The sequence below is a fragment of the Oceanobacillus damuensis genome, from assembly GCF_001618145.1.
Taxonomy (GTDB): Bacteria; Bacillota; Bacilli; order Bacillales; family Amphibacillaceae; genus Oceanobacillus; species Oceanobacillus damuensis.
In genome coordinates, this window is the sequence record NZ_LQNF01000014.1 from 1 (window position 1) to 57,671 (window position 57,671).

A 57,671-nucleotide genomic window follows, 5' to 3' on the forward strand; every position below is an offset into this window, starting at 1 on the left:
CATTTCATTAGCTTTTCCATCTCGTTTTGATGTTCATAGTGAAGATGAAGGACATTTCATTAGCTTTTCCCTCTCATTTTGATGTTCATAGTGATGATGAAGGTCATTTCATTAGCTTTTCCCTCTCATTTTGATGTTCATAGCGATGATGAAGGTCATTTCATTAGCTTTTCCCTCTCATTTTGATGTTCATAGCGATGATGAAGGTCATTTCATTAGCTTTTCCCTCTCATTTTGATGTTCATAGCCATGATGAAGGACATTTCGTTAGCTTTTCCATCTCATTTTGATGTTCATAGCCATGATGAAGGTCATTTCATTAGCTTTTCAATCGCATTTTGAACTTCTTACCCCTATGAAGATCATTTCACCATCTTTTCGTCAAGTTTGGAACTTCATCCCCATGATGTTCTTTTAATCGTTTTTAAGTCTTCAGCCAGATATAACGTGATTTTTTGAAAAAGGCAGTGTTGCTTGATCTAGGAGAAACTAAAAAATCGTGCACACTTCCAGCCTTCCTGCATATAATAACTTCTGTGTGAGGAATTAGTTAGAAAGGAAGAGGACCTATGGAAACAAAGCAAATGATTCGTTTGGCGAGCAACCAGATAAATGATGGGGGATATAAGGTTATTGAAGTAAATATGTCTGACTCATCCGGAAATCTATATGCCGTTTGCACACCAATAAAAAAATAGTGCAATTGCTTTTGGAAAGACCATCCCTTTTGTATGTTTACATAGGATGGTCTTTTTTCAATTACTGTTAAGAAGGTGATGTGGATTTGATAAGGAGGAACAATACTGATCTTCCTCCTTATCGTATCCTTTTATAGGCGAAATGAAAGAATTCCAAAGCATCTTCACTTGATTGAAACCCTGCCTGGGCCGATTTAGCGTTTCCCCCGCCTTTTCCATTGTACGTGGATATATGTTCTTTATAGAAAGCACCACATGAAAGTGACATAGAACCATCATGGGCCAGGAGAACTTTATTTTCGGCGGTAGTGGCAAACAATACGATTAACTGGTGTTCTGCTGCTATTTTTGCTGCTGTTTTTTGCATCTCTTTTAGTGATTTGTCAGGGAAGATATGTGCAAGAACATTGCCTTCGACGTTGTGGAGCAGTTCTTTTTCCAAATAGCTGTTATTTTGCTCTTCCAGCTCGGAAAGCCGTTTCTGCAGTTCATGATGTTCCTTTTCCCACTTACCAAAGCGATCCAGAATATCTTTTCTACGGGTGTTGAATTTATCGGAGAGGACATCGGTAATTTCCAATGTTGCATTAAAATCGTTCAATGCCCGATAGCCACATTTAAAATGAATTCTGGTGGCGTCTTTCAACTTATCCGTTTTAAAAAGTTTGATTATCCCGATCTCTCCCGTTTGAGAAACATGCGTACCACCACAGGCGTTGTATTCAATGCCTTCAATCTCTACAATGCGGATATTTTCTATTACTGTTGGCTGCTTCACAAGCGGGATACTTTGAAGCTGTTCATTGGTTACAAAATAACTATGTAGGTGACGGTTCTGAAAAATTTGTTTATTTACTTCATGTTCAATCATATGGAGCTGATTTTGTGTCAGGTTGCTCTGATCTACATCAATGGTTACATCTTCTGTTCCAAGATGGAAACTAACCGTTTTTGCCTGAAACAGATCCCGGCAAATAGCAGAAAGCAAGTGCTGCCCACTGTGCTGCTGCATATGATCAAACCTTCTATTCCAATCCAGTTTACAGGTGACATTCATTGTTTCAGGAGGACGTTCCAATTTGTGGACAACCTCATTTCCTTCCAAAAATACATCCAAAACAGCAATATCGTTCAAGCTTCCTAAGTCGCAGGGCTGCCCGCCACCATGGGGATAAAAGGCTGTCTCTTCAAGTATGACATAATAGTCATTTTTGTTTTCTCTTACTTGCTTTATCTTTGTTTGCCATTCTGCTGTCTTTGGTGAGGTATAGTAAAGTTTTGTGGTCATTTTTGAATTCCTCCAGTACATATGAGTAAAGCTTACTATTATCAATAGTATATCATCCACGTTTAATGCAGGGGGATATTCTCAGTTCGTATCTAATTGGAATGAAACCAGCAGTACTATTATATAAATCTCAATTCAGGCAAAACTATAAAACATGACACTAACGTGATAAACTATTAACTTAATGAATCCCGCACACCCTGTAACTATTAGGAGGAAAAATGATGGATATGAATAATAATGACATCTTAATTCGATTAAGATACGCACTTGATATAAAAGATGCGGATATGGTAAAGATATTTAAATTTGGCGGTATCGAGGTAACAAAAGAAGAAGTGCAAAAAATTCTCACAAAAACTGAAGGTTATTATGATGAAGATTTTGATTACGAAGACAGGAATGTAGAAAGTATACCTTGTGATAATCTCATGCTGGAGTCATTTTTAAACGGTCTTATTCAATTTAAAAGAGGAAAACAGGAGATAAAGCCTGGCCAGCCGGAACGCCCGCCAATCATGATAAAGAATAATGCCAGCGTGAATAATGTCATGCTGAAAAAATTGAAAATAGCGTTGAAGTTTACCACAGAAGACATGTTGGCGATATGGGAAAAAGCAGGGGTAGACATCACTAAAGGAGAGTTAAGTGCACTACTGAGGAAAGAAGGGCACAGTAATTATAGGGTATGTGGCGATCGCTATGCGAGGAACTTTTTGAAGGGATTGGGAATGAAGTACAGAGATAGGTAGGTCGTTAGAGGTCGTTAAGAGAACTGATAAAATGCTTAAGATGACTCTGGACTCCCTGTAAGTCTTTTATCGCATTTGAGATAAAGTGTGATGTAACTGGTTTTGTATCTATAATTATGTGCTTTTCCAGCTGTGGCTGAACCGTTCCCGGCCAGATAAACTTGTTATACGGCAGATAAAGACGCTATACAGCATGTAAGACCACTTTAACTCGGAAATTGTAATGTGGGGGCTGCTGGTATAGCGTTAACCAAAATTGCTTATAAATTGCAGATCTTTCAGTTCTTTATTATTGTGAGCTAATACAAATTAGGTACTCTCAAAATGCTTTATCTTCGTTAGATAGGGGATTATTGATTTACCGTTTATTTTTCACCCTTTATTCCACGAAGTATCACTTTTCCATCTATCAAGTCTCTTTCTGACAGAATACATGGAATTTCATACTCAATAAGTTTTCCCTCATTATCAAAAAATAAATATCCTTCTTCTTCGCCATAGATAAAGGAATTGATTTTCATATTTGGGGTAATTAATAACGTCATTTTCTCAGTGTCATTCCACATTACCTTTACGATTGTTTTTTTCTTTAATTTCTTTTCTACCAAAGCTTTCATAGCGCTTAATGAAATGCCTTCTTCCATTGTGAGTCCCCCAAGTGATCATATTTCCAGCATACTGCCAGTTATTTATTATTTGCCGAATCGAAGCACGATATATTCTTATCTATAACATTTATGTAAGAAATTATCCACTAAAGTCTTCTGAGCATGTTTCTCTGATATTATTGAAAATAAGAGCGTTGACCAAGCTGGTGATGCTCCGCCATTTTAGCCAGAATGGGCAATTACTTCTTTTTGTATAAAAAATAACAATCCTCCCTCATCTTTCAAGAAGCCGAAATAGTACCTCCCTGTCTGTATAAGTGCAACGAAATCAATCGCTTTAAATCTTCGTCATTTCCATGGGTTTTAAAATAAGGCTGAGAGATTGGCAGCAATGCAGGAGTCAGTCTTTTCAATACCAGTTGGGCTCAAATTATGCTATGATGGGGCGTGTTGTTCCTACGTTGTTGCGTATATTAATCCTGAAATCGTTTGAAATAGTCATCTAAGAAAAATAAGAGAGAAGGTAGCTAAATGCTGAAAAATCTTGCAAATAGAGTTTATTATATGCCTCATTATTCAGAAACGGACCGTCCCGCATTAGGATTAATTTGCGGAGAGAAATTTAGCTTGGTTGTTGATTCAGGCAACTCACCTGCGCATGCTGACGATTTCCTCCGTCTGGTCGAAGAAATGGATGTATCTCCATTAAAGTTTGTTGTCATTACGCATTGGCATTGGGACCATGTTTTCGGTATTAAAACGATGGATTTGTTAACGGTAAGTCATGAGGAAACGAAGAAGAAAATAGATCATATGAAAACCTTAAAATGGGATGACGCTTCATTAGATAAACGAGTTGAAACTGGAGAAGAGATTGAATTTTGCAGAGATTTTATCAAACGCGAAATGCCTGAACGTGAGCATTTGGAAGTGAAGGGACCGGATATAACCTTTAATGATAAGTTCGAAATCGACTTGGGCGGCATAACCTGTGTGGTTGAACATGTTGGCGGAGTCCATGCTGACGATTCATCGATTATTTATATTCCAGAGGAAAAGATCATGTTTCTCGGAGACTGCATCTATCAGGACTTTTATAGCGGTGAATGGAGTTATGATAAGGATGAACTCAATATCCTGCTAGCTAAAATAAAAAAATACGATGTTAATTGGTATGTGACCGGTCATCAAGATCCGAAGAAAAAAGAAGAAATGGAAAGCTTCTTTGATGATTTAACAAGTATCGGTGAAATTGTCGGTGGGAAAGTTTCCCTTGATAAAGCTGTTGCTGAATTTCAGGACGTAAAAAAGACAAAACCGAGTGAAGAACAGCTAGAGTATATTCAAAACTTTGTAAGTGGCAATCAAAAGGAAAAGAGAAATTGATTGAATGCTCACTTTCATGAACATTTAATCAGATACTTGTAGAAGTAATCGCTAACCTTGGTCGGGCAGGCGGTTACTTCTTTTTGTATAGAAGAACGACAATAGTGACAACAAAAGTTAGAGTCGTTATTGGTGAAAGAATAAAATACGCTATTGAGTAATTAAAGTTGGCATCCACACAGTATGCACCATACTTATACTAAATGTGTATTGGAACCATCCTCAGGATACACAGAAAATCCTCTCAGTTCCCTAACCACCCTCGAAATAGGCAATCCAACCACATTATAATAATCTCCTATTATCTGCTTAACAAACATAGCTCCAACACTTTGAATTCCATAAGCACCTGCCTTATCATACGGATCGTCAGTGGATAGATACCATTCTATTTCCTCTTCCGATAAAGGCCAAAATTCAACCTTTGTTCGTTCAACAAATACTTTTCTATCATTTATTGAGCGTATCATGACACCGGTAAACACCTCATGTATACTTCCGCTTAACGCAGAAATCATTTGGTAAGCCTCTTCCTTGTCTTTTGGTTTCTCATATATTTTTTGATTATGAGAAACAATGGTATCAGCAGATAAGATTATTTCATCCTTATTGTCAATAGAGACATTTCGACCTTTCAGTAAAGCTAATTGGCTTACTTTTTCTGCTGGGTCATTTGTGGTGACTTGCGATTCATCTGTACTCGGTTTACGGATAGAAAAGGGAAGCTGTATTTGGTTCAGAATTTCCTGCCTTCTGGGTGACGATGAAGCCAGGATAAGTGTTTTTGTCATCTATTAGTTCTCCTTTGTTGTCAGCCTTTATTAATTACTGCAATTATTTCATATAATAAGTGAAGTTTAGCAAAATGTTTTTAACACGAACAGATTCATAAGGAGCCTGAGAATAGTTACTAGACATATTTATTTCAATGTGTATACTTAGAACCGAAATAATTCAACCAGGGGGATAAACGTGAATAAGACTCAAACATCCAGATCTATTCGTTTTCTAAATTTTATAGAAGAAAAAGGAAATAAATTGCCACACCCAGTAACCATTTTTATCCTCTTTACGTTAATAGTGATTGCCGTTTCTCACATTTTATACCTGAATGGAATTAGCGTCACGTTTGAAGGTGTGAATAATGAAACGAACGAGACCGAAATGCTTACGGTAGAAGCAGTCAGTCTGCTTGTTCCTGAGGGCATTGCATATATGTTTTCCAATGTTGTTTCCAACTTCACCTCTTTTGTGGCGCTCGGACCTGTGTTGGTAGCCATGTTAGGGGTGGGTGTCGCTGAGAAAAGCGGGTATATCAGTGCGATGATGACGAACACCGTTACGAAAGCACCGAGGAAATTTGTAACGCCGCTCGTCGTGCTAATGGGAGTACTGTCAAATGTTGCAGCATCTGTAGGGTATGTTGTTCTCGTGCCGCTCGGGGCCATCATATTTCTTGGATTCAACCGGCATCCGCTTGCAGGATTAGCTGCTGCTTTTGCTGGGGTATCAGGAGGATACTCTGCCAATCTTTTTTTAGGTACAAACGATCCTTTATTAAGCGGTATTTCCACAGAGGCTGCAAACATTTTAAATGCGAACTATGTGGTAAATCCGACAGATAACTGGTTTTTCATGTTTGCTTCGACTTTCTTAATTGTTATACTCGGTACGCTTATTACAGACAAGCTTATCGAACCGAAGTTAGGAAAATATGTACCGACTGAGGCGGAAACGACGACCCAGCAGCAGATTTCCGGGATTGAAAAGAAAGGGCTGTTATGGGCGAATATTTCCATTTTGCTCGTAATACTCGCAATTCTCCTATTGGTAGTTCCTGAAAATGCCCCATTAAGAGGGGAGGGAGGAAGCATCATCACTTCCCCATTTATGGGCAGTATTATTTTTCTTATGATGATCATCTTCCTTGTTCCAGGTATTGTGTATGGGATTGTAACCAAAACAGTCAAAAATGATAAGGATATTGCCAGTCTTATGACAGCTTCGCTTGAAACGATGGCGGGATTTATAGTATTGATATTCTTCGCTGCACAGTTTGTGGCATTATTCAACTATACAAATTTAGGGACAATCATCGCGGTAAAAGGTGCTGAAATATTACAGGCGATCCAGCTTGATGGGGTATTATTGCTTGTGGCATTAATTATCGCAACGACATTCATCAATCTATTTATCGCCGCGGATTCAGCGAAGTGGGCGATTATGGCACCTGTATTTGTACCGATGTTTATGCAAATGGGGATTTCTCCCGAAGTATCTCAGGTTGCCTATCGAATAGGGGATTCATCAACAAATATAATTTCCCCGCTAATGCCATTCTTCCCATTGATTGTGGCATTTGCCCAGCGTTACGGGAAGCAAAATGGAGTCGGTACGGTTGTGTCGCTCATGCTGCCATATTCCATTATTTTCCTTGTCTGCTGGACGATATTTTTCGTTATATGGTATTTAATGGGCATTCCGGTTGGTCCGGGGACCAGTTTAAATTATTAGAGAGGGATGACAACAATGAAAATTAATACAACATGGACAGGCGGCAGAGCGTTTACTGCTGTTGGGGACTCCGGCTATGCGATCAATATGGACGCTACAGAAGCCTATGGCGGTCTGGGCAAAGGAGCAACACCCACAGAAATGCTGCTCGGTTCTTTGGCAGGTTGTATCGGAATTGACGTCACGATGATATTAAGGCCGCATTTGGACAAAATCGATAAAATAGAAATAGAAACGGATGGCACACGAAAGGAAGAAGCACCTAAAGGCTTTACAGAGATTGTGGTGACATTCGTTGTAGATGGCAAGATCGACAGCAAAAAGGTTTGGCGGGCAATACGCCTGGGAGAGGAAAAATATTGTTCAGTTTCTGATTCCCTAAGCGCCAATATATCCTTTAAGCTAATATTAAATGGGGAAGAACAGCAAGGTTAAAGTTATCGCTTATAATTTGGGGAGCAGACTCACCAGTTTTTAACAATGAACAAACTAAATAACTTCATAAAAAGAGGCTGGTCATAAGTGAAAACTCCTCACAAAAGACAAAAGATTAGAAGATATAGAAGTTTATAAAGAAGAAAAAATCCGAACTGATTCGAATTCTAACGATAGAATTCTGAAGCAAAGTTCGGATTTTTTATAATTTAAGCCCTTTACCCTAGTCCATCCTGACAAATCTATAATCCGTCCAAAAAGCTTTTTAAATGGATGACATTGAGCAGCATGTATCTGTGATTATTGGAATGATTAGAAGAAGCAGTAAATATTGATCATGTTGAAGATGTTTATTGCAATTTTGTTTGGTGCGCAGATATGACTTATGATTACTTTAATAAAAAAGCAAACACTTTTGTTGATAAATTATTCCTGTTACTATGGTATATACAGGGTTTTAATTTATTAGATGTACTTTCATAAAGGTAAAGTCTTTACGAGGAGGAAAAACGAATGGTTGAATACGGAACATTACACCATGAAACAGATGGAAAATATACGTTGAAATTCGAGCGTTTTTTCGCCCAGCAGCCTGAAGAGGTGTTCAATACGGTTATTCATCCGGAATACTTTCCCCAATGGTATCCATTTGCGACTGGAGATATGGATCATAGGGAGGGCGGAGAAATTACCTTTGATGATGGGGAAGGATCGACATACGCAGGGATTATTACAAAATTTGTACCTCCATATGTCTTTGCATTTCGTGAAGTGAAAGATTTGCTATCCATGGAATTCCAATCGGAAGACAAGGGGTGCCGTCTTATTTTTAAGCATACCTTCGATAATCAATCCATGACAGTGAGGACGGCTGCAGGGTGGCACCGCTGTCTTGATGCACTGGGCATATTAGTCAACGGTAAAGAAGCAGCCTGGCCTGATAATGGGGCTGAGCTGCGTGAAGCTTATGAGAAAGCCTTTGCTACTTGATTTTTTTAACCTGCCACAGGAGGGGGCGAGAAATCTGTCTCATGCCCCGCTATTTCCTGAACTCATTCAACCTTGCGTAGGTCTCAAGTAAAAAGCCATAAAACAATTCTTCCGTTGGGAGCAGCTTGCGCTGGGTGGGATAGATGACACCTACGGATCGTGTGAGACTTGGATCCGCTAATGGAACCATTACGGTGGACCTTGGTACATTATCCACTAACGTCATTTCTGGCATCAACGCGATTCCTAATCCAGCAGCCACTAACCCTTTCAATGCATCAATATCTTTTCCTTCAAAATCAACTTTTGGCGAAAATCCGGCCCTATGACAGGCTTCGACAACTTGATCCCGGAATACATACTCTTCAGGCAATGCAACAAAAGGATCATTTTTCAATTCCTGTAACATGATGGATGTTTTATTCGCCAATGGGTGGTAAAGGGGCAGAAGTACGACGATATTTTCCGTGAATAGGGTGGTTCCCTTAATTTTTTTCTCATTCTCTTTAGTTGGCATTGGTGCAATCATCGCTAAATTGTAATGGCCTTTTACCACGCCATCGATTAATTCGCCATAGCGCGCATTACTCATTTGAAATTTAGCTTCAGGATATTTTGTACGGAAGGCATAGATGATCGAAGGCAATGTATGAGCGGCCATGCTGATTGGAAATGCGATTCGAACGGTTCCTTTTTCAGGATTCATATATTCCTTCACTTCCCGCTTTGCCTCTTCCATTAAGTTAGTCGCTTGTTGCATGCGTTCAAAAAAGATTTTTCCAATTGGGGTTAATTTTACATTTCTTCCTTCCCGTAATAAAAGCTCTACACCTAGTTCGTCTTCTAAATTAAAAATTTGTCTGCTGACCGATGATTGCGCAACATGCAGGGCATCAGCAGCCTCTGTCACGTGCTCTCTCTTCGCAACCTCCATAAAATATTGAATCTGTCTCATTTCCATAATCCATCATCCCATCAATTTATGCATTAAACGCATTGATTTCATCGTAAATTTATATTGTAACTATCATTTATAACATTATAGAATGAAAATACGACAAAAAACAGTATTTAAAGCAATTATTTAAAATATATTTAGGGGCTGATTGATATGAAAGCACTCAAAGAATTAGAATTGACACAAGCACAAAATGCCAGGGATTATGTAAATCGCTTATTTAAAGTAGTGGAAGAGCGTAATCCGAACGAACTGGAATTTCAACAAGCAGTCAAAGAAGTATTGGATTCATTAGTACCTGTACTTGTGAAAAATCCGAAATATATCCAACAAGGAGTTTTAGAGAGAATGATTGAGCCTGAGCGTTTAATTACCTTTCGGGTGCCTTGGGTGGATGACGAAGGAAATGTACAAGTGAACCGTGGATTTCGTGTTCAGTTTAATAGTGCAATCGGTCCTTACAAGGGTGGATTACGCTTCCACCCATCCGTCAACGCAAGTATCATCAAATTTCTAGGGTTTGAACAAATCCTTAAAAATTCTTTGACAGGGCAACCAATTGGCGGAGGTAAAGGTGGTTCTGATTTTGATCCAAAAGGTAAATCCGATTTAGAAATCATGCGCTTTTGTCAGAGCTTTATGACAGAACTCAGCAAGCATATTGGTCCAGATATCGATGTACCAGCAGGTGATATCGGGGTAGGGGCAAGAGAAATCGGCTATATGTTTGGTCAATATAAGAAATTGAAAGGAGCATATGAAGCTGGTGTGTTAACTGGGAAAGGCATTGGTTACGGAGGAAGTCTAGGCCGGAAAGAAGCGACAGGCTATGGTCTTGTTTACTTTGTGGATGAAATGCTCAAGGATAAGGGACTCAGCTTTGACGGAAGCACAGTGGTAGTTTCCGGTTCCGGAAATGTCTCGATTTATGCGATGGAAAAGGCTGTTCAGTTAGGAGCAAAAGTTGTAGCGTGCAGCGATTCAAGCGGTTATATTTATGACCCTGATGGTATTAATCTTGATACACTGAAACAATTAAAAGAAGTGGAGAACAAGCGAATTCATGAGTACGTCAAAGAACATCCTGGAGCTACATTTGAAATAGGTTGTTCCAATATATGGTCCGTGCCATGTGATATCGCTTTACCGTGCGCAACTCAAAATGAGCTGGAAAAGGAAGCGGCAGAGTTACTGATATTTAACGGAGTTAAGGCTGTTGGAGAAGGGGCAAACATGCCTTCAACACAAGAAGCCGTCGATACTTTCCTGGATAAGGACATTTTATTTGCCCCTGCTAAAGCAGCAAATGCCGGTGGGGTTGCAGTATCCGCCTTGGAAATGGCCCAAAATAGTGCAAGGCTTGCCTGGACACAAGAGGAAGTCGATAACAAATTACAAGATATCATGAAAAACATTTATCAACAAAGTGTTGAGAATTCTGAGAAATATGAAGTTCCAGGAAATCTTGTAGCTGGTGCCAATATAGCAGGATTTATTAAAGTTGCGGATGCGATGATTGAGCAAGGGATTATTTAAAGGGAATTTTAAAAAGATGTCAGCTTCCTAAAAAGGGAGGCCGACATCTTTTTTATATTTTTTCGACAAAAACCGGGAAGTGACAGGCACCATCCAGTGATATGTATCACAGACGGGTTGGTTTTTTTGGATTACACTATAACCAAGTCAAATTATTAAATGGAGGGGTTATAGTGAATTTTACTGATGAACATACACCAGCAAATATTGTGAAAGTTTTTCCGAAGGCAAGTGATTTATTTAAAGAGAACAAAATTGATTTTTGCTGTGGCGGGAATAGACCATTGAATGAAAGTTTTGAGGAAAAAGAGTTGGATGGAGATAGGATTTTAGAAAAGTTAAATGCAGCGTTTGAGCAATGGAACAAACAAGATCATCATCTCATTGACTGGGATGGCAAGTCACTTTCTGAGCTGGTAGATCATATCAGACATACCCACCATGCATACTTAATGGAAGAACTTCCTGCATTGGGTCAATTCGTAACAAAAATTTATAGCAAGCATGGGGAAAATCATCCACATTTAAAAGGTTTGTATCATTTATACAATGTGTTTAGAATAGAAATGGAAGAGCATACGATTAAAGAGGAAAATGAAGTTTTTCCATTGATTAACCAATACGAGGCAAATCCTAAAAAAACATTACTAGAACAGATTCGAGTGGCGAATGGAGAGCTGGAAGAAGAGCATAATGCTGTTGGAGATATGTTGAAAGAAATGAGAGCTATTGCAACTGAATTTGTACCTCCTGCAAATGCCTGTGGTTCCTACCGAATAACCTATCGGCGATTAGCGGAATTGGAGGAAAATACCTTCCAGCATATTCACTTAGAAAATAATGTGCTATTTACCAGATTATGATGAAATGGAGTCAGGGAATAGGGAGAATTTTGTCAGAAGCCTATTAAGATATTCCAGAAGAATTCCGTGTGGTTCTGCATTGGGCCTAGGCTATCCAAATGAAACTCCAGAACCGAAGAAACATGTACCAAGGGAAAAAGTAGTTTATAATGAAACACTTAACAGATGAAGTGAAAATACATGCGTGTTCCCCCCCTGTTAAAAGGCGCTGGGGAGCAAGCATTTTTTGATATGTAAGAAAGCAAGCATATAATTAACGCTACCTGTTGAATTTTATAATATAGGAAGGGAGTTAATTTTAATGAAATATATGGAATCTCAAATGAAAAGATTGGTCAAGAGCAATAAAGAATTACAAAAACGATTAAAGGAGCTGATGAATGAGCATGATCTTGAAAAAAACTATGCCCTTAAGGCTCTGTATCATTCTGAAGTTGCTTCAGGCGGAAAATATCAGGCCGCTTATCGGGAACTTGATTTACCTAAGGCTTAGGGGTTGGTAAGCCGGGGCCTTAAACTCGTCGCCCCTGCGTCCTTTTACCTCTCCAACTTTATACGACATTAATAAAAAGAATAGCAGTTACAAGTATAATTGTAATTACTGAAATAAATAAGAGGGACAGTTTCCTGGAAATATTCGCTTTCTGCAGATCCTGCCAGTTGTTTGGTTTTATGCCGCTCAGCCAGAATACGAGTACAGCGGAGAGGAGGATTGAATTAACATTGACCATTAAAAGAATAAATGGCACAAGCGCCTCTACCCAGTTTCCACTGCCTAGAATCATGCCGAATACGACAGCAGGGGGAAGTAATGCTACTGAAACCATAACCCCCACAAGTGCACCCGTGTTCCTCTTCACAAAAGAAAGGGCTCCAGCTGCACCGGAGACGATTGCAGCAACTACATCGATGATCTGAATATCTGTTCTTGAAAGAAACTCATCACTATAAACAGGTGGATCGAAAAAAAAGCTAAATACAGCAGCAATCATTACTGGTATACCTATTCCAACCATTGAAGTTAAAAGCGATTGACGTATTAGCTTAAAATCACCGAGGACGGAAGCGAATGAAACAGCTGTTACAGGTCCTATTAGAGGTGCAATTACCATTGCGCCAATGACAATCGCTGGACTGCTCTTTATAATACCAACCGTAGCGACGATTGCCGAAAAAATGATGAACCAAATATAACTGACACTAATTTGGCCTGACGCTTGAACAGTTGTATATAATTCCTGACGGCTTGCTCGCTGCAAATCTCTTTTTTTATCCTCTTCTTTCTCTTTTTTCCTTGGAAGATATGTTTGTACCGGAAGCAGCATGACTTGATAAACGTCTTCACTACCAGGCAAATTTTCCAAATAATCCAGCATTGTTTCTACATCATTGGTTTCTAATAGAATCCGTGTCAAATGCTTTTCATTCTCCGCCTCCGAATACCAATAGGAAATAACGGAAAAATAATCCTTTATTTCATCTATATTTAAAAAATTTTTCGGAGCATAAATTTCAAGCAGTTGTAGTGACATAATTTTCGTCTCCCGTGTACAAAGAAAATATTATGCCTTATTGTTGCCTTTCTTTCTCTTTTCATAACGGAAAATCAAGCTAATTTACTCTTTTTATCTGGAAACTTCTGCTTTTATAGAATCCATATGAAATTTCTGTATTGCATTTTTGGGAAAAAGGGAAAAGAATTAAATAACATTTAAAGGGCCCCGCTCTTAGCTATTTCTGATAAGGAATATCGAAGTCCTTTAAGGTCGACTTTCTTCAATGCACTGAAAGACCCATTCGATTCAAAAAATGCAAATGCTATTTCACGAATGCAGGAAATTTCACTTTGAAGGTGGCCCACTAAACCTGTCCCCGTGGACCACCCGTGGACCTCCCGGAGTTAATGTGAATTAGATTTAATAAAAAGGAGTAGGTAAGTGTGCTGTCGAAATTTCTAATCATCATCACAACATTGTTTTTACTTATCAACATCTATTACTTTTTTACCAATAAAGAATTTAAAAAAAGCTATGTCAGCTTTGCTCTTTTTTACAAACTGCTTTACGTCTTTATAGGTCTGACCGTTGGCTTCGCTGTATTGTATAAACTATTATCTTTGGAAGAAGATATTCTTTTAATAAACGATCCGACTGGGGAGCCAGCTGATGACTCTTTTCTTACCTTCCTTTACTTCAGTGGGGTTACTATCTTATCCATTGGGTATGGGGATCTCGTACCGGTAGGGAGGGCCAGGTTTGTATCTTTGTTCGAAGCAAGTATCGGTGTCCTGCTGCCAACGGCTTATTTTTTGAAAGCGATGGGAATTCAACGGCCTGAAAAGCAAGAGGAGAAAGAGATTAATAGACAAGAGGAATAATGGGGGGAGATAGAAAAAAATTGCCCATAAAAGTTTGTCTTCTTATCCTGAGCTTCCTATGAATTATTACAATGTCGGAAATCAAGGTCAAGTACAAACTTTTATTTTTCTTCAGCAACATAGGTTTCTAATCTATTATCCAACAAATATAATTTTTTGGCTTGCAATTAGGCGCAAAATTTGTTAGGATTAATCCAAATTTAGTGGTCATATGTAACTGGCGAAACGCGGATAACCGCAGGGGAGCATATGTATCGAAAAGTCGATCGCCTGGGCAGAGGTAAGGGGAATCATCCCCTTGCCTCTTTATGCTTACTTAGGAGGCGATACATAATTAACAGTCATATATACACGTAATGAAAGTAAAATTGTATAGTTAAAAAGCTATGATTGTTGTGGGTTACACTATAACAGGAGCAGCTTCTGGAGAGGATGCATCTATTGCAGCGCCGAAGGGTTCAAGATCTCAGGCAAAAGGACAGAAGAATAACAAATGTTTGTTTGTTATTTTGACGTTTAATGAGATTGGGAGGCTGCCAGTCTCTTTTTTAGTAGTTAAAAAAGTATAGACTTTCTTAACTCCATAAGTGCAACTAACGCTGTCACGAAAGGCTTGGTGACAACCAGGTTTTCTAATATTTCTTTATGTTGGACAGATAAATTTGAATAGGATGTGGTGATTAAATGAATAGGGTATTTAATTTCTCTGCAGGTCCATCCATGCTTCCACTGCAAGTATTGGAAATGGCTCAGGAAGAATTGGTCAATTATAGAAATTCAGGCATGTCTGTTATGGAGCTGAGTCATCGATCCGAGCTTTTTACAGAGATAATTAACGAAGCGGAACAGTTGCTGAGAGAATTGATGGCTATTCCAGACAATTACAACGTACTTTTTATTCAGGGTGGTGCTTCCCAGCAATTTGCGATGGTGCCGATGAACCTGCTTGGCAATAGTGGGAAAGCAGATTACGTAAATACTGGATCCTGGTCAAAGAAAGCAATCAAAGAAGCGAAGAAATTTGGTGAAATTCGCGTTATCGCCTCCTCGGAGGATGAAAATTTTACGTATATACCAGCTGTCAACAAAAGCATGATAGACCCAGAAGCGGATTATGTGCATATAACAACGAATAACACAATCGAAGGAACTAGTTATTGCGAGATTCCAGATACTGGTGACGTCCCACTTGTTGCGGATATGTCATCCAATATATTATCTGAGCAAATCGATGTTTCGGATTTTGGTTTGATTTATGCAGGTGCCCAGAAAAATATCGGGCCTGCTGGTCTGACAGTTGTCATCATTAGAGAAGATTTAATCGGACGTGCAATGGAGACATGCCCGACGATGCTTGATTATAAGACACACAGTAACAGTGGCTCATTGTATAACACGCCGCCAACATATGGGGTTTATGTGGCAAAGCTAGTATTTGAATGGCTGAAAGAACTTGGCGGATTAAAAAAAATGGAAAGAATAAATCGTAAAAAGGCTCAAATCCTGTACGACGCGTTGGAAATATCCACCATGTTCAGATCACCTGTGCGAAGAGATAGCCGTTCATTAATGAATATCCCATTTGTTTCCGATTCAGATGAACTGGATGCCGCTTTTGTGAAGGAAGCAAAAGTGAAAGGACTTGAAACATTAAAAGGCCATCGTTCGGTTGGAGGCATGCGTGCCAGCATTTATAATGCAATGCCGGTTGAAGGAGTCGAGGCATTGGTTACATTCATGAGAGATTTTGAGAATAAACATAAATAGAAAAGAGGAGAAGTAATGAACACACTGACATTGGACAAGGTCAAAACGATAAAAACATTAAATAACATTGCAGAGAGCGGCTTAAACGTTTTTAAGAATGCCGATTATATGATAGATGATGAAAGTGAAAGCCCAGATGCGATTGTTGTCCGCAGTTTTAATATGCACGAAATGGAGTTTGACAACAACTTAAAGGCAATTGCACGGGCTGGAGCTGGTGTTAATAATATTCCCGTCGACAAGTGTACGGAACAGGGGATTGTGGTGTTTAACACACCTGGTGCCAACGCAAATGCTGTGAAAGAAATTGTATTAACGTCTTTAATGGCATCCTCTCGTAATTTATTTGCCGGTGTCAATTGGGTAAAAACGTTACAAGGTAAAGGAGACCAAGTGCCAAGTCTTGTGGAAGCCGGAAAGAAACAGTTTGTCGGTAAGGAAATCAAAGGCAAGAAATTAGGTGTTATCGGACTGGGAGCGATTGGTGCACTTGTAGCAAATGATGCACTAGATCTCGATATGGATGTTATTGGCTATGATCCATTTATCTCAATCAATACAGCTTGGGAGCTTTCCCGAAACGTGCAGCGGGCAATGACATTGGAGGAATTGTTTGCTGAGTCTGATTACATTACGGTTCACGTCCCTTTAACGGACGATACAGTCGGAATGTTTAACGAGAAAGCCTTCAGCATCATGAAGCCTGGAGTCCATATTTTAAACTTCTCCAGAGGGGGACTTGTAAATGAAACGGACATGGCTGAGGCGCTTGAAAGTGGGAAAGTAGGCAAATATATTACTGATTTCCCTAACGAAAGTGTACTAAATATGAAAAACGCTGTTCCGGTACCGCATCTTGGTGCTTCCACAAGCGAATCAGAAGAGAACTGTGCGATTATGGCAACCCGTCAGGTGAAAGAATATCTTGAAACTGGTAACATTAAAAATTCAGTGAATTTCCCTAATGCTTCAATCCCATACACAGGGAAACGCCGTATAACCGCATTCCATCTCAATATTCCAAACATGGTCGGTCAGATCAGCTCTGCTATATCGAACAACAATCTCAACATTGCTGATATGATCAACAGAAGCCGTGGTGAATATGCCTACACGATGGTGGATATAGACAATAATCTGGACGGCAATATTATTTCTGAATTAGAGGAAGAAATCAAAACAATCACGGGCATTGTTACAGTACGTGTAATATAAGAGATAACGGAAAAGATCCATGCTCCGTTGAAGAAACAAGGCGTCAGCCCCCTATACCGGGGGAGCTGGCGTTTTTTGGCAGGTAGGAAAGTATCAACTTACCAACCCGCATAAGTCAAGCTGGGGTGGGAGCGACTATTTTTCTAAGGTACATGATTTTATTATGAGGATAATGCAAAAATTAGCTTGAATGTTTGTTCTATGGGATAATGATCATGTTCAGTTTACCTTATAAACATCCTCCAAAACAGGCTGGTGAGTTTTTGGTATCCGTTAGTGCTTTCTTTTATTGAAAGACTAATAGGTATGTTGTTTGTGAAGAAACTAGTTTATGCTTTCATTTCTTTATACCAGATGGTAGGATTTTAGGGGTATTTGTGTTGGATAATAGTGGATTGAACTTCGCTTGTAAAGGAGAATATGATGCTTTACGAATATATATTGATTTTTATAGGAGCAGCTGTCCCCTGGCTGGAAATTGCACTCGTGATACCATTGGGAATAATATGGGGGTTTTCTCCATTCTGGGTAATGCTGCTGGCTTTTGTTGGGAACTTACTTACAGTCATCCCTGTTATCATAGGTTTTGAGAAGGTGAGGACGTGGTACGAAAAGCGTCAACTGAAAAAAGGGAAGGAACCTTCAAAGCGCTCCAATCGAGGAAGAAGAATTTGGGATAAGTATGGTCTGCCAGGACTTGCTATGCTGGGTCCGATTTTAACTGGAACCCATATTGCTGCATTCATTGGGATGTCCTTTGGTTCCGAGAAAAAGTGGGTCACACTATGGCTGACCATCAGCATTGGAGTTTGGACCGTGATTTTTGGGGTAGCTACCATATTCGGTTTGGATATTTTCCTATAGAGTAAAAACGGGGAAAAAAGTCGAGATTTTATCCCTGATAAGATGCATTTAAAACGGAAAGGTCCAGTGGGGTATCAGCTGGAATGAAGGTGGACCGAGGAACCTGTCCCTCTGGACCGGTAAAACAAATTTGACCTTTTGCTGATTGTCCTTTATGATATTCAAGAAGAGAATACCCGTGCAATTAACGGGAGAGGTTCATAGCTGATACCCTCTATAAAAAACTATGGATACTTGACGATACGCCATGTCCATATTCGGATGTGGCTTTTTAATTTTTATCCGTTTGTTTAAATAGATTGATTATGCTGCTCTCCGGTGAAAGTGTGGGTACACATTTTATAAGGGGGATTTTTAATGTCTGGCCGTAATGATAAAGAAGGTTTGAAGGATTTGACACTGCTCGGAAATCAGAAAGTGGATTATTCATTTGAGTATGCACCGCAGGTTTTGGAGGCAGTGGACAATCTGCACTCAGATCGTGATTATTTCGTCAAATTCAATTGTCCGGAGTTCACAAGTCTTTGCCCAATAACGAATCAACCGGATTTTGCGACGATGTATATCTCTTATATTCCAAACAAGAAGATTGTGGAATCTAAATCACTGAAACTATACTTGTTCAGTTTTCGAAATCATGGTGATTTTCATGAGGATTGCGTGAATATCATTATGAACGATTTGATTGAGTTGCTTGATCCTAGATATATCGAGGTATGGGGAAAGTTCACACCGCGTGGGGGGATTTCAATTGACCCATGGTGCAACTATGGACAGCCAGGAACCAAGTATGAGGAGATGGCAAATCATCGATTGATGAACCATGATCTCAATCCGGAAAAAGTTGATAATCGATAAGGGGAGCTTGAAGAGAAATGATCTTATATTTAAATGGAATTTTTGTGGGCCTGTTAATCCTATCCAATATAGTGGCTGTTAAGCTATTTGGTATAGGTGATTTTGCAGTACTGCCTGCAGCGGCCATTATTTATATTTTTACCTATCCAATTACAGATATCATCGTTGAAATCTATGGGAAGAAAGAAGCAAGAAGAACTGTTCAGGCCGGGTTGATCACACAGGTGATGGCATTGATATTTATCTCTATAGCGATAAATCTGCCTGCTGCCCCGTTTTTTGAAAACCAGGCTGAATTCGAAACGATTTTAGGGGGAAGCTTTCAAATTATTATTGCCAGCTTGATCTCCTATACAATAAGTCAGCACCTTGATGTGACAATCTTTAATAAATTGAAGGCGAAACATGGTGAGAAAAAATTGTGGCTGCGAAATAATGCCTCGACAATGCTCAGTCAGCTTGTCGACACTACCATATTTATTTCCATTGCTTTCTATGGAACAATGCCATTTTCTGCAATAGGAGACTTGATTGTAACGCAATATTTATTCAAGTTCTTAGCTGTTATTTTGCTTACACCAATAGTATATCTCATCGTCATGATTATCCACAGAGAACAAAAGCGCAAGCGCCTTGATCACCCCCGACAAGCTTAAGTAGAAACTACCCGTGGCGTTCTTTGCCACAGGCAGTTTCTACTTAAGACCTCGAGGGGATCGTCCGCTTTCGCTGGACGGTCAAAAGCGGAGGTGACTGTTTAGAATCTATGCTAGCAAGGGCCTGGAAAGCGCATGGTTATTTGCGCTTGGAATGTCCATTGCTTATGACGGAAGTTTCTAGGAACCGGAGCTGGACGATCAAAAGCGGAGCTGGACGTGGCTGTTTATGTTAAAAAGTTAATTGCTGCCGGAAACCTATATTATCTTATCTTTCAAAAAAGTATTCATCCCATTCAGTAAGAACTTGAGAAATTTATTGTAACCCATCTGTAACTGTAACCCCTTACCATTTCAATAACAATGGAAAGGGGTTGTTTTTTTGTTAAAAGCAAAACGAGCTTGGTTTATTGGTTTATGTCTGTTGTTAGTATGTTCTATGATTGTCTGGCCTACTACCACAAATGCTGCAGGTGAAGTCATTTCAGGATCTTATGGTGGAAAGTCATATAATTTGTATATACCAAGTCAATATGATCAAAGCCAGACTTATCCATTATATGTGATGCTGCATGGTTGTACCCAAGATGCGGGGCAGTTTGCTGCAGGGACAAAGATGAATGAGCTTGCGGAAGAAAAAGGATTTCTTGTTCTCTATCCTGAGCAAAACTCTAGTTCTAACTCAAGCAAATGTTGGAACTGGTTTGAAACGAGTCATCAATCTCGAGGAAGTGGTGAACCAGCAGTTATTGCTGGTATGGTCCAATCATTGGATTCAACTTATTCGATTAATAACGATCAAGTGTTTGTTGCAGGTCTCTCAGCAGGGGCTGCAATGAGTGTGATTTTAGGTGCGACCTACCCGGATATTTTTTCAGGAATTGGAGTTGGAGCAGGATTAGAGTATAAAGCAGCGACGAGCGTTAGCGAGGCTTACACTGCTATGTCCAGTGGCGGACCAGATCCAGAACAGCAGGGTAGAGTGGCCTACCAAGCAATGGGCAGTCAGGCGGATGTTCTTCCTGTGATTGTTTTTCATGGCACTTCTGACTATACGGTAAACAGTATTAATGGGCACCAGGTCATTTCACAATGGGCAGTGACCAATGATCTGGCAGCAACCGGTTCTGTCGATGGATGGATTGATGATGAACCCGATCATACGGAGAATTACCAAGTTCCATCTGGTAAAAGCTATACTGAAAGTGACTATACAGGTCAAGATGATCAGGTGTGGATGAAAAAAATATTGATCCAGGATATGGGGCATGCATGGTCTGGAGGTAGTTCCCAGGGAAGCTATACAGATCCGGGCGGTCCTGATGCAAGTCTGATGATGTGGAATTTTTTTCAGACCTTCTCTAGTGGGGAAGAAGATCGAGACCCAGACCCTGACGTACCTGTAACAATCGCAAATCCGAGCGGTGGAACCTATTACGATTCTGTACGTGTAGAGCTTATTACAGATGAACCTGCAACAACCTATTATACGACGGACGGTACAGACCCAGACACTGACTCTGCGGTTTATGAGGAATCAATAAATATAACGGAGAACACCATATTGAAATTCTTTAGTCAAAATAGTGAAGGCAGTATGGAAGCGGTCAGGCAGGAAGAATATATTATTCGCACAGATCAATCGTCGGAAGAAACAATCCTTACTTCAAATGGTAATGAAGACGGGTATGCCGGGCGTTTTACTGCAGATGGGAAGAGTAATGAAACAATAAAGGTTGGCGATAAGGGGATGTATAACGAAGATACGTATAGAGGTATATTATCCTTCGATACTAGTACCCTTACAGAACCCCTACAATATGCAAAGCTTCGTTTATATACGAAATCCACTCAAGGGATTGTTTCATCGCTTCAATTGGATATCAAACAAGGTGTATTTGGAAGCAGCTCTATGATTGAACAAGTCGATTATTCTGATATGGCAACCAAATCTAACATAGTCAGTTTTAATCCTGCAGAAGGCGAGTATATAGACGTAGAAATTCCTGCCAGCAGTTTTTCCCATATAAATCAGAACGGAATTACACAATTTCGTTTAAAAGCTGAGACCCCTGGAATGTTCGATTCAAACTTTATTGAGTTTTATGGGGGAGAAACTGTGAGCTATGCACCAAAGCTAATTATTGGACAGCAGTGAATAGAGTAATAAAAATCACTGAGATTACCTTCAAATGACCTTCTTTTTATTGGAGGGTCATTTGTTTTTTGTTGTTTTTAAAAGAATGCCCGCTTTTAAGAATCGTAAATCATTAAATTTTTTTACAATGTTTGTAATGAAGGTGGGGGAAGGATTGGAGTAAAATTTAAGATCGGATTTTATGAAGAATTATGTTTAAGCTTGTTGTTAAATGGTAATAGTCCCTATATAAAAGATAAGAAAGGAAGGATAACATGTCTAAGAGTTTAAAATGGTTAGGTACACTATTATTTGCATCAGTCGTTCTGGTTGCTTGTGATGACGGTGGAGAAGATATTGAAGAACCAACAACTCCTCCAGTAGAAACACCGGAAGAGGATCCGAATAACGGTGGGGTAGAAGATGGTACAGAAACAGATGAGAATATGAATGATGGTACCGAAACTGATGGTTCTGACGACCTTGAAACAGATACTGATACAGAAACAGATACAGAAACAGATATTGAAACAGATGTAGAAGAAGACGACGAGGAATTGTAATATCCAACTATAAAGTAATAAAAAACAGACCTCCCTTTGGGGTCTGTTTTTTTCGATTTCTTACGGGTTATAAAAGTTAACAAAAATTAACTGTATACATATCTTTGGTTTGTGATAAAATGGGAACATACGTTCAGAACATTAGTTCCAAAAAAAGGGGGTGCAGCATGAAAGGGTTGTTTTTACAATCAATGGAAAATAAAGAGAAGGTAGTTATTTTCTATATAGACCAGGATAATAATGTAACACAGCGGTTTATTCGTGTTATTCATATTTCTGATACGTCTATTCTGGCTTATTGTTACTACAGGAAAAAAGTCAGGTCGTTTCGACTGGACAATATTCTTTCATGCGGTCCGATTAAAAGAAGGGTGGGGGCTTAATATGAACGATCGTGGAAGTATTAAATGGACTGCCATGATGATGCCAGAGCATATTCAGCTTCTGAATGATATGTGGAAGCGGAAGGAATATAAAGAGAAGCCTGTTTTGGATGAGCAGCAGCTTGAAGAAATAAATAGGAAGCTGCACATGGCAATTCATAAACATTTATCAGCAGAAATTACGTATTATGCTGACTATGATTATAGAAAAATCACGGGGAAGCTATTTAAGATCGAAACAAGTGAAGGTTTTATAAAAGTTGATAATGAACATCGGACGAAAATCTATTTGAATAATATTTTAGACATAAAAATTGATTAGTCACTAATTGAAAAAACTATTAAGTAAAGAGGCGATTCGATCGATTCAGGTCGGGTTGCCTTATTTCATTCATTCCTGCTTTTATCTATTTCCGGTTGTGCATTAGAAGGATGTAAAAGAGCATATTTTAGAGAAAGTAGATACGTCTGTCTATTCATTGCTTCGTTGCTGACATAAGGTGTAGTAAAGGAAGAAGGGAGGGATTTGAATGTCCATGTATAGAAGCAGACGCCGTCGCCGTGATGATATACTTGATGTGGAGGACGTGCTAATTCGCACAGACAAAGTAAAGGTCATAGAAGATGATAGAAGACGGAAACATCGATTTCATGATGATTCTGACAGAACGTTAGTCATAAATGCTGACAAAGTGACTGTTCTCGCAGACGAAGTAGATTTTAGGGATGATGACCGTCGCCGTCGCCGTCGCCATCACCATGACAGATGTGATTGGTAGTCTATAAGCACATCATATAGACGATTTTCCGTTGGCAAAAAACTAATCTTGGAGAAAAAGAAGCATTCGAAAGCATCATGTTCTCGCCCCTTTCCAACAGCAGAAAAATACACGAGAATCCATTTGAAACTTATCCAGCAAAGCTGTTGTAGTGAATAAGATAGACCGAAATCTGTATAGTACAAAACAACCTTACTTCAATTTTTTCTATTGAAGTAAGGTTTAATATATTCTAATTAAAATTTTTATTGCAAAAGCGATAGTTAAATAAAAGAATCTGGAGCAAAAAAACAGTGATTTTGCGGTGTGGTTTGAAAGGATAACAGGTGAAGTATTTAATTAGAATAATAGGATATAAATATATATTTTTTATTTTTGTATAAATGGACCTTGCGACAGATTTACCTGTTAAAGATCCATGAAAACAGTCCCTTTTTCCTTTTTTCTTCCTGTTTCTTTTCTTGAAGTTCGCGCATGGCTTCCAATAATGTTGCATCCCGTGCTTTTATGCTTTCGTTCATGAAGTTCTGTTGCTCTAATTGTTTCAGTAATTCCCGTTGATTCTCTGCAAGGTTGTGCTGATCGACTGCATACAGTTGCCTTAATTCCTTAAGCTCCGTCGTTATTTCTTCGTTATGCTGTCGTTGTTCCTCCATAGCTGCAGCCACCTGTCTAAATCCTTCATAAATCTGTGCCATCATTGGAAGTTGATTTTCACTGATGTCATCATGGTCGATTGTAATAATCTTCACATTTTCGGTAAGCACCTTTTCAATCATGCTTGGCGGTTCATTGTCATCCTTCATACGAGCAATTAATTCAAATAGGGCAAGGGCCTTTGCATCATAACGAGTAGTTCTTCCATGCGTTCCACTAATTGTTGGAAGGTACTTTTTAAATTGATCCCTCCATGACTGAACAGTTGTCCGTGGTCGTCCCAGTTTTCTCGCTATATCTGCCAGACTGTAACTGCGCTGATAATCAGTTTCTGTAGTCATTCATCGTCTTCCCCTTTCGTAATGTCGTTCGATTATCGTCATCTCTATCTACATACACATCCACATCAAAATATTGCTACTACATCTTCTTGTTGTTTCCTTTAGCTATAGTATATATTCTTTATGCAACTGCTAAAATCCTGCTAACTAAACTAATTTTTCTAAAAATTAAATAAAAACAATATCTGAGACAAAGTTTAATGATTTGTTTGAATTGGATATGAATGCAAAAGGTTGGACTGTGATATGATCGGTAAAGCTGTTGTACATGGGTTTCAGCAATTAAGTGATTGGTTCATTAAGAAGAGGTCAAACTGATATGCTGCAAAAAAATATTTTACAATAAATTTATTTGCGCGAAAAATTGGAAAATGTTAATAGATAAGGGGTTTTCAAGTTCTAGATTCAGTGAATTTTTTAAATATTGAACTATCCCATACTATTTGGACGCTTTTAATAGGCAATGGCACCTAATCGTCATTAAACGGATTGTATCAAGTTTAAACACGCTATATGACGCTTAATTCATTTTGACGAATTAAACGATTGCTTATAGGCTATTACACGTGATTGATTTTAGTAAATGAAACGAGGGAGGTGTTAAGCATTAATATTTCTGAAGTGGCTGATAAGCTGAAAATGGACAGCACGAATTATCATTTTCGGAAGCCGAGTAAAAATGATGGGGCTGAAGCATGGGAACTCGTGAAGCAAATCGGCAATCTTGATCTTAATTCATCTTACAGCTATCTCATGTGGTGTGAAATCTTTTCAGATACATCGATTGTAGTTAAAGACAAAGAGTCCCAAAAGGTTGTTGGCTTTATATCCGGGTTTATACACCCCGATAAAACGGATACATTGTTTATTTGGCAGGTAGCTGTTGATGAGTCTCAGAGAGGCAATGGATTGGCAACCAAAATGCTGCTTCAACTTTTGGATCGTGAAGTATGCAATGATGTTCATTATGTGGAAGCAACGGTATCGCCGTCAAATACACCGTCCAAACGATTGTTTTTTGGACTCGCCAGAAAGTTTAACACGAATTGGAAAGTCAGTGACTATTTCACAGCAAACGATTTTCCCGGAACAGGCCATGAAGATGAGTTGTTATTCAGAATTGGACCATTAAAATAATAAATTTATTTAAAGGATGAGTTGATGGGAACAGCTGTAATAAATGACAATAAAATGAAAACGTTTGAAGAAGTGGAATCTGGAGTAAGAAGCTATAGCCGAGGTTGGCCAACTATTTTTGAAAAGGCTAAAGGCTATAAATTATGGGATATAGACGGAAAAGAATATATTGATTTTTTCGCAGGAGCGGGCGCATTGAATTATGGACATAACAATACTGAAATGCAGGACCAAATGATCGAATATATTAAGCAAGATGGAATCCTGCACAGCCTCGACATGGGAACGACACCAAGAAAAGCTTTTCTTGAAAAGTTCCGAGATACGATACTTACACCTCGAAACCTCGATTATAAAATTATGTTTCCCGGCCCAACAGGAACGAATACTGTTGAAAGTGCATTGAAAATTGCCAGAAAAGTAACAGGTCGTGACACCGTAATTAACTTTACAAATGCGTTCCATGGTATGACAATCGGTTCGCTATCAGTAACAGGTAATTCATTCAAACGTCATGGAGCAGGAATTCCGCTTCATCATACGTCGACGATGCCTTTTGATGAATATGTTGAAGATCAGGATTCGATTGCCTATATAGAGAGGTTTCTAGAAGATAATGGAAGTGGTGTTGCTCTTCCGGCAGCAATTATTCTGGAAACTGTACAAGGTGAAGGTGGCATAAATGCTGCCCGAATGGAATGGTTGAAAAAAATAGAGAGTATATGCAGAAGATGGGACATTTTACTAATTATTGATGATGTTCAAGCTGGGTGTGGCAGAACAGGAACATTCTTCAGCTTTGAGCCTGCAGGAATTAAACCGGATGTTGTTTGTCTTTCCAAATCTATTGGTGGGGCAGGGTTACCGATGGCCATCACATTGATCAAACCTGAGTTTGATCAATGGGGACCTGGGGAGCACAATGGTACATTCCGTGGAAATAATTTGGCATTCATTGCTGCTGCAGAAGCACTAAGCTTTTGGGAGACGGATGAATTTTCGAATGATATAAACAAGAAATCCATCCTGTTAAGAGATACGATTGATGCAATTATTGCAAAATATCCACAACTAAAAGGTGAACCTCGCGGAAGGGGTCTGATGCAGGGAATAGCAGTGCATGTTGATGATCTGGCAGGTGAAATCTGTGCGGAAGCATTTAAACGGGGCCTGATTGTGGAAACTTCAGGTGCAAAAGATGAAGTAATAAAATTCCTTCCACCACTAATTATTGATGAGGAAGGCTTAAATAAAGGGCTTGAAATTCTTATAGAAAGCATAGAATCTGTTCTTTCTTAATGATTGTAAAAAATACACTACTAAAGGGGAATAAAAATGATCGTAAAAACACTTGATGAAATTATCGGGACAGAAGACCATACAAAAGGAAACACATGGGAAAGCCGCAGATTTATCCTGAACAAGGACAATGTCGGTTTCAGCTTAAATGATACGATCATAAAAGCAGGCACAGAGAGTTATTTTTGGTACAAAAACCATATTGAAGCGGTATATTGCATTGAAGGTGAAGGAGAAATAGAAAAAGTCGAAACTGGAGAAGTTTGGAAGCTTAAAGCCGGATCCATGTATCTCCTGGATGAACATGATAAACATAAATTACGTGCGAAAACTCAAATGCGTATGGTATGCGTATTTAACCCACCGTTAGTCGGTACTGAAACACATAATGAAGAAGGGTATTATCCTTTATTGACTGAGTAGATAAAGGACCAAGGGAGTCACCCTTAGATCCTTGATTTAATGATATTGTCAGTTCCTTATCTTAATAGGTTGCTGACAATATCCTCTTTATTTTCATATGGCATTTCCTGTGTCAGCATATCCACTGAACCGTTGATATACAGGTCACCTTCCAGCCAATCGGTAGCATCTACTTTTTCTGTGCCATAGACATAGTATTTTGGAATTAAAGTGCTATCTCTGCTTTCAACAACGACATAAGCTATTTTCCAAAATTCTTCATCGTAAATAAAGTCTGCTACATTCCCAAGTCTGCCATTGTTTGCGTGGACTCTGAAACCTATTGTGTCTTCCTCGCTTCTAAGATCATGCTCTGGTTCGTCAGGATCGGGAATCCCTTCTGCTGTATCTGGTTCAGGTGGGGTGCGGACATTGACTGTTGCAATCTGTCCACCTCCATATAATACCGGATCAGATAAGTTTGATCCCCATCCATAATATTCATCGATTCGTCTTTTATTTTCCCCTGACACACTTGAGTCTTCAGGAACATCCGGACTGTTTCGGATTGTTTCTTTGTCATAATCCACTTCCAGCTTTTTGTCTTTTTCGTTCACTTGAATAAAGGAAGATGGAGATAAAAGTACTTTTCTGCCGGGCAGCCATTTTCTTGTATCTATGCTTGCATAATGTATTGCCCAAGAGTTCTCTTCAAAGTACAGATCTTTAATTTTACCTAGTTCGCCATCAGTGGCATCAATATTATAGTTTTTCAGTTCAGAAGTATAGAACAACATTTCATTTCCTCCTTCTTCTCGATATATTAATCTTTACCCGTCACCAATCAAAGTAAAACAAACCAAGTCGGTTCTTTGCGATTGAATAATGAAACATTGAAGGTTAAAATCACAAGGATTATTAAAAAACTGCATTATTCTTAACAAAATTAACATGCTTTATTCAAACTGTCTTAACTTTTGAATTATATAATATTATTAATGTATTTTTTCTAAGACAGATTTATATTGATGGTTTTGCGTTAGGAAGTAAACATTTCAGTTCTTCTTTTATTGGTTATCTTTTTATAAGAAAGGGAATAAAAAAGTAACAATATTTTAATCAAAGGTGGGTGAGACATTGGAAATCAATAATAATCATGCAGAAATCGGTGATGAGATCTATTTTAAGTCCGGTATAAAGGGAGTTGTCGAAAAGGTATATAGTAATTCAGTGATTGTTAACGTGACTGAAAACAATACGGATTTAGAGTTTAAAGGTAATAAGACGGTTGTAGGACATAAAAATTATAAGATTATCTGATAATCTCTTAAGGTACAATAATTTAGTTTCGAACTGTATGGCACAGAACACAGAAAATCCCCTTTTCAACCAAAAGGGGATCAACTTTAATGTAAATTCTTGTTTTCCTGTTCTTCCAATTCTTTCATTTCCTGGTGTGTCTGTGGAAAACCATTTGCGACCCATTCTGATTTTTGGGCATGATCGAGCTGGGTAAGCCCTTTTTCGGAAGGATCTTTATCAGCATCTACACTTTCAATTCGATCAATTTTTTCGCTATTCCTCATATCTGTATCTTCATATACTTCAACTGTTTCTTTCTGTCTTTCTCTATAAGCGGAGACAGCCAGGACAGCTCCGCTAGCTGACAGCAATGATCCAAGAACAATGTTCCTCGTTGATTGCTTCATAATATCCCTCCATTTTGATAGTTTTTCTTCTATGCTATTCCTATACCCCCTTTTACTCTTTTTGAAAAGTTTACAGATTTTCAGTTGCAAGAAGGGGACTGCTCCAAAATCTGGATTAAAGAGCAGACGCATTTCCAAACGATATAAGCACGTACATTTCAGGAAAACAAAGAGAATACTATGTTACTATTGAAGATGAAGTTATGGAGCTGACAGACAGTTTAATAGAAGAAGAAATTTTAAAAATGGGGGGTCTTTAACTGTGGAGATAATCTTTATGTTTGTTGTAGCCATGATTGTGCTTGTCTTATCTGTAATCGCTATTATTCGAGGATTAACAGAAAGGTTCAAAAATCCAATCAATGAATTAAAAGGACGAATCTCATATCTCGAAAAAAGAGTCAATGACTTGGAGAACGATAAATAGTATGTGATTATTTTTATTAATTGCAAGGGTGAACAATTTGTCTTCTTATCTTTTAGATATTATTTTCTTAAGAGGTGGAAACGATTTAACTGCCGAAACTGGTTAGTAAAAGAAAAGCGTTTACTGCAGGTAAAAAGGGGTGGCGGTAATTTGCGAAATTGGTTAGCATTTTTATGGATACTCCCATTAACTGCATTAGCAATTGCTGCTTGCGGAGAGAATATGGGAGGAACTGGTGAGAACCCTTATGGACATTATGAAGATGATAAAATGATTGGGTTTGTACAAGAAGTTGACAAAAGCAAGGATACGGTGGTAGTAGATATTTCTGAATGGGAAAAACGTGATCGGAAAGGTTCTGTATTAACAGATGAAGGATATTCTTATATAGCTGAAATGACGGATGAAACCGTTATTGAACTGGAAAACGGGTCGAATGCAATTCTTGATAATGTCAAAGAGGGACAAAAAGTGTTAGTCAATCCACCGGTAGGCAAAGAATTTGAAGGCCGAGCACAAGAAGTTATATTGTTAGATATGACCCACGAAGAAAAATATTCTGGACTCCTATCACATACAGACGGATTAAATATTGTAGTTATGTATGAAGAAGGCGAACCAATTTCAATCGATATAGAAAATATAATGCAGAATATTGAACATAAAACGGTGGGCAGACAAATGCCTTATCCAAATGATTTTGTGGTTGATTATAAATCTGAACTGGATTTTGAGGAACTTCCCATCATATTAGTTTTCAATAGGGAAGAACTGGTATTTAAAACGCATAATGTTGATGAATTATACAATTTCATGGAAACCTTGGATAGCAGGTGAGTTGAAGGCATTATGCAAGGTCAGACATAAAGTAAGGAGTCGTTTCTTAATAAAAACTTTTAACTAACGAACGAATATTAGAAGAAATAAAAGTACAAAGTTAGTAATTGTTGTAGATTTAGTTAGTTAAATCGGAATAAAAAACAGTGAGCAGACTAATGAAAATACACATTTTTTTGTTAATAATATCCACGCAATAAAACTTGTAAAAAATAAGCATCCCAAAATAACCGTTTTCTAAAAGAATTTTATTTTGAGATGCATTTATTTATTCGTTTTGATACTGATACGAAGGCATTGCCCTTTTCCAGTTTATTTAACTTTTTTTCCGATGACGAACATCAGAATACCGAAAACCACCGCTCCAGCAACCCAAACCCAGATGGGGATTCCATTATTATCGGATGTATTTGTTTCAGGTACATTTTTTTCCTCATACTCTTGAATGTCTTCATTCTCTATAGTAAAGGATTCGGATGCTGTAAACTCATTACCTCCTGCAGTGCCGTTTACATTTAGTGTGTATGTCCCATCATCGAGCGATTCATTTTCCCAAGGAATCGGGTAGCGAATTTGAGATTTTGGAGCCATCTTGAAGGAAGGAATTTCCCCACTGAATAGTTCAGCTCCTTCTTGATCTGCCACAGAATATGTACCCATAATTTCTTCCTGTATCAAATGAACATTGTTGGTCATTTCGATAAATACCTCACCTGTTTCGTTCATAAACCCTGCCTCGCCAAGTGATAAATCAGAAGGAGTTTCAACTGGTAAATTCAATTGTAAAGCTACAGTGTACGATGTTTCTGTATTTAGTATCACATTTGCTGCATCTTCTTCATTTGTTTCCTCTGTTTCCATACTCATAGGTTCTGTAGTTAGAATGACCGCCCCTAAAAATGTCTGACCATCTTCCTCTGGAATCGCAATTTCAATAGGGACATTTACTGAAGATTGTGATGGGATTGTTATGGTTTCTTCTATTTCTATAAGGTCAGCAAGGAGTATTGCATCCTCAAGAAGTCTGCTATTATCAGAATCAATATTTGTGCCATATAACATTCCTCCAGTCGGATGTGTATAGGCATTGGCTGTGCTTCCTGTGAGTGTTAACTCCGTCTCTAAGTTATTGGTGACCTTTAATTCAATTGTTTGGGTTTCCCCAGGTTCAACCAATAAATTAAAATAACCTTGAGTTTCAGGTTGCTGATTGTCAGGGTATACAGGTTCAATTTCTAATGGTGCAACCTCGTCTTGAGCAAAGGTATTGATTGGAAGACAACATAAAAAGAATCCTAAAATAAAAAATAAACGTATCTTCAATCTGACTCCTCCCTTATTTCCTGTGACTTTGCCTGCATTCTATTTAAAAACGTTATATTAACAACCTACCCATTTTGATCAGGAGCAAAACAAATAAAGGCTGATTCTATTTATAGAATCAGCCTTGTAAAATTTATTTTAAACTATTAAACTTATGGTCCAGTTACTAGATTAAATGTAACTGTAGAAGCGTACGTTCCAGCCTTAACATCTTTTGGTTGTAGATTTAGATTCAGACTTGAGCCCGTTATACCAAATGTACCCATACCTTCATCTGTATCAGCTGTTAAAAGTTGTACTCCTGTGTCAGAGTCTATGTTTCCAGTTCCAATGCCAATCACACTGGCACTTGAAGACCCTTCTTCCGCAGTTATAGTCGGAGTAGAAATGCTTAGACTGTTAAATGGTAACGTTTTTAAGCCGTCCGCAGTTTTTAATTGAGTTGCTTTAATGTTTAGGTTCCATCCTGATCCTGTTCCTGTGGCATCGACCACGGAAAATGGTTCCACAGTAGCTGTTAGATTTTGAATTAAACCGTTTAACGTAATTTCCCCGAACGGGCTAATTGAAGCATCATTTATTGATAATGAACCACCTGTTACTGTTGTAGAAGTTCCCGCGTCAGTTGTGGTAGCAGCAGAAGCAGTTGTTGCAAAAGTACCAGCCACCAATCCTAAAGATAATGCACTGATAGATAATTTTTTGATGAATTTATTCAAAATTTTTCCCCCTAGATTTTTTTGTGTAAGTGGTAACCTACAATGTCTATTATGTCTTGAAAGAGTTGCTATAAATATCCCCCAGTGTTCCTATTCATAAATAACGGGAACCTGTTCCTATTATTGTTTATATATTTCTTTGAATATGAAAAGCTGCAAATACATTCCTAATCCAATGAAATGTTCTTCACTTCCAGATTTAAAACATCCAGAAACAATTACTGTTAGTCTGTAAGCTCCAATATCCAATCCTTGAAATCAACCACACGTTCATATTGAGGTGTTGAAGGATCACCGGTAATTATCATGGGAGTAAGTGAATCATCTTTATGCAGTGACCCATGACCGCCGCCCCCGGGATGTGTAGGGGAATGTTCTCCAATAAATTCATGTCCGGGTTTTGCATCGACAATAATGTAACGTCCTTCATGTGAATGAAGTGCGCCATATAATCTTGCAAGTGCATCGGGATATTCTCCATAGGAAATTATGCTTTGCTCATCCATTGTTATGTCTAATATGGACGGGTCTCCCTCTAACTCCCATTCTTGATCGTATTGATCGGTGTAATTGCCGTTTGGTTTGAAAGTAAACTTGGAATTCGGATTCTGGGAAACAACATGATTTCCTGTGTCGTCTTTCCAGGCGATGAACCCGATTCTTGAGTCATTCGTAAAATTTGCTAGTAGTTCAGTAAAATTTATATTCTCATCAAGTAAATGGACATAAGCCATACGTGAATTGACTGCCAAAACGACTTGATCCTTGGCTTGTATTGGTTTTCCAAGTTCAGCGATCTGGTAATTTTCCAGGATTACCCTTAAATCAATCAGTGCCTCCTGCTCATCGTCAGCAATTATTGCTTGGCCACTATCGCCATAAACAATTACGGTAACATTTTCGATTGCGTCCTCCCAAGAAGGGAATTCATTTAATATTGATTGAATCTCCTGATCGACAGCTTCAATTCCTTCCATTTCCATTGGACCATTCTTGTGGACTTTTTTATCAAGACCCGGAAAATAAGCAAGAGTGAAGGAAGGGAGTTTATCATTTTGGATAAGCTTTTTAAGTTCGTTGGCTGTAAAGGAATCGTTCATTCCAAGTCTTTGCCAAACGTTATTATGCTTTTCATTTTCAGAATTGAATTGGGATAAGCTTCCTAAAGATAATACGGTTGGTCCTTTTACTTGGACAGTTTCAGGCAATATATTAAAAACGGAAATGATAGTTGGGATATTTAGATCATACCGCTGGTTTCCCCGATAGACCATTCCGTTAATTGATCCGGAATCGAGTTGTCTACTATCCATTTCTTCAAAAATGGTTGTCGTATCTTTACTTAAATGTTCATGATTTAAATTATGGATACTATCATAAAGAACTTGATCAACACCTAATTGAAAAATCTCCATTGCACTGCTTCCATAATTGACCAATCTGTTTTCCTGCAAATTATACCAGGCAAGTGCAGGTACCATATGATGATTGGCATAGGTTCCTGTTAGAAGGGTGCTATCGATGGTTACGGACATTGTCGGATAAGATGTTACAATTTGCGGTAAATACCGCCCCTGATCAGCCAGAAACTCTAAAGCAGGGGTACGACCTTCCTCCATAGCTTTTTGCAACGGTTCATCCATTAAAGAGTCAATAAGCATAAGAACAACAGGTTTAGATGTATTATTAACCTCTAACACGGATAAGTCGTTTGCAGGAGAAGAGAAGCCAAACCAAATAACCGCAAATAATATGAGAGAAAAACTTAGGAGAGCGATAATTGATTTTTTTAGCATAGGTATCATCATCCTTTAAGATGTTCATGCAGAATCACATCGGGTATGTGTTAGTTTGGCTTTGAATCGATATTTTATTTATTACGTTTTCAATAGAATTAATTTGCAACCGGATCTGGACGAACAAAAGCGGAGGCGACTGTTTAGAAACTCAACGCTAGCAAGGGACTGGAAAGCGCATGGTTTTCGCGCTTGGAATGTCCATTGCTTATGACGGGAGTTTCTAGGAACCGGAGCTGGACGTACAAAAGCGGAGGCGACTGTTTATGTGTAAAAGTTAAAGTTAATTGCTGCCAAAATTTTTCCTCTTTTATTTATCCAAAAAAACAGGAGACTTCACAATTGAAGTCTCCTTGTCCAGCTATAATCTCTCTCCATTTTTCAGTCTTTCAATGAATTCATTTAAATCTTCTTTTTTAACTCTCCAGTGTCTTCCGATTTTAAACCCTGGTAGTTTTCCTTCTTGGACTAGTTTATATGTTGTCATTTCACTAAGCTGCAAATATTCTGCCACTTGAGAAACTGTCATTATTTCTTGTGTCATAAAATATGCCTCCAAACAGTTAACTGTGTATATCATACCATAAATCACTGCGTTTTTTTAAAATATTATAATAAACACACTCAAATATAAATGATTATAAATGACTATACAAATAAGTGTATTTTATGAAGATATGTAGAAAAACATAGAATTAGATAGAAATAAAGAGCATCCGCATAATGTTTGCGTTTACTTGGCGTTTTGTGTTTGCGTCGTTCTATGGTATGATTCGATTTGTTAAAAACGGAACTTAACTTTTGTGAGAGTCGAAAGTTACTATATATTATAAAATACTATAAATTTTAAAGAGGTGCTAAATTGAAAGTTCAAGAATTAAAACAGGAATGGTTTGGCAATGTTCGAGGCGATGTGCTTGCAGGTCTCGTTGTGGCACTGGCTCTTATACCGGAGGCCATTGCATTCTCGATTATTGCTGGAGTTGACCCGATGGTTGGCCTTTATGCTTCATTTTGTATTTCCGTAGTAATTGCTTTTGTCGGGGGACGACCGGGAATGATTTCTGCAGCAACAGGAGCCATGGCGTTGGTAATGGTTGATTTGATTGCAAATCATGGGTTGCAGTATTTACTGGCAGCAACGATATTAACAGGCGTTATTCAAATATTGTTTGGCGTCTTTAAACTTGCGAAAGTAATGAAGTTTGTCCCGCGTTCGGTTATGGTTGGATTTGTAAATGCACTAGCCATTATGATTTTTATGGCCCAATTACCACATTTTGAAGGCGAAACATGGATCATGTATGCACTTGTCGGATTGACATTGGCCATCATCTATCTTTTGCCAAGAGTTACAAAAGCAATCCCGTCGACGCTAGTGGCAATTGTTGTCGTAACAGCAATTGTTATTTACGGTAATATTAACATTGGTACTGTGGGAGATATGGGAGCCATATCACAGCAGTTACCCGTATTTTTACTGCCTGATATTCCTTTGACTTTTGAAACATTGATGATCATTTTGCCTTATTCATTATCACTGGCAATAGTTGGTTTAATAGAATCACTATTAACAGCTAATATCGTTGATGATATGACAGATACAGAGAGTAATAAAAATAAAGAAAGCCGTGGGCAGGGAATCGCTAATATCGTATCAGGCTTCTTCGGAGGAATGGCTGGTTGTGCAATGATCGGTCAATCGGTTATCAATGTAAAATCCGGGGGGAAAGGGCGCTTATCATCTCTTGTCGCTGGTGTGTTCCTAATGTTTCTTATCGTTGTTTTAGGTGGATTGGTTATCCAAATACCACTTGCAGCATTAGCTGGTGTAATGTTTATGGTTGCCATCAGTACGTTTGACTGGTCATCCGTTAAAAATCTTGCGAAGCTTCCAAGAACAGATGCAGTCGTTATGGTTGCTACTGTAGCTATCGTGCTTGTAACCCATAACTTAGCTATTGGCGTTTTAGCTGGAGTATTACTCAGTGCTATTTTCTTTGCCGCTAAAATCTCAAAAATAAAAGTGTCAGAAGAACTGGTTATGCTTGAACAGAAAAAGATCTATCGTGTGGAAGGTCAATTGTTCTTTGCATCGGTAAGTGATTTCCCTGGTAAATTCAATTTTGAGGATTCTGTAAAGGAAGTAGATATCGACTTGACAAATGCTCATCTGTGGGATGATTCTGCAATAGGTGCATTAGATAAAATCGAAATGAAATTTGCTCAGAACAATATAAAAGTGAACTATATTGGGTTAAATGCAGAAAGCAAACAATTGAAAAGTCGAATAGGCGGCCTTTCGAATGCTTCCGGGCATTAACCAGAAATAACAGCAAAAGAGCGGGCAGCGTGTCATATTCTGATTGTAAAATAGCTTTAAAATGAACCAAAAAGCTTGTGTTTTGTTAGCATACAAAACGCAAGCTTTTTTTTGCGGTCAGGAAAGTATAAACTTTTCAACCTGCATAAGTGCAACTAAGGTTATCACCGAAAGTCTTAATGACAACCAAGTTTCTAAAATAAAAATTCTGACAGGGCATAATAAAGAGATCATCAGCTAAAGATATAGTAAAAAGTAGATCAGTTAATCTCGGGAAGGGGATTGTGATTTGGATTTACATTTCATTTGGAAAGCTGTCGTGATTGTATTTGGTGGTTTGCTGATCCTGCGTTTGGCTGGGAGGAAATCGATTTCTCAGCTTACTGTTGCACAGACTGTGCTGATGATTGCAGTTGGTTCACTGATTATTCAGCCTGTAAGTGACAGAAATATATGGATTACGATGGTAATTACACTTTTACTCGTACTTACACTTATTCTCATTGAGTATCTTGTGTTGAAAGTCGACATGCTGGAAAGTTTCTTGTATGGAAAGTCTGTATTAGTAATCGAGAATGGGATAATCAATGAAAAAAATTTAAAGAAACTGCGCTTGACTGTCGATATGCTCGAATTACGTCTAAGGCAGCAGGGAGTACAAAGTATCGGTGATATACAATGGGCTACAATTGAATCGAACGGTCAGCTAGGATATATGCTTAAACCTGGGAAGCAATATGCCACTAAAGAAGATATCGAAATGCTCAAATCAATGATTCAAGGGAAAGCTTCAACCATTCCAACACAGAGCAGTCCATCAACCCCGTCCGATAATCTATTTACCGAAGTTAAAAATAAACAGCATCCAGAAAAGCCTCCGGAACATTTAAAGTGAGGGGAAGATAACATGAATAAAGAAAGCAGCTATAAAACATTTATTACAGTTTTCTCAAAGTGGGTGATTCTGGGAGGTATTATTGGTGTCATAATCGGGTCCACGACAGCCTTCCTTTTAAATACAAATGATTTTCTCGGACACATAAGAGAAGAAAATTTCTGGCTTATTTTTTTTCTCCCTCTAGGGGGGCTTGTTATTGGCTATATGTATATGAACTACGGAAAAGAGTCAGGAAACGATGCTGCTGAAGGGAATAATCTGGTGATCGATGGAGTCCATGGGAAAGCTAGAGTTTTGCGTAGAATGGGACCAATCGTTTACTTGGGAACATTCATTACAATTCTTTTTGGTGGTTCAACAGGAAGAGAAGGGGCTGCCATTCAAATGGGAGGAAGTGTGGCAGAGTCATTTAATCAATTCCTCAGAATAAACTTGGTTGACAGGAAAATCTTCTTGATGAGTGGAATAAGTGCGGGGTTTGGAGCTGCATTTGGAACACCGATCGCAGGAGCCATTATTGGGATGGAAATGGTGGCCCTAGGGAAATTAAAATATGAAGCAGCTGTGGCGTGTCTTGTGGCGAGCTTCATCAGTCACTACATGACAACGGCCGCATGGGGGGTGGAACATGAAGAATTTGTTATAAAAACCGTACCGGAACTATCCATCCTCTCGTTTACAAAGGTTATCGCAGTTTCAGTTGTTTTTGGACTTTTAAGCCTTTTATATTGCCAACTGAGACATGGCATTCAAAGACTATCGGAAAAATATACAAATAAAAACCACATGGTAAGAGCGTTTGCGGGAGGAATCATTATTGTAGCATTAACGCTTATTATAGGTTCGCAGGATTATAATGGTCGTGGTTTAGAATTACTTGAGCAATCCTTTGAGCAAAATGTGCCACCGTTAGCTTTTCTCGCCAAACTGGTATTTACAGCAGTTACACTTGGAAGTGGTTTTGTGGGTGGGGAGGCTATTCCTTTATTTTTTATGGGTGCGACCTTTGGAAATACGTTAACCACATTCATTGATTTGCCAATGTCCTTTCTTGCTGCTTTAGGAATGGTTGCTGTATTTGCCGGTGGTACCAATACGCCGATAGGAGCTTTTCTGCTGGCACTTGAAATGTTTGACGGGAAAGGAATTGAATATTTCTTTGTGGCATGCCTGATCAGTTATATTTTCTCGGGACATCATGGAGTTTGGCCGTCACAACCGATATATGAGCCAAAGAGCAGGTTGTACGGACTTAATAATGGAGAGTCGATTGATATAGTGGAAAAGAAGAGGAGGCACTAGCGCTTGAAGGATGCTGGAAAATTCATAGCGGGGTTTATTATTTTAACATTTCCCAATAAATAGGTGTGCCGGGAGGATCCCGCACACCTACTTAGTTAGCATATTAATAAATTTTATCACCATTAAATATGGAATTTTTAACAACAACATAATCTACATTGCGGATTGCTTCCAGTTTATTTCCACCAGCATAGGAAATGGAAGATTGCAGATCCTGCTCCATTTCAGTCAATGTATCTTTTAGTGAACCTTTATGCTCCACGTACATTTTCTTGCCTTCTACGTTTTTCTTTTCACCTTTTTGGAATTCAGAAGCTGAACCAAAGTATTCTTTAAAGAGCTTTCCATCCTTTTCAAAGGTTTCGCCAGGTGATTCTTCATGTCCTGCAAAGAGTGAGCCAATCATGACCATGGTTGCACCGAAACGAACAGATTTCGCAATATCTCCGTGTGTACGGATACCGCCATCAGCAATGATCGGTTTGGTTGCTGCCTTAGCACACCAGCGAAGTGCAGCCAATTGCCAGCCGCCAGTACCAAAACCGGTTTTAATCTTCGTAATGCATACTTTACCAGGGCCAATTCCGACTTTTGTTGCGTCCGCACCAGCATGTTCTAATTCTCGAACCGCTTCTGGGGTTCCAACATTTCCTGCAATGACAAAACTGTCCTTCAGTTGTTTTTTAATGTGCTTAATCATTTCGATAACTGCATTGGAATGACCATGTGCGATATCGATAGTAATATATTCAGGTGTCAGGTTTTCTGAAGCTAATTGGTTTATGAATTCATATTCCTGTTCTTTAACACCGACACTTATTGAAGCGATTAATCCTTGTGACTGCATTTCCTGTACAAAGGACATGCGCTTCTCAGGATTAAAACGGTGCATGATATAGAAATAATCGTTTTTAGCTAAATAGGCTGCGATCTTTTCGTCAATAATTGTCTGCATATTTGCAGGTACTACCGGTAACCTGAAGGTACGGCCTCCCAAGGTAATCCTCGTATCACATTCTGAACGGCTGTTAACTACGCATTTCGCGGGAATTAGTTGAATATCTTCATAATCAAATACATTTTCCATGTTATACACCCCTAAAAACGAATATTATTAAGTGAATCAAATAAAACGTTCGCCTTTAGTAATTTAACTCATTTTTCAATGGAAGTCAATGTTTTCACTTGAGTGTGATAAACTTTTCCGTAAGGGGTAAAGAAGAAGGGGTTCCCAATTTAAAAGAGATAGAATGTGTTCAAGTCTAGGAACACATCAAAGATGCTGGAAATAGTAGCTGTTCAAACCGAATGTTTGACGAATTGAATGAAATGGAAAAGGGAAAGATATTGCAAAAATTTGGGAGGTTTTATTCATGAATTATAAGGATGATAGTGTTGCACTGCATACAGATCTATACCAAATAAATATGGTCGAAACGTATTGGAAAGATAATGTCCATAATCGAAAAGCTATATTTGATTTGTATTTCAGGAAATTACCCTTTGGAAATGGATATGGTGTGTTCGCTGGATTGGAAAGAGTAATTGATTACATTCAGAATTTCAAGTTCAGTGAATCTGATTTAAATTATTTGAAGGAAGAACTGGGATATGATGAAGATTTTATTGAATATCTGAAATCCGTAAGATTTAATGGAACGATTAAATCGATGCGGGAAGGGGAGATTGTATTTGGAAATGAACCACTCCTCCGTGTAGAAGCAAATATAGCGGAGGCACAATTAATTGAAACGGCTCTTTTGAACATCGTTAATTATCAAACATTAATTGCTACAAAGGCCTCCAGGATAAAACAAATCGTAAAAGATCAGCTATTAATGGAATTTGGAACAAGAAGAGCACAAGAAATGGACGCAGCAATTTGGGGTACCCGAGCAGCTTTTATTGGCGGGTTTGATGCTACAAGCAATGTCAAGGCAGGGAAGTTATTCGGTATTCCTGTTTCAGGCACACACGCCCACTCCATGGTCCAGGCTTATCAGGATGAATATACAGCTTTTAAGAAGTACGCAAAAAGTCATAAGGATTGTGTGTTTTTAGTGGATACATACGATACACTGAAATCGGGAGTTCCAAATGCAATTAAAGTAGCAAAAGAATTAGGAAATGAAATAAACTTTCTTGGTATCCGTTTGGACAGCGGAGATATGGCATATCTGTCAAAAATAGCTCGGAAAATGCTGGACGAAGCAGGTTTTAAAGAAGCAAAAATTTATGCCTCCAATGATTTGGATGAATCGACCATTTCAAGTCTGCAGGCCCAAGGAGCGAAGATAGATGTTTGGGGAGTTGGTACAAAGCTAATAACGGCTTACGATCAACCAGCCTTGGGGGCCGTATATAAACTGGTGGCGATAGAAAACGAAAATAGGGAAATGGAAGATACCATCAAAATCTCAGCTAATCCCGAGAAAGTAACAACCCCCGGCATGAAGAAAATTTACCGTATTGTAAACATGGTAAATAAACGGGCTGAAGGAGATTATATTGCAAAAGAAGATGAAAACCCGAATGAAGAAGATAGATTAAAAATGTTCCATCCAATACACACCTATATCAGTAAGTTTATTACGAACTTCGAAGCGGTTAACCTGCACCATGACATTTTCACAGATGGAAGATTAACATATAACAAGCCTATTCTTTCTGATATCAAAGCTTATTCCGAACAACAATTGAAGCTGTTTTGGGATGAATATAAACGAACGGATAATCCGGAAGAGTACCCGGTAGATTTAAGTCAGAAAACCTGGGATGACAAAATGAAACTTATTGAGAAAGTCAGGGGAGAAGTAAGAGGAATCAAATAGAATGGTCTAAATTCGATACGCTGTTTACATGTGGTACCGTATTTGAAAAAAGGGGTGGAACAATTGAAGAAACAAGAAAGGTATGAAATCATTCCTGTTATTGTTGATGTAACATCAAATTTAAAAACAATCAATTTTTATTTAATCAAAATGGAAAAATCTGTAATATTGGTTGATGCCGGGCTGGATAATGATGCATGTTGGACGGCACTCCAGAATGCATTAAGTAAAAATAATCTTACCGTTCAAGATATAACAGAAATCGTTTTGACCCACAACCATGGTGACCATGTCGGGTTGGTAAATCGCATCACTGCAATGCATGCCATACCTGTCTATGCACATGAGACTGCAATACCCCGTTTAAAAAGAGACCGTGACTTCTTTGAGATGAGGGTTGAATTTTTTGCTGAAATATATAAACAAATGGGTTGTGGGGAAGCGGGACACAAACAAGTGGAATATTTGAAGCAAGCAATGCTGAAAGGAAGTAAGAGTGCCATACATACAGATATTTCTCCAATTGGCTGCAATCATATGGGCTTTAAGGTTATTCCTGTGCCTGGGCATGCTGAGGACCAGATTGCCTTGTATCATGAAGCAGACCAGATCCTTATAGCAGGTGACTTACTGATTCAACATATTTCAAGCAATGCTTTAATCGAACCTGACAATACTGGGAAGCGCCTGCCAACATTGATTCAGCATAAGCAATCACTGGAGAAAATATATGCTTTATCGGTAGACCTGGTTTTCCCGGGGCATGGGGTTTTAATTGATGAACCTAAAGCTTTAATCAAAAAAAGGCTTGCGGGAATCGAGAGGAAAGCAGATCGCCTGAAAAACCTCATCCAAGACGGTATTACAACAGGCAGTGAGCTAGCCGAGAGCTATTATAAAAAACTGTATTCTACCCAATTCTCACTCGTGATGTCTGAAATTATCGGACATCTCGATTATTTGGAGGATGCCGGTCATGTGAGAAAAGAAATGCTGAATGGGGTCTGGCATTATTCGGTTGTTGAATAAATTGAGTGAACATCTGCATATAGTTGATTCCTGTTATACCCTTCCTATTTCGGTGCATTAAGTGTATAATTGAAAATGATTATCATTGACTATTGCCTTAGAAGCAAATAGACTATAGATATGTTTCTGGAATAAAGTTCATACATTAGAACATAGTTTTCATGTATGTTGTAGGGAGTGATTTCCATGCAGGAATTAGCTGTAAGTGACTTGACGCTAAGCTATGGAGAAGAAATTATTATAGATGATCTTAATATAAAAGTGCCAAAGGGCGAAATTACTGTTTTAATCGGGGCGAATGGTTGTGGAAAATCTACATTATTACGATCAATGGCACGTCTGTTGAAACCAAAGACTGGTTCTGTCGTTCTTGACGGGCATGATATTGCAAAAATACAGACGAAGGAAGTTGCTAAAAGGTTGTCCATCTTACCACAAAGTCCTGTTACACCTGAAGGTCTAACAGTTTTTGAGCTTGTGAAACAAGGCAGAAATCCATATCGGGGCTTTCTGAAACAATGGTCTTCAGATGATGAGAATGCTGTACATCATGCACTTGACCTGACACATATGACCAATTTAAAAGATAGGTCCGTTGATTCACTATCAGGTGGTCAACGACAACGTGCATGGATCGCCATGACATTAGCACAACAAACAGACATCATTTTACTCGATGAACCTACAACCTATTTAGATATGACTCACCAAATCGAGGTTCTTGATTTATTATTTGAGTTGAACGAGAAGGAAGGGCGGACAGTTGTCATGGTTCTGCATGATTTAAATCTGGCATGTCGTTACGCTCACCATATCGTTTCTATAAAAGATAAAAAAGTTTTTCAACAAGGTAAACCTGAAGAAATTATCACATGTAACCTGGTTGAGGAAGTGTTCCAAATGAAATGTGATATCTTCTTTGATCCTAAATATGGAACACCTATGTGTATACCCCATGGTAAAGGACGTAGTGTGTTTACGGAACAACAATCCGAATTCTTTAATCTGAACTGATTTAATATCGTATTTAAGATCATAGAACAAAAGCGCAAGCGCCTTGATCACCCCCGACAAAAAGGAAGTTCGGCTAATAACACCACATCCTGTGGCAACGCCGAACTGACCCACGTCCTGTGGGCCCAAGTAGAAACTATCAGTGGCGTTCTTTGCCACAGGTAGTTTCTACTTAAGACCTCGAGGGGGGTAGGCGCTGGAGCTGGCCGTGGCCGTTTATGTGTAAGAGTTAATTGCTGCCAAAATTTATACTTTCTTATTTTATTAGAAAAACAGACGGATCTGTATCGTCTGTTTTTTTGCTTAGTAGTATTGACAGCATATAAAGAATCATATAAAATTCATGATAATGATAATCATTTTCAACTAGTGGCTGGGAGATAACTTCCAATTAATAAAGCTAATATGCCTCCAATTATCAAATTAAAAAAGTTTTACATATGTACCTTTTTATAGATAAGAGGGACGGTGGGGCTAAGCGGAAGAAGTGTAGATGAACCCAAGACGTCGGGCTGACAGGTTGGTAAAATGGACTAGGCACAATGTGGACAGTGAAAAGCGCTATTGAATGATGTGCTTACTCGTAAAATGGAACTTTGAATTTTACTGGTAAACATAAATTAATAGCGGTTGTCCAAATTGGTTATCCTAATAAGGTACCAACGTAAGAACGCACACTTTCAGAGGGGAAAAATGATTTGATCAATACTGAAAAAATTAGATGGGGGATAGGCTTATGAAGAAACTAGGATTACTTTCAGCATTATTCATTGTATTTATATTAGTATTAACCGCTTGCGGAGAATCAGATGACAAAAATGAAACTGGTAATGAACCAGAGACAAATTCGGATGAACGAACAATTACTATTGAAGATGCAATGGGTGAACAAACAATTGAAGGAGTCCCTGAAAATATCGTTGTACTGGAATGGTCGTATGCCGAAAATTTACTTGCATTGGGAATTCAGCCTGCAGGTGTTGCAGACTTAGACGGCTTTCATCAGTGGGTAAATATTGATGCAGAGTTTGACGAAAGTGTAGAAGACGTAGGTACCAGACAGGAACCTAACCTTGAGGCAATCGCCCGCTTGAATCCGGATTTGATCATCGGTGTGGATTTTAGACATGAACAACATTTAAACAGCTTAAAGGATATTGCTCCCGTTGTTACATTTGCACCTTATGGGGAAGAAGCAATTGAGGATCATTATCAAAATATGATCAATGAGTTCCAGACGGTTGCAAAAATAGTTGATAAAGAAGCGGAAGCAGAAAAAGTATTAGCAGATTTGGAAGAGTTTACAAAGGAACAAATAGATCGTGTTGCGGAAGCAGGGCTGGAGGGTTCAAGATATGTTGCTACCCAGGCTTTTACTGCTCAAAACACACCCGTGCTTAGATTGTTTACAGATAACTCCATTGTTTCCCAAGTGATGAGTAATTTAGGTTTTGAGAATGCATATGAGTCAGACACTGTTGAAACGTATGGGTATACGGAAGTTTCGATTGAAGCGCTGCAAAACTTCCAGGACGAAAATCTTGAATTTTTATATATTGTTCAGGAAGATGATAATGTGTTTGAGAATCAATTAAAGGATAACCCGGTCTGGGAAAATCTGAGCTTTGTTCAGGAAGGAAATACACATGCATTACCAGGTGACACATGGACTTTTGGCGGGGTATTATCAGCGGAAGTGCTGACAGAGCAATTAGTAAATGCCATGGTAAATGAGTGATTCGATGGACACAATGCTTCGAAAATGGATAAAAGCGGTTCTGACCTTCGGGGGTGGAACCGCCCTTTTATGCATTTTAACATTTGTACATATTAATCAGGGCAGTGTTTCCATCTCATTTGCTTCGGTTGTCGATGCAATTTTCGTACCCCAGGATCTCTTGGAGCATCATACCGTACGATATTTACGGATGCCCAGGGCCATGATGGGTATTATTGCTGGAGGAGCATTAGCCGTTTCTGGAGTTATTTTACAAACGGTTACTAAAAACCCACTAGCATCTGCCAGTACATTAGGAATCCATTCAGGTACCTATTTTGCAGTGGTACTCAGTACAGTATTATTCCCGCAAGCATTAGTCGGGAATGGAATTATCGTTGCATTTTCAGGTGGTATTCTAACATTTTTAACCGTATTTCTATTGTCAGGCGGCAATAAAGCAACACCCGTGAGAATGGTCCTGGCAGGAATGATTGTAACGCTTTTATTTTCCTCGCTGACAAGTGTTCTTCAAATTTTTTATGAAAATGAAACAGCAGGATTATTTTTATGGGGCTCTGGTACGCTTGTTCAAAATGATTGGAGTGGCGTACAATTCTCTTTACCAATTGTAGTTGCTGGATTAATCGTTATCTTGCTCATGAGTCCGAAGCTGGACACGCTGACATTGGGAGACGATATAGCGGTAGCCCTTGGGCAAAAAGTATCGCTTGTTAAGTTAGTTGCGATTCTTGCTGCCGTTCTATTGACATCTGTAACGGTCAGCATAGTGGGGCCAATCGGCTTTGTTGGACTGATTGCACCTCATATTATCAAGTTGATTGGTTACCGTAATCACCTTCCTTTAATTATTGCCTCTTTTATATGGGGGGCAAATGTATTGGTGTTTGCCGATATTTTAGCGCGAATTATTGACCCATCATTCTCAGAGCTTCCTGTTGGTTCGATTACTGCCCTTATCGGGGCTCCATGGTTAATCTATCTAGTGTTACGCATGAAAAAGCGAAAGTATGGAGAAGAGAACAGTTCTGTTTTAGCAGGTAAGATATCAATTGGAATGCCGTTAAAAATAGTCGTTCCTGTCTTAATTGCTGTAATTTTAATTACGTTGCTAATCAGCCTGGCCTCAGGAAATAATGGCTTCGAACCGATTGTAGCATATCAGGCGTTTTTCGGTAATGGGAACGAATTCATGAAAAATCTTATTCTAGAACTTCGGTTCCCCCGTTCTCTTGTTGCTTTGTTAAGTGGAATGCTTCTCGCGATAAGTGGGTTGATTTTTCAAGGTGTACTCCGTAATCCGCTGGCAGATCCATCTGTTATTGGAATCACTTCCGGTGCAGGGGTAGGTGCTCTCTTAATGATGTATGTGTTCGGTGTATCTGCAGTGTGGATCCCAATTGGGGCAATGATCGGTTCATTTGTATTTTTTGTTATTGTCATGGCTCTAGCAATCCGGGCCCAGTTTCAGCCAACTATTCTAGCATTGCTTGGAATTGGTGTATCTGCTTTTGGCTCAGCAATCATTCAGATATTAGTTGTACAGGCTGACCTTGGAGTTTCATCTGCATTAACCTGGCTCTCAGGGACAACCTATGCAAGAGGATGGTCTGAGCTGTTTAATTATTTAATATGGCCGGCATTCATACTGCTTCCCATCCTGTTTTTAAAAATTAGGGTAATGGATACGTTGGCATTAGGTGATGATACAGCAAAAGGACTGGGACTAAAAGTAATGTCGACACGCTTTCAGTTAGCGTTTTTGGCGACGGTCCTGGCTTCGTTCAGTGTAGCGGCAGTCGGGGCGATTGGCTTTGTAGGTCTAATCGCTCCACATTTCTCCAGACTGCTTGTGGGACCGGCCAATCAACGGTTATTACCGGTAACAGCATTAATAGGCGGTCTGTTGTTAGTAGTTGCCGATCTGTTCAGCCGAGTGTTATTAGCACCGAATGAAATTCCAACGGGTATAATAGTTGCGATTATCGGTGCACCATACTTCCTGTGGTTAATGAAAAAGCGGGCATAGTTTCATAATCTTCTTATTTAAAAAGCAGATATACCTGTTATTTCGGTATATCTGCTTTTTGGCGTTATTTATTTTTTCTCCGAAGTTTCTTTGTCTTCATAAAATAGAATCATGTTGGGATCAACTCGCCCAATACCTAAATATCTTGCCTTATAATCATTCAGTAACACAAAGAATTGCTTACTTAAAATCAAAATGACAACAATATTGATAAAGGTAGGAATGGCAGAAGAAATGTCTGCAAAATACCACACTGTCTGGCCGGGTAATCCATAGCTGACAGCATAGACGACCATAAGTGTACCAGGTATCGGATATAACCAGATAAATGATTTTAAAAGTGTGTTTTTGATTTTTGGTTTTCTGTTTTTGAATAAGTGACGAAGCAGTATCTCATAGTATAAAAACCAGCCGCTCAGTGTAGTTAAACCGAATAATAAGATGGATAAAGCAATGATGATTCTTCCTGTTTCTCCAATGCCAGCTTCAAATGCTGCAAGCGTCAGTTCGGCTCCGGATAAGCCTGAAGACCATGCACCGGTAATGATGATGGTAAAGGCTGTAATCGAACTGACGATAATCGTATCGATAAACACTTCAAAAGCTCCCCAGAGCCCCTGTTTAATCGGGTGGTCTACTTTAGCTGTTGAGTGTACCATCGGGGAAGTACCCCATCCAGCTTCATTACTGTATACAGATCTTGCCATCCCCATACGGATCACCATCGCAACAGCGGCTCCGGTGAAACCACCAACTGCAGCCGTTCCGCCAAAAGCTCCGGAGAAAATGAGTGAGAAGACTTCGCCGAGCTGACCGAAGTTACTTATGATAATGTAAACACCTGCAAGAATATAAAAAAGTACCATGAACGGAACAATTTTTGCCGCTATTTTTCCGATCCGTTTAATCCCACCAAAGACGACCAAGTAAATTAAAATGGAAAATAAGATGGACGCTGGAATCATACCAATGTTGAAGGTTGAACTCATCGCTTCAGAAATGGTATAGTTTTGCATCGTGATAAAGAATGTGGAAAAGATTCCAAATCCAAAAATGACAGCCGGAATCATCCAATATTTAAAATTGCGTTCTTCTCCGAGTCCTTTTTCCATGTAATAGGTTGGGCCACCATATGGATCGCCATTCTCATCCGTACTACGATAATAGACAGAAAGGGTTACTTCGACTGCTTTAATGATCATCCCAATTAAAGCACAAAGCCACATCCATAAAATAGCCCCAGGTCCACCAACGGCAATTGCTGTGGCAACTCCTCCAATATTAGCTACTCCAACGGATCCTCCAATTGCGGTACTCACCGCTTCAAAAGAGGATAGGATTCCTTTTTCATTAGTATCTTTCTTTTTATTCCGGAACAGACTGAGCAATGTTTCTTTTAATATATGTGGTAAATGGACGAATTGGAAAAATCTGCTTCCAATCGTAAAATATAATCCCACAAATACGATGGTCAGGATAAGGGGGAGTCCCCATAAAAATGCTGATAATTCTTCTAGTATCTTTTCCATAGATTTCTCTCCTAGTGTGGTGAGTAGTTAGTTATTTTGGTATTTTACACTTCCGCCAATGATTGTCATGTCTATCGCTGTAGTCAATAATTCGTCAGCGTCTTCCATCTCAAATGGATTTTTGGAATAGACGGTCATATCTGCTAATTTTCCTCTTGCAATTGTTCCTTTGATTGTTTCTTCGTTTGTTGGGTATGCACCCATTTCGGTAAATAACCTGAAAGCATCGTACATAGATAGCTTCTGTTCAGGATATACGCCGCTATGAGACTCACCAGGTGTTTTTCTTGTTACAGCCGCATGGATTCCTAGTAATGGATCTACAGGTTCCACTGGGGAATCAGATCCGCCGGCACAAAGAACTCCGGCCCGCTGCATTGACTTCCATGCATAGGAAAGCTTCATTCGTTCTTTCCCCAGTCTTTCTTCGACCCATGGGTAATCACTGGCAAGAAATCGTGGCTGGATGTCTGCGATTCTGCCAGGTTGTGCGAGACGTTTGATTAAATCTTCGCGAAGGACCTGGACATGAATCAGTCGGTCCCGATGTGAGACGGCAGGGAATTGGTCCAATATATCCAGTACATTTTCCAATGCTTTGTCGCCAATTGTATGAACCGCTACAGGCATCGATAAATCACGTGACCGTTTGACGATATCGTAGATTGTTGCTTGATCAAACATTGCATTGCCATAGTTATTCGGATCATCACTGTAAGGTTCTGATAACAAAGCAGTTCTTCTTCCGAATGCACCATCTGCAAAAAGCTTTACAGCACCGATCTGCAATGTTTCATTTCCGTATCCTGCATACATTCCCATATCTTTTAGGTCATCAATGAAATTGTAATTGATTAATAGATTCGTTCGTAAACCGAGTTGTTCATCATTGAGTAATTCATCATAGATTTGGTAAGTCTGGCTTAACCCACCCATATATAGTGGATCATTGGAGTGTACGCTTGTTAAACCTTTCTCCATTGCAAACTTGATTGTTTGCCGCATCCCGTTTTTCAGTGATTCAAAGGACTTTGCAGGGATGTGCTGTTTAATGAGTTCTGAAGCAGATTCCAAAATAAGTCCTGTTGGTTTTTTTGAAGTCTCATCAAGTACGATTCTTCCGCCCTCTGGAACAGTCATTGATGGGTGATAGTTGCTTCTTCCCAAAGCCTTACTGTTTACAATGGCGGCATGCTGGCAAATTCTCGATAGCATCAATGGGTTTTGGGGTGCCACATGGTCGAGTTCACGGATTGTTGGGATTTTTCCGTCTGTAAACAGGTTTTCATCCCATCCGCTACCAAGTAACCATTCTCCGGGCTGGAGGTTTTTTGCATGTGTCTGTATACGTTCCAGTACTGCTTGTTTCGTTGTGATACCAGTCAGATCCAAGTCGATGAAGTTATGTGCCAGCATGGATAGATGAAGATGACTGTCAACTAACCCAGGTGTAACGGTTTTTCCTTCCAGATTAATTACTTGGTGATCTGAAGCTGTCCAGTGGAGCAGCATAGCATCGGATGAACCCATATCAATAAAGCGTCCATTCTCCACAACTACAGATTCGACGGTAGGTTTAATTGGATTAAACGTATAAATTTTTCCATTGGTAAAGATTTTTCTCATGGGTAACTATCTCCTCGTTTATATATAAATGCTCAAAAAATAAACAATTCGGTTAGTTAAGAGGATAGGACTGGTAATTGACGTGTCTGGCGTACTGTCTATGGAATGCATTCGAGTTAAATACGGAAGAAAACAAGCTGAATGAAGGTTTTTTTGAGGTAATACTTATTTAAGCGCACAAAAAAACAACGATAGAAAATAACCTATCATTGTTTTTTACAATATACGTTATCCTCCATTTCGATCAGTAGTTCTCCATGCATTATTACATTGCATGACAGTACATTTCCTATTCGAAAACATACCAGCCATAATAAGCTTGACCCTTATTATGCTTCGGCAAATAATCCTTTCAGCAATCATCACAGGTGTCATACTCCGATTGAATACTCATATTATTTGCGCCTCTACCTCACCGATCTGATAAGGTCTATTAATTTACGGTAATAATATCAAAATATTGAACATTATACAAGGGCTAATTTTAAAAGCCCCAGAAAATTCGACAAAATCCGGGGGAGTGACAGGCACCTTCCAGTTATTTCCTGGAATGTTAGGTGTTTATTACAAGTGTATGTATGGTATTTACATCTTTATTCCATATATTTAACCTAAAATAGTACACGGTTTAAAAATTCTTATATGGAGTAGTTGCTAATATGAAAAAAATCACTCTCTTAATCGCAACAATACTAGCTATTATTATCCTGAATGATAACAGGGTCTACGCTGAAACCTCTTCAAAACCACCAACCTTGCACAGTGAGTCTGCTTTTCTCATGGAAGCAAATACTGGTGAAATTCTTTATGAAAAGAATGGTACCGAGCCAATGTATCCAGCAAGCGTTACTAAAATCGCTACAGCCATTTTTGCAATTGAAACCGGTAATCTGGAAGATATTGTGACAATAAGTAGTGAAGCAAGTGCGAAAAATGTTGAAGGGACTACTGTCTTTTTGGATGAGGGGGAGCAGGTGACGTTAGAAAAGCTTGTTCAAGGATTGCTGATTAACTCCGGAAATGATGCAGGTGTTGCAATTGCGGAACACTTGAGTGGGAGCATGGAGCAGTTTTCTGAAGATATAAATGCCTATTTAGAAAATGTAATCGGTACGGAACAGACAAATTTTAAAAATCCTCATGGGTTGTTTGACGATAAACATGTTACGACAGCAGAAGATTTAGCTAAAATAACTCTGCATGCAATGCAAAATGATAAATTTATGGATATTTTTGGCAAGAAGGAATTGGAGTGGGATGGAAAAACATGGGATACAACCATTCGAAACCATCATAAATTAGTGAAAGAGGAGATTCCATACATAGGAATTACTGGAGGGAAAAACGGATTTGTCTCCAAGTCGGGTTTTACTCTTGTAACCACAGCAGAGAGGGACGATCTTCATTTGGTTGCCGTCACTTTAAAGACCAGTCTGGATAGTGAGGCATATGAAGATACTATAAGTCTATTGGACTATGGATTTGAGAACTTCACGGTATCTAGCATTGAAGAAGGAACTGAATTTACGGTTGAAGGGCAGGAATATGTTGCCCCGGAAACATTATCTTTTCTCCATTCCGTTGAGGAACAGCCAAAGGAGATCATCGAGGAAGATGGATTAGTAAAGATCGTGGATGGAAATGAAACGATCACAGCTTTTCAATTGGAAAAATATTCCGATGGCGGTGAGCTGGAGGCAAGGAACACAGCCGTCGAATCCCATGAGACATCTATATTTGATAATATTTTCGTGTATTTCTTAATCGCTTTTATTCTAGGCATTTTCATACTGGTTAATGTGGCGATTCGTAAAAGGAATAAAAGGAGATATGCGAGAAACAACAGATATTTTCTTTGAATCAGCTATTACATCTATCTAAAATAACATATCCCGCTACTGAAACGCAGGCCAAACTCCCTGACACGATATACACGTGTCAGGGAGTTTTTAGTAAATAAGAACACATCCTAAGTTGACACTGTTAGAATATTTATTATATACTTTATTCAACAAAGTTGAATCAAAATAAACATGATTGAATATACTACACTAAAGATAAAAATAATCGTTTTTGAAACAAAAGGCTAATTCAAAAAGGTTATTTTTAAAGGAATAAAATATTTATGTAAGCGCATACGTTGCATTTTTATTACGGATTTCCCGCTGATGTGGAAGAATTTTAAAATTGAACGGAGGGTTATTGATGGCTCGATTGCCTGGTTTTGTTCAGATTAAAGAAGTTGGACCTCGTGACGGATTGCAAAATGAAAAGAAATGGATTGCTACTGCAGATAAAGTAGCCTGGATTAACATGCTTTCGGATTCAGGAGTTAAAGAAATCGAGTATACTTCTTTCGTCAACCCGAAAATGATTCCTGCCCTATCAGATGCCAGAGAAGTTGGAAAACAAATCCAGCGTAATCCGGATGTCCTTTATTCTTCGCTCGTTCCGAATATGAAAGGACTTGAATTCGCTCTTGAAGCGGGTATTGATGGAGCTTCTGTTTTTATGTCGGCCAGCGAAATGCATAATCAGAAAAATATTAATAAGACAATTGATGAAACGTTTCCTGTCCTCGATGAAGTGATCCAGGAAGCAAAAAATGCTGGAAGAAGGGTAACCGGTTATATTTCTACTGTTTTTGATTGTCCCTACGAAGGGAGAATTTCACCTGAGCAAGTGTTAAGGGTCTGTGAAAAGCTATTTGAATCAGGTGTCAATGATCTTTCCCTTGGAGATACTATTGGTACTGCGGTTCCTACACAGGTGGAACAGTTGCTTGAAGTACTCATGAAATATTATCCAAAGGAAAAACTAATCCTTCATTTTCACGATACGAGAGGAATGGCAATTGCCAATATCATGACCGCTATGCATTACGGAATTAACCGTTTTGATAGCACTGTCGGCGGACTTGGAGGCTGTCCATATGCCCCGGGTGCAGCAGGGAATGTGGCAACGAATGATGTGCTTTATTTATTGCATGGACTGGGAATCGAAACAGGTATTGACGAGAAAAAAATCCAGAATTCCGGACTGTACATCCAAAACAAGCTTGGTAAGACCCTGCCAAGCAGATCACTTGCTTATTTTGCAAATGCACAATAATAGTAAGCTAGAAATTTTTTCAGAGCAGATTTGGAGCACTCATCCCTGATGAGTGCCTTTTTCAGTTCTTACAGTCGATTATGGGCACTCAACTCCTTTATGAATGTCTTAATGCAGTTTTCACAGGCATGATGACAAAAATGGATTTGAAGACACATCAACAATGATGATTCTTGTGTTCTATCATTTATTTTACTTTTCTTTATACTGTAGATTATTAGTGAAAATCAGCAATAAACTAAATCCATTTTGGAAGTTGTGCCCTTTTCGAGGATGACATGCTTTTAACCTTTTCTTGACTACTTTCAAAGCCTAATCTATGATTAAAAAAACGATGATTTCAGATGGAAGGACTGAGTTCCAATCGATCTTCAGCATATTGGAAAAAAAATAAAACAAATTCGTTTACGGAATAAAAAAACGCAGCAGCAAATTTCTGATGAATGTGGAATTTCAAAAAGCTTATTATCCAAAATTGAGAATGGCCAAACGGCATCTGCAATTGCTACATTGTCTAAAATCAGTGACGCACTGGGTGTACAGCTTTCCTGGATTCTCGACGATAAGACGGAGGAAGACCTTGTACTTCAAAAGAAGTCAACAAGGCAATCTAAAGTTGGTGATGAAAGTATGGGCTATTCTTATGAACTTTTAGCGAACAGGTCCAAGTACAGCGGTATCGAACCAACAATCGTACATGTTACACCTAAAAAGAGGAATCAGAGGCTGGATAAAACATACACACATTCCCAGGATGAATTCATTTACATACTTGAAGGCTCGATCAATTTGCTGTATGACGACGAGACCCATTTTCTGGAAAAAGGGGACAGTGCTTATTTTCAGGGATCGAAGCCCCACTTGTTTGTTCCAGTGGATGATGAGGGAGCACAGGTGTTAACCTGTTTTATAGATCGAATTTAAATAAAGGAAAAAACGGGAGGCTGGGACATAACTAAAAGTACCAATACTAAAAACAAATTATTCCAAGATGAGCAAGCTTTAAATAAGAAAAAATCCGAGCTAAATCGAATTCTTGACTAAAGAATTCGATTTAGCTCGGATTTTTCTATAATTAAACCACTTTTATCCCTGCCTCTATTTTTTTGGCGGAAACCGGGAGTGAGGACAACTTTTACCATCTGCCTTTTATCCTTAATTGGTGTAAGATAACAACCTATCATCCCAACTGTATTTTAAAAGAAAAGAGATATTAATTGTGGTAGAGTATAAAGTAGATTATAGAGATTTAAGTTTTCGGAAATTATTCTGAATTTAAAGCGTAAAAGGTTGACCCAAATTGAATGGTAAAAAGATGTCTCTTTCCCAAAAATACTGAAATTGAATAAAAGGAACCATCGAAATGTCGATAGTTCCTTTTATTCCCTGTAACATCTTTATACTTAAAACGATAACTCTATTTGTACGTCTTCTCCAACAGACTCAAAATTTTCATCATGTGCTCCACTAATGATCAATTTTATATTTTCTATCTCGGAGGCAGGAGTATCCAGTTGAAAGAGTACTTCTCCTTCTTTATTGACTGGACCGAAAAATTCTCCACCAACACTATCGGAAAGAAACAGATCGGCATCCACCTGATCTCCAGTATTCGTCGTTAAAACCGCTTGATCAGGATACATGGAAGTCGTATCTTCAGATGTATTCTCCGCTTTCATTCCAACCGTTATAATCGTAACTTTCTCTTTCCCATCAAATAAATCTATATATACATCGTCAGGTTCCAACTCCCCAGCCTGTATGCCTGTGATTGCAAGTTCCATAGGGCCACTCGTTGCAATTTCGTCCAGATCTTTCACTTGCTTAGCAATTGAGAATGTACCGATTTCGTTTTCTACTGTTTCCCTTTCCGTAACCGTGTCATTGCCTGCTTCCTCGTCGTCAGTTTCGCTGCCATCTTTGCTAACATTTTCTTCTGATTGTGCAGGCTCACTTTCTCCCTCGGATTCTGCGCCACATGCTGCTAAACTGACAGCGATTGCGATTAGACCAAACAATAATAATTTCTTCATAACCAAAAACACCCCTTATAGTTAATAATTACATATCGATTTCATATGTCTATAAAAAAGTATAGTGAAAAGGGTGTACAAAATAACGTACACATACTAGAAGCAAATGATTGAATTTAATTGATGAAGGCAAATGATTTTATTGCACCCGAAAACTCTAGTATGATTAATAAACAAAAGAAATAATCAAAGGAGAATTTATATGGCTGATTCAAGAGTCAACGTTCAAGTGGATAATAATCAATTCATATGGGAAAAGGATGAGGGATTATTTAAATTTGATGGCGCATCCTCCCTATTATTTTGGGACGAAGCCATTAAGGTATTGCTTAATACGATAGAAGAAGTATCAGGAAGTGATGTATCGAACACTGTACTGGAAGCTACTGGCTTTCGTATGGGGAAGTTAGTAAGTTCATATTACCGAGGACACTTAGACATCGAAAAGGTGCTGAAGGATTACAGTAATATTTATAGAAATGCAGGCTGGGGGAACGTAAATATCACGTACTACTCTTTCGATGAGAAAAAAGCCATTGTTCAAAGCAGAAATAGTTGGGAACACAGAATACTTAAAGCTTCGGACAAGAAGAAGTCAAGCGTTTTATTACCTAGTCATTGGGCAGGGGTTTTTAGTGGCATTTTTGATGGAAATATGTGGTATAAAGTGATCAAAAGTCAATTAGATGGATACGATTATGATGAAATAGAAATTTTCCCATCAGATATTACACCTTCTAAAAGTATACATGAGCTTTCCCGACAGAAAGAATACAACTACATAAATGAATTAGAGGCTAAAGTCAAACAAAGAACAGAAGAATTATCCTTGCTTGTAAATGAACTGTCTTCTCCAGTCATTCCCGTTTTCGAAGATATTCTTGTTATCCCTCTTATTGGTAAATTTAATGAAGAACGCTTCCATAATTTAAATGAAAAAGCATTGGCTGAGTTTTCCTCCAAAGATGCTGAATATTTGCTAATAGATCTGACAGGGATAAATGAATTTGATGATTTTACGGTATATTCTATACATCAGTTAATTAATTCCGTCAGGCTGCTGGGAGGGGAATGTATTATTGTTGGTATATCGCCAAAACTCAGTACGCAGATGATTTCAGCAAATGTAGATTTGAGTGATGTAATTTGTTTCTCTACACTCCGACAGGGTATTTTATACGCCTTTGGAATGAAAGGTTTTGATATTGTGAAGAAAAAGTAGATGTTTTCGACAAAATTCGGGGAGTGACAGGCACTAAAAAAGGAACAATCTGATTGAATTCAGATTGTTCCTTTTCAGGTACTATTAGCTTTTTGATTCCACTTTGTCATTTTCTGATTTGCTGTCGTCGAGTTCGGCTTCGTACTTCAGACGGTCGATGTCTAGATTGTTTGGTTTCCCTGTTACATTTTCCAGCAGTTCTTTTACATCGATTCCAGAGGAGGCTTTCAAAGATTCCTGCAGGGTAGACATCAGATTTGTTGCATAGCCGGTTACTTTATTGGCACCACCTTCAGATCCGCTGCCACCAGTATCGACAACTGTAATTTTATCAATGTTGGCAAGTGGACTTGCAACTTCTTTTGCGTATTCAGGAAGCATTTTCATTACCATATCGAGTACAGCTGCTTCACCAAACTGATCAAATGCCTCGGCGATTTTTTCCTTCGCTTCTGCTTCTGCAAGACCTTTCAGGCGGATGATTTCTGCTTCGGATTCCCCTTGTGCTCTTGTAGAATCGGCTTGTGCAAGACCCGCGGCACGAACTTGCTCTGCTTCAGCTCTTGCTTCAGCCTCAATACGGTACTGATTCGCATCAGCTGAGGCAAGCTGTTTCGCTTTATCGGCGATGGCGGCCTGTTCTACTGCATAACGATCTGCATCGGCTTTCTTTTTAACCTCTGAATCGTATTGTTTCTCACGACGGAGAATC

The 57,671-nt window shown here is 38.8% G+C and carries 55 protein-coding genes and 4 riboswitches (1 of these 59 running past the window's edge); of the genes, 38 read left to right on the forward strand and 17 right to left on the reverse strand.

What is annotated here, in order from left to right; translation table 11 throughout:
* The first annotated feature begins 569 nt into the window (after window positions 1-569).
* On the forward strand, window positions 570-698 hold the full coding sequence (locus A4245_RS20790) for a hypothetical protein (protein WP_267886912.1): 129 nt from the start codon (window positions 570-572) through the stop codon (window positions 696-698).
* Between the two features lie 118 nt (window positions 699-816).
* Here the strand turns inward: A4245_RS20790 and A4245_RS10355 are convergent, their stop codons facing one another.
* Window positions 817-1,986 carry an alanyl-tRNA editing protein gene (locus tag A4245_RS10355; protein ID WP_067727664.1) on the reverse strand — a complete coding sequence of 390 codons (1,170 nt, stop codon included), beginning with the start codon at window positions 1,984-1,986 and terminating at the stop codon, window positions 817-819.
* 224 nt (window positions 1,987-2,210) lie between these two features.
* Here A4245_RS10355 and A4245_RS10360 point away from each other — a divergent pair, with 224 nt between their 5' ends.
* Complete coding sequence (locus A4245_RS10360; RefSeq protein WP_067727665.1) at window positions 2,211-2,738, forward strand: YehS family protein; 528 nt, start codon at window positions 2,211-2,213, stop codon at window positions 2,736-2,738.
* Between the two features lie 365 nt (window positions 2,739-3,103).
* Here the strand turns inward: A4245_RS10360 and A4245_RS10365 are convergent, their stop codons facing one another.
* A complete protein-coding gene (locus A4245_RS10365) occupies window positions 3,104-3,382 on the reverse strand; it encodes a hypothetical protein (protein ID WP_067727666.1) in 279 nt (92 codons plus the stop codon).
* 495 nt (window positions 3,383-3,877) lie between these two features.
* Here A4245_RS10365 and A4245_RS10370 point away from each other — a divergent pair, with 495 nt between their 5' ends.
* Window positions 3,878-4,732 (forward strand): MBL fold metallo-hydrolase, encoded by an 855-nt coding sequence (locus A4245_RS10370; RefSeq protein WP_067727667.1) that lies wholly within the window; start codon window positions 3,878-3,880, stop codon window positions 4,730-4,732.
* A 194-nt stretch (window positions 4,733-4,926) separates the two neighbouring features.
* Here the strand turns inward: A4245_RS10370 and A4245_RS10375 are convergent, their stop codons facing one another.
* A complete protein-coding gene (locus tag A4245_RS10375; RefSeq protein ID WP_067727668.1) occupies window positions 4,927-5,523 on the reverse strand; it encodes a Maf family protein in 597 nt (198 codons plus the stop codon).
* A gap of 181 nt (window positions 5,524-5,704) precedes the next feature.
* On the opposite strand from A4245_RS10375, the gene A4245_RS10380 reads away from it, so the two are divergent.
* From A4245_RS10380 to A4245_RS10390, 3 genes are all read left to right on the forward strand, one after another.
* Complete coding sequence (locus tag A4245_RS10380; protein ID WP_067727669.1) at window positions 5,705-7,246, forward strand: AbgT family transporter; 1,542 nt, start codon at window positions 5,705-5,707, stop codon at window positions 7,244-7,246.
* Window positions 7,247-7,261: 15 nt separating this feature from the next.
* A complete protein-coding gene (locus A4245_RS10385) occupies window positions 7,262-7,681 on the forward strand; it encodes an OsmC family protein (RefSeq protein WP_067727670.1) in 420 nt (139 codons plus the stop codon).
* A gap of 513 nt (window positions 7,682-8,194) precedes the next feature.
* Window positions 8,195-8,671, forward strand: coding sequence for an SRPBCC family protein (locus A4245_RS10390; RefSeq protein ID WP_067727671.1), 477 nt, complete (start codon window positions 8,195-8,197; stop codon window positions 8,669-8,671).
* Between the two features lie 49 nt (window positions 8,672-8,720).
* On the opposite strand, the gene A4245_RS10395 is transcribed toward A4245_RS10390, so the two are convergent.
* Window positions 8,721-9,632 carry a glutamate biosynthesis transcriptional regulator GltC gene (locus A4245_RS10395; RefSeq protein ID WP_067727672.1) on the reverse strand — a complete coding sequence of 304 codons (912 nt, stop codon included), beginning with the start codon at window positions 9,630-9,632 and terminating at the stop codon, window positions 8,721-8,723.
* 150 nt (window positions 9,633-9,782) lie between these two features.
* Here A4245_RS10395 and gdhA point away from each other — a divergent pair, with 150 nt between their 5' ends.
* The 3 genes from gdhA to A4245_RS10415 all read left to right on the forward strand — a co-directional run bounded on the left by gdhA (window position 9,783) and on the right by A4245_RS10415 (window position 12,521).
* A complete protein-coding gene (gdhA, locus tag A4245_RS10400; protein WP_067727673.1) occupies window positions 9,783-11,165 on the forward strand; it encodes an NADP-specific glutamate dehydrogenase in 1,383 nt (460 codons plus the stop codon).
* Window positions 11,166-11,338: 173 nt separating this feature from the next.
* Window positions 11,339-12,028, forward strand: coding sequence for an iron-sulfur cluster repair di-iron protein (ric, locus tag A4245_RS10405; protein ID WP_234402399.1), 690 nt, complete (start codon window positions 11,339-11,341; stop codon window positions 12,026-12,028).
* Between the two features lie 301 nt (window positions 12,029-12,329).
* A complete protein-coding gene (locus tag A4245_RS10415; RefSeq protein ID WP_067727675.1) occupies window positions 12,330-12,521 on the forward strand; it encodes a hypothetical protein in 192 nt (63 codons plus the stop codon).
* 58 nt (window positions 12,522-12,579) lie between these two features.
* Here A4245_RS10415 and A4245_RS10420 read toward each other — a convergent pair whose 3' ends face one another.
* Window positions 12,580-13,560, reverse strand: coding sequence for a TIGR00341 family protein (locus A4245_RS10420; RefSeq protein WP_067727676.1), 981 nt, complete (start codon window positions 13,558-13,560; stop codon window positions 12,580-12,582).
* A gap of 407 nt (window positions 13,561-13,967) precedes the next feature.
* Here A4245_RS10420 and A4245_RS10425 point away from each other — a divergent pair, with 407 nt between their 5' ends.
* The 11 genes from A4245_RS10425 (at window position 13,968) to A4245_RS10475 (ending at window position 23,627) form a co-directional block, all read left to right on the forward strand.
* Complete coding sequence (locus tag A4245_RS10425; protein WP_324609857.1) at window positions 13,968-14,405, forward strand: potassium channel family protein; 438 nt, start codon at window positions 13,968-13,970, stop codon at window positions 14,403-14,405.
* A gap of 203 nt (window positions 14,406-14,608) precedes the next feature.
* A riboswitch (ZMP/ZTP riboswitch) is annotated at window positions 14,609-14,688 on the forward strand.
* Between the two features lie 130 nt (window positions 14,689-14,818).
* Window positions 14,819-14,897: riboswitch (glycine riboswitch) on the forward strand.
* Between the two features lie 192 nt (window positions 14,898-15,089).
* Window positions 15,090-16,172: a 3-phosphoserine/phosphohydroxythreonine transaminase gene (serC, locus tag A4245_RS10430; protein ID WP_067727677.1), complete on the forward strand. Its 1,083-nt coding sequence runs from the start codon at window positions 15,090-15,092 to the stop codon at window positions 16,170-16,172.
* Between the two features lie 15 nt (window positions 16,173-16,187).
* On the forward strand, window positions 16,188-17,387 hold the full coding sequence (locus A4245_RS10435; RefSeq protein ID WP_067727678.1) for a phosphoglycerate dehydrogenase: 1,200 nt from the start codon (window positions 16,188-16,190) through the stop codon (window positions 17,385-17,387).
* Window positions 17,388-17,810: 423 nt separating this feature from the next.
* A complete protein-coding gene (locus A4245_RS10440) occupies window positions 17,811-18,251 on the forward strand; it encodes a small multi-drug export protein (RefSeq protein ID WP_067727679.1) in 441 nt (146 codons plus the stop codon).
* Between the two features lie 187 nt (window positions 18,252-18,438).
* Window positions 18,439-18,485: riboswitch (PreQ1 riboswitch) on the forward strand.
* A 123-nt stretch (window positions 18,486-18,608) separates the two neighbouring features.
* Entirely contained in the window at window positions 18,609-19,109 is a 501-nt protein-coding gene (gene queF, locus A4245_RS10445) for a preQ(1) synthase (RefSeq protein ID WP_067727680.1), read from the forward strand.
* Between the two features lie 17 nt (window positions 19,110-19,126).
* Window positions 19,127-19,765, forward strand: coding sequence for a queuosine precursor transporter (locus tag A4245_RS10450; RefSeq protein ID WP_067727681.1), 639 nt, complete (start codon window positions 19,127-19,129; stop codon window positions 19,763-19,765).
* Between the two features lie 382 nt (window positions 19,766-20,147).
* Window positions 20,148-21,923 (forward strand): extracellular catalytic domain type 1 short-chain-length polyhydroxyalkanoate depolymerase, encoded by a 1,776-nt coding sequence (locus A4245_RS10455; RefSeq protein ID WP_234402400.1) that lies wholly within the window; start codon window positions 20,148-20,150, stop codon window positions 21,921-21,923.
* A gap of 254 nt (window positions 21,924-22,177) precedes the next feature.
* Window positions 22,178-22,465, forward strand: a complete 288-nt coding sequence (locus A4245_RS10460; protein ID WP_067727682.1) for a hypothetical protein — start codon at window positions 22,178-22,180, stop codon at window positions 22,463-22,465.
* Window positions 22,466-22,632: 167 nt separating this feature from the next.
* The gene (locus A4245_RS10465) at window positions 22,633-22,848 is read left to right on the forward strand and encodes a hypothetical protein (protein WP_067727683.1); all 216 of its coding nucleotides are present in this window, start codon (window positions 22,633-22,635) and stop codon (window positions 22,846-22,848) included.
* Window position 22,849: 1 nt separating this feature from the next.
* A complete protein-coding gene (locus A4245_RS10470; RefSeq protein WP_067727684.1) occupies window positions 22,850-23,170 on the forward strand; it encodes a YolD-like family protein in 321 nt (106 codons plus the stop codon).
* A 208-nt stretch (window positions 23,171-23,378) separates the two neighbouring features.
* Window positions 23,379-23,627, forward strand: a complete 249-nt coding sequence (locus tag A4245_RS10475) for a hypothetical protein (RefSeq protein WP_067727685.1) — start codon at window positions 23,379-23,381, stop codon at window positions 23,625-23,627.
* Window positions 23,628-24,028: 401 nt separating this feature from the next.
* Here the strand turns inward: A4245_RS10475 and A4245_RS10480 are convergent, their stop codons facing one another.
* The gene (locus tag A4245_RS10480) at window positions 24,029-24,625 is read right to left on the reverse strand and encodes a MerR family transcriptional regulator (protein ID WP_067727686.1); all 597 of its coding nucleotides are present in this window, start codon (window positions 24,623-24,625) and stop codon (window positions 24,029-24,031) included.
* Window positions 24,626-25,195: 570 nt separating this feature from the next.
* Between A4245_RS10480 and ectA the strand changes: the two genes are divergently transcribed.
* Genes ectA through A4245_RS10495 form a run of 3 tightly spaced genes read left to right on the forward strand, consistent with a single transcriptional unit; the run spans window position 25,196 to window position 27,484 of the window.
* Window positions 25,196-25,762 carry a diaminobutyrate acetyltransferase gene (ectA, locus tag A4245_RS10485; RefSeq protein ID WP_324609858.1) on the forward strand — a complete coding sequence of 189 codons (567 nt, stop codon included), beginning with the start codon at window positions 25,196-25,198 and terminating at the stop codon, window positions 25,760-25,762.
* Between the two features lie 24 nt (window positions 25,763-25,786).
* A complete protein-coding gene (ectB, locus tag A4245_RS10490) occupies window positions 25,787-27,061 on the forward strand; it encodes a diaminobutyrate--2-oxoglutarate transaminase (RefSeq protein ID WP_067727687.1) in 1,275 nt (424 codons plus the stop codon).
* 36 nt (window positions 27,062-27,097) lie between these two features.
* Complete coding sequence (locus A4245_RS10495; RefSeq protein WP_067727688.1) at window positions 27,098-27,484, forward strand: ectoine synthase; 387 nt, start codon at window positions 27,098-27,100, stop codon at window positions 27,482-27,484.
* 56 nt (window positions 27,485-27,540) lie between these two features.
* On the opposite strand, the gene A4245_RS10500 is transcribed toward A4245_RS10495, so the two are convergent.
* Window positions 27,541-28,260, reverse strand: a complete 720-nt coding sequence (locus A4245_RS10500) for a PRC-barrel domain-containing protein (RefSeq protein WP_067727689.1) — start codon at window positions 28,258-28,260, stop codon at window positions 27,541-27,543.
* Window positions 28,261-28,600: 340 nt separating this feature from the next.
* On the opposite strand from A4245_RS10500, the gene A4245_RS10505 reads away from it, so the two are divergent.
* Window positions 28,601-28,783 carry a DUF2187 family protein gene (locus A4245_RS10505; RefSeq protein ID WP_067727690.1) on the forward strand — a complete coding sequence of 61 codons (183 nt, stop codon included), beginning with the start codon at window positions 28,601-28,603 and terminating at the stop codon, window positions 28,781-28,783.
* 86 nt (window positions 28,784-28,869) lie between these two features.
* On the opposite strand, the gene A4245_RS10510 is transcribed toward A4245_RS10505, so the two are convergent.
* The gene (locus A4245_RS10510) at window positions 28,870-29,172 is read right to left on the reverse strand and encodes a hypothetical protein (protein ID WP_067727691.1); all 303 of its coding nucleotides are present in this window, start codon (window positions 29,170-29,172) and stop codon (window positions 28,870-28,872) included.
* A gap of 262 nt (window positions 29,173-29,434) precedes the next feature.
* Here A4245_RS10510 and A4245_RS20105 point away from each other — a divergent pair, with 262 nt between their 5' ends.
* Window positions 29,435-29,599 carry a hypothetical protein gene (locus A4245_RS20105; protein ID WP_157087703.1) on the forward strand — a complete coding sequence of 55 codons (165 nt, stop codon included), beginning with the start codon at window positions 29,435-29,437 and terminating at the stop codon, window positions 29,597-29,599.
* Window positions 29,600-29,749: 150 nt separating this feature from the next.
* The gene (locus tag A4245_RS10515; RefSeq protein WP_067727692.1) at window positions 29,750-30,436 is read left to right on the forward strand and encodes a hypothetical protein; all 687 of its coding nucleotides are present in this window, start codon (window positions 29,750-29,752) and stop codon (window positions 30,434-30,436) included.
* Window positions 30,437-30,748: 312 nt separating this feature from the next.
* On the opposite strand, the gene A4245_RS10520 is transcribed toward A4245_RS10515, so the two are convergent.
* From A4245_RS10520 to A4245_RS10535, 4 genes are all read right to left on the reverse strand, one after another.
* The gene (locus A4245_RS10520; RefSeq protein WP_067727693.1) at window positions 30,749-31,759 is read right to left on the reverse strand and encodes a WxL protein peptidoglycan domain-containing protein; all 1,011 of its coding nucleotides are present in this window, start codon (window positions 31,757-31,759) and stop codon (window positions 30,749-30,751) included.
* A 152-nt stretch (window positions 31,760-31,911) separates the two neighbouring features.
* On the reverse strand, window positions 31,912-32,478 hold the full coding sequence (locus tag A4245_RS10525) for a WxL domain-containing protein (protein WP_067727694.1): 567 nt from the start codon (window positions 32,476-32,478) through the stop codon (window positions 31,912-31,914).
* A 224-nt stretch (window positions 32,479-32,702) separates the two neighbouring features.
* Entirely contained in the window at window positions 32,703-34,274 is a 1,572-nt protein-coding gene (locus A4245_RS10530; RefSeq protein ID WP_067727695.1) for an alkaline phosphatase family protein, read from the reverse strand.
* Between the two features lie 361 nt (window positions 34,275-34,635).
* Complete coding sequence (locus A4245_RS10535; protein ID WP_067727696.1) at window positions 34,636-34,818, reverse strand: helix-turn-helix domain-containing protein; 183 nt, start codon at window positions 34,816-34,818, stop codon at window positions 34,636-34,638.
* Between the two features lie 318 nt (window positions 34,819-35,136).
* Here A4245_RS10535 and A4245_RS10540 point away from each other — a divergent pair, with 318 nt between their 5' ends.
* The 3 genes from A4245_RS10540 to A4245_RS10550 all read left to right on the forward strand — a co-directional run bounded on the left by A4245_RS10540 (window position 35,137) and on the right by A4245_RS10550 (window position 38,797).
* The gene (locus A4245_RS10540) at window positions 35,137-36,597 is read left to right on the forward strand and encodes a SulP family inorganic anion transporter (protein ID WP_067727697.1); all 1,461 of its coding nucleotides are present in this window, start codon (window positions 35,137-35,139) and stop codon (window positions 36,595-36,597) included.
* Between the two features lie 289 nt (window positions 36,598-36,886).
* Window positions 36,887-37,492 (forward strand): DUF421 domain-containing protein, encoded by a 606-nt coding sequence (locus A4245_RS10545; RefSeq protein ID WP_067727698.1) that lies wholly within the window; start codon window positions 36,887-36,889, stop codon window positions 37,490-37,492.
* Window positions 37,493-37,504: 12 nt separating this feature from the next.
* The gene (locus tag A4245_RS10550) at window positions 37,505-38,797 is read left to right on the forward strand and encodes a voltage-gated chloride channel family protein (RefSeq protein WP_067727699.1); all 1,293 of its coding nucleotides are present in this window, start codon (window positions 37,505-37,507) and stop codon (window positions 38,795-38,797) included.
* 103 nt (window positions 38,798-38,900) lie between these two features.
* Here A4245_RS10550 and guaC read toward each other — a convergent pair whose 3' ends face one another.
* The gene (gene guaC, locus A4245_RS10555; protein WP_067727700.1) at window positions 38,901-39,884 is read right to left on the reverse strand and encodes a GMP reductase; all 984 of its coding nucleotides are present in this window, start codon (window positions 39,882-39,884) and stop codon (window positions 38,901-38,903) included.
* A 286-nt stretch (window positions 39,885-40,170) separates the two neighbouring features.
* Between guaC and A4245_RS10560 the strand changes: the two genes are divergently transcribed.
* The 5 genes from A4245_RS10560 to A4245_RS10580 all read left to right on the forward strand — a co-directional run bounded on the left by A4245_RS10560 (window position 40,171) and on the right by A4245_RS10580 (window position 47,438).
* Entirely contained in the window at window positions 40,171-41,628 is a 1,458-nt protein-coding gene (locus tag A4245_RS10560) for a nicotinate phosphoribosyltransferase (RefSeq protein WP_067727701.1), read from the forward strand.
* Window positions 41,629-41,691: 63 nt separating this feature from the next.
* A complete protein-coding gene (locus tag A4245_RS10565; RefSeq protein WP_067727753.1) occupies window positions 41,692-42,657 on the forward strand; it encodes an MBL fold metallo-hydrolase in 966 nt (321 codons plus the stop codon).
* A 186-nt stretch (window positions 42,658-42,843) separates the two neighbouring features.
* Window positions 42,844-43,671 (forward strand): ABC transporter ATP-binding protein, encoded by an 828-nt coding sequence (locus A4245_RS10570; protein ID WP_067727702.1) that lies wholly within the window; start codon window positions 42,844-42,846, stop codon window positions 43,669-43,671.
* 736 nt (window positions 43,672-44,407) lie between these two features.
* Window positions 44,408-45,409, forward strand: coding sequence for an ABC transporter substrate-binding protein (locus A4245_RS10575; RefSeq protein WP_067727703.1), 1,002 nt, complete (start codon window positions 44,408-44,410; stop codon window positions 45,407-45,409).
* A 4-nt stretch (window positions 45,410-45,413) separates the two neighbouring features.
* The gene (locus A4245_RS10580; RefSeq protein ID WP_067727704.1) at window positions 45,414-47,438 is read left to right on the forward strand and encodes an iron ABC transporter permease; all 2,025 of its coding nucleotides are present in this window, start codon (window positions 45,414-45,416) and stop codon (window positions 47,436-47,438) included.
* 68 nt (window positions 47,439-47,506) lie between these two features.
* On the opposite strand, the gene A4245_RS10585 is transcribed toward A4245_RS10580, so the two are convergent.
* Both A4245_RS10585 and A4245_RS10590 read right to left on the reverse strand, forming a co-directional pair.
* Window positions 47,507-48,967 (reverse strand): alanine/glycine:cation symporter family protein, encoded by a 1,461-nt coding sequence (locus A4245_RS10585; RefSeq protein WP_067727705.1) that lies wholly within the window; start codon window positions 48,965-48,967, stop codon window positions 47,507-47,509.
* A gap of 27 nt (window positions 48,968-48,994) precedes the next feature.
* Window positions 48,995-50,593 (reverse strand): amidohydrolase, encoded by a 1,599-nt coding sequence (locus A4245_RS10590; RefSeq protein WP_067727706.1) that lies wholly within the window; start codon window positions 50,591-50,593, stop codon window positions 48,995-48,997.
* 240 nt (window positions 50,594-50,833) lie between these two features.
* A riboswitch (Lysine riboswitch) is annotated at window positions 50,834-51,011 on the reverse strand.
* A 241-nt stretch (window positions 51,012-51,252) separates the two neighbouring features.
* Here A4245_RS10590 and A4245_RS10595 point away from each other — a divergent pair.
* From A4245_RS10595 to A4245_RS10605, 3 genes are all read left to right on the forward strand, one after another.
* Complete coding sequence (locus tag A4245_RS10595) at window positions 51,253-52,452, forward strand: D-alanyl-D-alanine carboxypeptidase family protein (protein WP_067727707.1); 1,200 nt, start codon at window positions 51,253-51,255, stop codon at window positions 52,450-52,452.
* 346 nt (window positions 52,453-52,798) lie between these two features.
* Window positions 52,799-53,704 carry a hydroxymethylglutaryl-CoA lyase gene (locus tag A4245_RS10600; RefSeq protein ID WP_067727708.1) on the forward strand — a complete coding sequence of 302 codons (906 nt, stop codon included), beginning with the start codon at window positions 52,799-52,801 and terminating at the stop codon, window positions 53,702-53,704.
* 390 nt (window positions 53,705-54,094) lie between these two features.
* Window positions 54,095-54,628 (forward strand): helix-turn-helix domain-containing protein, encoded by a 534-nt coding sequence (locus tag A4245_RS10605; protein ID WP_267886913.1) that lies wholly within the window; start codon window positions 54,095-54,097, stop codon window positions 54,626-54,628.
* A gap of 479 nt (window positions 54,629-55,107) precedes the next feature.
* On the opposite strand, the gene A4245_RS10610 is transcribed toward A4245_RS10605, so the two are convergent.
* Window positions 55,108-55,737 carry a hypothetical protein gene (locus tag A4245_RS10610; RefSeq protein ID WP_067727710.1) on the reverse strand — a complete coding sequence of 210 codons (630 nt, stop codon included), beginning with the start codon at window positions 55,735-55,737 and terminating at the stop codon, window positions 55,108-55,110.
* Between the two features lie 202 nt (window positions 55,738-55,939).
* Here A4245_RS10610 and A4245_RS10615 point away from each other — a divergent pair, with 202 nt between their 5' ends.
* Window positions 55,940-56,959: an STAS domain-containing protein gene (locus A4245_RS10615; RefSeq protein ID WP_067727711.1), complete on the forward strand. Its 1,020-nt coding sequence runs from the start codon at window positions 55,940-55,942 to the stop codon at window positions 56,957-56,959.
* An 84-nt stretch (window positions 56,960-57,043) separates the two neighbouring features.
* Here A4245_RS10615 and A4245_RS10620 read toward each other — a convergent pair whose 3' ends face one another.
* On the reverse strand, window positions 57,044-57,671 hold the final stretch of the coding sequence (locus tag A4245_RS10620; RefSeq protein WP_067727712.1) for a flotillin family protein. Its footprint extends 914 nt past the window's final position; the window shows 628 of its 1,542 coding nt (coding positions 915-1,542); its start codon lies beyond the right edge, outside the window — the gene reads right to left on this strand; its stop codon occupies window positions 57,044-57,046.

Excerpts from the sequence above, each read along its gene's own strand:
- A4245_RS10415 (WP_067727675.1), top strand. The coding sequence starts at position 12,330 with ATGAAATATATGGAATCTCAAATGAAAAGATTGGTCAAGAGCAATAAA.
- A4245_RS10550 (WP_067727699.1), top strand. The coding sequence starts at position 37,505 with ATGAATAAAGAAAGCAGCTATAAAACATTTATTACAGTTTTCTCAAAG.
- A4245_RS10355 (WP_067727664.1), bottom strand. The coding sequence starts at position 1,986 with ATGACCACAAAACTTTACTATACCTCACCAAAGACAGCAGAATGGCAA.
- A4245_RS10460 (WP_067727682.1), top strand. The coding sequence starts at position 22,178 with ATGTCTAAGAGTTTAAAATGGTTAGGTACACTATTATTTGCATCAGTC.
- A4245_RS10440 (WP_067727679.1), top strand. The coding sequence starts at position 17,811 with ATGCTTTACGAATATATATTGATTTTTATAGGAGCAGCTGTCCCCTGG.
- A4245_RS10390 (WP_067727671.1), top strand. The coding sequence starts at position 8,195 with ATGGTTGAATACGGAACATTACACCATGAAACAGATGGAAAATATACG.
- A4245_RS10370 (WP_067727667.1), top strand. The coding sequence starts at position 3,878 with ATGCTGAAAAATCTTGCAAATAGAGTTTATTATATGCCTCATTATTCA.
- A4245_RS10365 (WP_067727666.1), bottom strand. The coding sequence starts at position 3,382 with ATGGAAGAAGGCATTTCATTAAGCGCTATGAAAGCTTTGGTAGAAAAG.
- A4245_RS10495 (WP_067727688.1), top strand. The coding sequence starts at position 27,098 with ATGATCGTAAAAACACTTGATGAAATTATCGGGACAGAAGACCATACA.
- A4245_RS10530 (WP_067727695.1), bottom strand. The coding sequence starts at position 34,274 with ATGCTAAAAAAATCAATTATCGCTCTCCTAAGTTTTTCTCTCATATTA.
- A4245_RS10510 (WP_067727691.1), bottom strand. The coding sequence starts at position 29,172 with ATGAAGCAATCAACGAGGAACATTGTTCTTGGATCATTGCTGTCAGCT.
- A4245_RS10595 (WP_067727707.1), top strand. The coding sequence starts at position 51,253 with ATGAAAAAAATCACTCTCTTAATCGCAACAATACTAGCTATTATTATC.
- A4245_RS10610 (WP_067727710.1), bottom strand. The coding sequence starts at position 55,737 with ATGAAGAAATTATTATTGTTTGGTCTAATCGCAATCGCTGTCAGTTTA.
- A4245_RS10500 (WP_067727689.1), bottom strand. The coding sequence starts at position 28,260 with ATGTTGTTCTATACTTCTGAACTGAAAAACTATAATATTGATGCCACT.
- A4245_RS10535 (WP_067727696.1), bottom strand. The coding sequence starts at position 34,818 with ATGACACAAGAAATAATGACAGTTTCTCAAGTGGCAGAATATTTGCAG.
- A4245_RS10580 (WP_067727704.1), top strand. The coding sequence starts at position 45,414 with ATGGACACAATGCTTCGAAAATGGATAAAAGCGGTTCTGACCTTCGGG.
- A4245_RS20790 (WP_267886912.1), top strand. The coding sequence starts at position 570 with ATGGAAACAAAGCAAATGATTCGTTTGGCGAGCAACCAGATAAATGAT.
- A4245_RS10360 (WP_067727665.1), top strand. The coding sequence starts at position 2,211 with ATGGATATGAATAATAATGACATCTTAATTCGATTAAGATACGCACTT.
- A4245_RS10615 (WP_067727711.1), top strand. The coding sequence starts at position 55,940 with ATGGCTGATTCAAGAGTCAACGTTCAAGTGGATAATAATCAATTCATA.
- A4245_RS10570 (WP_067727702.1), top strand. The coding sequence starts at position 42,844 with ATGCAGGAATTAGCTGTAAGTGACTTGACGCTAAGCTATGGAGAAGAA.
- A4245_RS10560 (WP_067727701.1), top strand. The coding sequence starts at position 40,171 with ATGAATTATAAGGATGATAGTGTTGCACTGCATACAGATCTATACCAA.
- ectB (WP_067727687.1), top strand. The coding sequence starts at position 25,787 with ATGGGAACAGCTGTAATAAATGACAATAAAATGAAAACGTTTGAAGAA.
- A4245_RS10465 (WP_067727683.1), top strand. The coding sequence starts at position 22,633 with ATGAAAGGGTTGTTTTTACAATCAATGGAAAATAAAGAGAAGGTAGTT.
- A4245_RS10590 (WP_067727706.1), bottom strand. The coding sequence starts at position 50,593 with ATGAGAAAAATCTTTACCAATGGAAAAATTTATACGTTTAATCCAATT.
- serC (WP_067727677.1), top strand. The coding sequence starts at position 15,090 with ATGAATAGGGTATTTAATTTCTCTGCAGGTCCATCCATGCTTCCACTG.
- A4245_RS10575 (WP_067727703.1), top strand. The coding sequence starts at position 44,408 with ATGAAGAAACTAGGATTACTTTCAGCATTATTCATTGTATTTATATTA.
- A4245_RS10470 (WP_067727684.1), top strand. The coding sequence starts at position 22,850 with ATGAACGATCGTGGAAGTATTAAATGGACTGCCATGATGATGCCAGAG.
- A4245_RS10435 (WP_067727678.1), top strand. The coding sequence starts at position 16,188 with ATGAACACACTGACATTGGACAAGGTCAAAACGATAAAAACATTAAAT.
- A4245_RS10395 (WP_067727672.1), bottom strand. The coding sequence starts at position 9,632 with ATGGAAATGAGACAGATTCAATATTTTATGGAGGTTGCGAAGAGAGAG.
- queF (WP_067727680.1), top strand. The coding sequence starts at position 18,609 with ATGTCTGGCCGTAATGATAAAGAAGGTTTGAAGGATTTGACACTGCTC.
- A4245_RS10600 (WP_067727708.1), top strand. The coding sequence starts at position 52,799 with ATGGCTCGATTGCCTGGTTTTGTTCAGATTAAAGAAGTTGGACCTCGT.
- gdhA (WP_067727673.1), top strand. The coding sequence starts at position 9,783 with ATGAAAGCACTCAAAGAATTAGAATTGACACAAGCACAAAATGCCAGG.
- A4245_RS10450 (WP_067727681.1), top strand. The coding sequence starts at position 19,127 with ATGATCTTATATTTAAATGGAATTTTTGTGGGCCTGTTAATCCTATCC.
- A4245_RS10375 (WP_067727668.1), bottom strand. The coding sequence starts at position 5,523 with ATGACAAAAACACTTATCCTGGCTTCATCGTCACCCAGAAGGCAGGAA.
- guaC (WP_067727700.1), bottom strand. The coding sequence starts at position 39,884 with ATGGAAAATGTATTTGATTATGAAGATATTCAACTAATTCCCGCGAAA.
- A4245_RS10585 (WP_067727705.1), bottom strand. The coding sequence starts at position 48,967 with ATGGAAAAGATACTAGAAGAATTATCAGCATTTTTATGGGGACTCCCC.
- A4245_RS10475 (WP_067727685.1), top strand. The coding sequence starts at position 23,379 with ATGTCCATGTATAGAAGCAGACGCCGTCGCCGTGATGATATACTTGAT.
- A4245_RS10385 (WP_067727670.1), top strand. The coding sequence starts at position 7,262 with ATGAAAATTAATACAACATGGACAGGCGGCAGAGCGTTTACTGCTGTT.
- A4245_RS10480 (WP_067727686.1), bottom strand. The coding sequence starts at position 24,625 with ATGACTACAGAAACTGATTATCAGCGCAGTTACAGTCTGGCAGATATA.
- A4245_RS10420 (WP_067727676.1), bottom strand. The coding sequence starts at position 13,560 with ATGTCACTACAACTGCTTGAAATTTATGCTCCGAAAAATTTTTTAAAT.